Genomic DNA, 56,478 nt, shown 5'->3' on the forward strand with positions numbered 1-56,478 from the left:
GGCCGTTCGCTGCGGTGGGGGTCGTGGCGGCGGGCGCCGAGGCGGCGTTCGCTGTCGCCGTATGCACGTCGAGCAGGCTCACCATCGCCGCTTGCTGGTTCTGCATCATCTGTTCGATGCGGTGTTGCTGGGCCGTCGTCTCACGCGTGAGGCGCATCAGCAGCAGCGTCTGCGCGATGCCGATCGTCACCGTCACCAGCAGCGCACCGACCACGATCGATAGCATCCATTTCACGCGCCGCGAATGATCGGTCGCGGCGCGGCGTTGATCGGCGATCACGCCGTAGAGCGCATCGACCGTATCGGCGAACGCGGTGGCGCGCGCGCGGTCGAGTTCCGGCTCCGAGCGTAGCGCGGCGGCGGCCGCGTCGGTGCGGCGCGCGTCACGCGAGGAAGTGGCGAATCCGGCGTGGTTGTCTGCGGACGAGGACCGGGGTGTCGTCAACTGCGCGGTGGCGGAGAGCTTGTCGTCCTGTTTCGTGGTCAAGGCCTCTGGCGAGGCGGATTGCGTACGCGTCGCGGGCTCGTCGGCGGACTGGCTCATGCTACTGCCGTCGGTCGCAGCGGACGTTGCAAGCGAAGCCGGGGCGGTAGCAACTGCGGCATCGCGCGATGCCGTCGCGGCTTTCGCGAACGTCGCGGCGAAACGCTGCTGTGGCTTGCCCGCGCCCGCCGTCGCAGCCGACTCCGCTTCGGCCGCCTGGCGCAACGCGGTCACGCTGCGCGCGACGGTCGCGGCGGCCATCGCCGAGCTGGGCGGCGCGGATGGCTCACGCGACGTTGCCGCGGGCTTGTCGTCGGTGTTTGCTGCGGCGTTCGGCGCTGAGCCGTCGGGGGCGCCGTTCGCGGGCTCGTTTGCGGGCTCGTTTGCGGGCTCGTTTGCGGGCTCGTTTGCGGGCTCGTTTGCGGGCTCGTTTGCGGGCTTGTTTGCAGACGCATCCGCAACCGCCATCACCGGCTCGACGTCAAACCCGCTCAACTGCCCGTTCACCGGCATCGGCGCATCCAGCTTCGCCGCACGCGGTGCGCGGCGCGCAGTTTTGTCGAGCGACCCGTGTTCATCGAATACGCCGACCGCCTGCAGCACCACGTCCGGCAGTTCGAAGCCGTGCAGCGTGCCTTGGCGGACGTCGATGTTCATCGCCTCGAGCGTCGCGCGGGTCGGATCGTCGGGGAACAGGTCGAGCGTGCTGTCGTCGCGCGCGACGCTGCTCAGTTGCGCGAGGCGTTGCGCCGAGCGCGCCGCGCGCGCCAGCTTGTTTTCGGTTTCGGTGGAGACGGCGCCCTGGCGCTGCTTCTTCGAAGCGACGCGCGGGGGCATGGACTGCGGGGATGCTACGGAATCTGCCATAGAGGAAAAAGCGGTCGTCGCCAGGAACGGGGCGCCGGATGCCGCTTGTCATTGCCATTGGAATATTTAGAGCCAGCATTGTCGCATGGCGCTCCGCCCGTGCCGAAGCCATTCCCCGACGATTTGCGCCCTTTCGCGCGCCTCGCGCCTTTCACGACCTCGCGTCGTCGCCCTGGAATTCCCGCACGCCCTGCCAGTGCCGAAGGCGAGCGCAGCGTCGAGCATTTCGGATGCTTGACCCAAGCTGTCAGCGCGAGGCGTTTGCTTTATGCTAGGCCGCACACCGCAGCAGTCTCGGCGAGCGGAATCCTGAAACGCCGCGCTGAACACTGCCTCGACACACTGCGCGCGTTGCGCGCCCGAACCAACCGACGATGCCAAGCACGCCCCCTCCCCCTGCTTCGACGACCACCGCCGCGACCGCGCTGCGCGAGCACTTCGCGAACGTGGTGCTGCCGATGTGGCGCGGGCCCGGCTTCAATCACGCGTTGCAGCTGCCCTACGAAGCGCTCGACGCCACCGGAGGCGAGCCGCTGCCCGCGCAACGCTATCGGGCGATGGCATGCGCGCGGCAGCTGTTCACATTTGCACAAGCGGGCGACATGGAACACGCGCGCGTGCTGTTCGATTCGCTGACCCGCACCTTTCGGGACGCCGACCACGGCGGATGGTTCTACAGCGTCGACGCGCTCGGCCTGCCGCTCGACACCACCAAGGACCTCTATACGCACGCGTTCGTCGTGTTCGCGTGCGCGGAATACGCGCGGCGCTCCGACAACCTCGACGCGCTGAAGCTCGTGCACAGCACGACCGCGCTGATCCAGTCGAACTTCGCCGCCGACGGCGATCTGTTCAACGCCGCGCTCAACCTCGACTTTTCGAAGGTCACCGCCACGCCGTTGCAGAATCCGCTGATGCACCTGACCGAAGCGTGGCTCGCCGCCTGCGAGGCGACGCGCGACAACGTCTTCGGCGCCGCGTTGCGACGCCTCGCTGGCGCGGTCGCGCGACACTTCGTGCATGCGCCGAGCGGCTGTATCGCCGAATTGCCTATCGGCGCGAGCGGCAACCGTCTGGAGCCGGGACATCAGTTCGAGTGGTACTGGCTGGTCAGGCAGGCGGGCGCGCTGTTCGACGGCACGGGGCTAACCGACGCGCTGGCGCGCGCCTTCACCTTCGCGCAGCAGCATGGCGTGAACCCGGACAACGGCGGCGTGTGCGCATCGCTCGACGAGGCTGGCAAGGTCAGCGACGCGACCCAGCGGATCTGGGCGCAGACGGAATATCTGCGCGCGCTCGCCAGTCACGACGATCCGGCCGTGCGCGCGGCGCTGCCGCAACAGATCGCACGTTTTCAGCGATGCTTTTTGCATGAACACGGCTGGTTCGAATGCAAGACATCGAGCGGCGAAATTGCACGTACGGACATGCCGTCAACGACGCCTTATCATCTGGCCACCGCCTACGCGGCGCTGCCTGTGGACGCCGAATTTCGAGCGGGAACTTAGCCGAATTTGGCCAGTGATAGATGAAGTTCCACGCTTGATCGCCTCAATAAAGTGCGGCACGCACGGACGAATGTCCGCCGCCGGGTCGCGAGAGAAATTTGATGTTGGTGGTAAACCCTGGCGCAAAAAAAGTTCTCGTCAGACGTTCTCAAAGCGCGAAAAAACATCAAAACCGGGGAATACCCGGACGCAGGTTGATTGGCGTCTGTCATAAAGACGTGATACAACTCTCCCCTCGCGCTCGCTCTCGCATTGGAGCGATTGCGGTCGCGATGCAATACACAACATTTATTTGGATCAAAAATGGCAACAGGTACTGTTAAGTGGTTTAACGATGCAAAGGGCTTTGGCTTCATCACCCCGGACGACGGCGGCGAAGACCTGTTTGCACACTTCTCGGAAATCCAGTCTTCGGGCTTCAAGTCCTTGCAGGAAAACCAGAAAGTGTCGTTCGAAGTCAAGCAAGGCCCGAAGGGCAAGCAGGCTGCAAACATCCAGCCGGTCTAAGTTCCTTCGGGTACTTTGAGACAGACTTGGACGTCACGATAGGCGCTTGCGTCTAATGCAAAATGGCTCGCTTTACGCGGGCCATTTTCTATTTCTGCGTCCGTTTTCAAGCGTCGCCGCTTTAAAGCGCATGCATTCCGGTTAATGCGAATTCTGCGTTTGCGACGGACATTGCTCCGCGCTGTTGCGTGCGCAACACACTTTCAGAAATTTCGAACACGGAAACGGCCTGTTTCAATTGCTCGGTTTGCTGATGTAGCGAAGCCGCCGCCGCCGCGGCCTGCTCGACGAGCGCCGCGTTCTGCTGCGTCATCTCGTCCATCTGCACGACCGCCTGATTCACCTGCTCGATGCCGGTGCTCTGCTCGAGCGACGACGCGCTGATTTCGGCCATCATCTGCGTGACGCGCGAGATCGACGCCGACACATGACTCATCGCTTCACCGGCGCGCTCGACGAGCGTCGAGCCGCCCCGAATCTCCGCGACCGATTCGCTGATCAGCGTCTTGATTTCCTTCGCCGACTGCGCGCTGCGTTGCGCGAGGCCGCGCACTTCGCCGGCCACGACCGCGAAGCCGCGGCCCTGCTCGCCCGCGCGCGCCGCCTCGACGGCGGCATTCAGCGCAAGGATGTTGGTTTGGAATGCGATACCGTCGATCACCGAGATGATCTCGGCGATCTTGTCGGAGCTCTGCGCGATGCCGCGCATCTTGTCGACCACCTGATTGACGACTTCACTGCCGCGCGACGTCGCGCCAAGCGCGGTCTCGGCGAGCGCATTGGCTTCGCGCGCATGATCGGCGTTCTGGCGCACGGTCGCTGTGAGTTCCTCCATGCTCGATGCCGTTTCCTCGAGCGATGCCGCCTGGTTTTCGGTGCGCGCCGACAGATCGGCGTTGCCGGTCGCGATCTCGTTGGCGCCAAGATGGATCGAGTCGGCCGATTCGCGCACGCTCTGGACGGTGCGTGCGACGCTTGCCTGCATCGTCGCGAGGCCCGAGAACAGACGGCCGATCTCGTTGCTGCCACGTGCGGCGATCGGTTGATCGAGACGGCCTTGGGCGATGCGCTCGAAGTGGCGGCCCGCTTCCTCGAGCGATGCCACGACGCCGCGGCGCAGCGCCGTATAGACGGCGAGCGTGCCGGCGACGAGCACGAGCAAAATCACCACGCTGACGATGCGAAACGCCGCCACGCGCGCATCGATCGAATCGAGCGACGCGCGGCTCGCGGCGTCGCCGAATTGCCCAAAGTTGTGCACTTCCGCCAGATAAGCGTCCTGAAACGACTGCGTCGGCTGATCGAGGAAGGCCTGGATGTTGTTCGAGTCGAGATACTGCGCTAGCTCCGCGAGCGCGCCATGCAGCGTCTTGTAGCGTTCGGCGAGCGCGGCGGCGCGCGCGCTGTTTTCGTCGCTGGTCTTCTGCGCGCTCATGAAGGCCGCGAAAGACTGATCGGCGGCGGCGAGCTGGTCGCGAGCGTGCTGCACGATGTCCGTGGGCTCGGTGCCCCTGCGCACCATGCGCGTGCCGGCACGCGACAGGTTGATGCGCGCGTCCATCAGGCGCTGCGTCGTCTGGTTGACCGCGTCGACCTGCTTCAGCGCGATGTTCGACAGATCGCCGACGTCGTCGTGCGTGCGCGTCAGTGACCAGAAGCCCAACCCTACCGTGACGAGCTGGAAGACGCAGAACGCGGCCAGAACACATAGCAGGCCGGATGCGACCTTGATCTTGCTGAACATCGTGGACACCTGGGAACAAAGGATAACGGAGGTACATCAGGGTTAACGGCAGGCCGATTGGCGGCTTGAGGCCAATTCCAGCAAAAAGCGCTCTACGTGCAGGTTTCATCGTCGATCGTCGCGATTGCGGTTGCTTTGCGCAACAATGCGCCGCTGGTCGCGACGAATCACCTTGCGCAGCGCAGCGGCACTTCCTAGAGTGGGTAGGGACCGCGTGGCGCACGCCGCGCGGATGTTTTGTTGCACCGATGCACTACCCAGACCCTGCACGAAGGAACCACGATGACCGACCTACTCGACCGGGCGCGCGGCGCACTGCACGCCCAGCCGTTCAGCATGCTGCTAGGCGCGGAGCTGATGCACGCCGGCAGCGACGAGCTCACCCTATGTCTACCGATTCGGGATGAACTGCGGCAGCACAATGGCTTCGTACATGGCGGCGTCATCAGCTATCTCGCCGACAATGCGTTGACGTTCGCTGGCGCGCTGTCGCTGGGTCCGAGAGTCGTGACAGGTGAGTACAAGATCAATTATCTGCGCCCGGCAGTGAAGGGCACGCTGATCGCGCGCGCCAGCGTGGTCTATGCGGGCAGGCATCAGGCGACCTGCCAGTGCAGCGTGTTCGTGATGGAGGGGAACCGCGAGAAGCTGGTGGCGGTCGCGCAGGGGACCGTGAATCGGATTGGAGAGAACGGGGAGCAGGAGGCGGGGAGTTAAAGCCGGAACGCCATGAAAAAAGCCGCTCCTGCGCGAAACAGGAACGGCCTTTCATTTACGGCGATATGACGGAAAGAGAAAGCGCGTTACTCCGCCGCGTAAGTCTTTTGCGTCTGCTCGCCCAGCCCTTCGATACCCAGACGCACCGTCTGCCCCGGCTTCAGAAACACCGGGTTCGGCTTCACACCCATGCCCACGCCCGGCGGCGTGCCGGTCGAGATAACGTCGCCCGGCTGCAGGCTCATGCACTGCGACACATACGACACCAGCTTCGCGACACTGAAGATCATCGTCTTCGTGCTGCCGTTCTGGTAGCGATGGCCGTCCACTTCGAGCCACAGGCTCAGGTTCTGGGGATCGGCGACTTCGTCGCGCGTGACGACCCACGGGCCGATCGGGCCGAACGTGTCGAAGCCCTTGCCCTTGTCCCACGTGCCGCCGCGCTCGATCTGCCATTCGCGCTCCGACACGTCGTTGACGACGCAGTAGCCGGCCACATGCTCGAGCGCGTTTGCTTCGTCGACATACTTCGCCGCCTTGCCGATCACGACGCCGAGTTCCACTTCCCAGTCGGTCTTCTTCGAACCGCGCGGGATTTCGATGTCGTCGTTCGGGCCGCTGATCGCGCTCGTCCACTTGTTGAAGATGACCGGTTCCGCCGGTACCGGCAGATTCGATTCCGCCGCGTGATCCGCATAGTTCAGGCCGATGCAGATGAACTTGCCGATCTTGCCGACGCACGGTCCAACGCGCGGATTACCTTCGACGACCGGGAGCGTTGCCGGATCGAGCGCGCGCAGTTTCGCGAGACTTTCATCGCCGAGCCCAGCGCCGTCGATATCGCCCACCACCTTCGACAAATCGCGAATCTTGCCTTGCGCGTCGAGCAGGCCCGGCTTTTCCTGGCCTTTCGGCCCATAACGAAGCAATTTCATCGTTGCACTTCCCTTTACGTTCAGTAGTGTCCGGTTCGTCAGTCAATCAGAATCAGTTCGACCATCCGCCGTCGATTACATGGAGTTGGCCCGTCGTGAACGACGACTCGTCGGACGCGAGATACAGCGCGAGCGCGGCGATCTCCTCCGGCTTGCCGATGCGGCCCATCGGCTGACGCGCGACGAAGGCGGCCTGCACCGCATCGAGCGACGCGCCCTGCGCCTGAGCCTGCGCGGCGATTCGCTGTTCGAGCGACGGCGAGGACACCGTGCCCGGGCAAATCGCGTTACAGCGTACACCACGCGTGACGAAATCCGCAGCGACGGACTTCGTCAGCCCGACCACCGCGGCCTTCGACGCGCCGTACGCGAAGCGATTCGGCACGCCCTTCACGCTCGACGCCGCCGACGACATGTTGATGATCGAGCCGCCGCCCTTCTCCAGCATGGCCGGCAAGAACGCGCGAATCATACGGTACATGGCCTTCGCGTTGAGGTCGAACGCGAAATCCCAGTCCTCCTCGCTGCATTCGAGGATATTGCCCGAGTGTACGAAGCCCGCGCAGTTGAACAGCACGTCGATCGTGCCGACTTCCGCGGCGAGCGCCTTGATCGCCGCGCCATCGAGCACGTCGAGCTTGCGCGCCTCGACCGGCTTGCCGGCGAGTCCGTCGATGCGGATATCGGTGGCGATCACGCGCGCGCCTTCGCGCGCGAACAGTTCGGCGGTGGCGAGACCGATACCTTGTCCCGCCGCGGTGATCAGGGCCGTTTTGCCGGCCAGTCTTTGTGTCATCTACGACTCCAGTTGAATGGGCTGCTAACGAAATCCAAGCCGATAAAACGCGGCGGCGTTCTCGCCGAACACGGCGTCGCGCTCGGCGTCGCTCAACGACGCGACGAGCGTGGTCGCCACCGAATGCCACAGCAGATAGTCGCCGTTCAGTTCGAGCACCGGCCAGTCGCTGCCCCACATCAGCCGCGCGGGACCGAAAGTGTTCAGCAGATGCTCGACGTAGGGCCGCAGCGTGTCCTCGGTCCAGCCGGGCGAGGCCTCGGTCGCGAGACCCGACAGCTTGCAGTGCACCTGCGGCAGCGCGGCGAGCCGCGTGATCGCGTCGCGCCATACCGGGTAGCCCGCCTGGCCGTAGCGGATCGGCGGCTTCGCGCCATGATCGACCACCATGCGCAGCGCCGGAAAACGCTGCGCGAAGACCTCGACGTATTGCACGTGACGCGCGTAGATCAGCGCATCGAACGCGAGATCGTGCGCGATCAGCGCCTCGATCGCCGGCGCGAGATCGGGGTTGGCGATCCAGCCGTCGTCGGGCAGATCCTGAAGCATCGGCCGCACGCCCTTGAACTTCGGCTCGCGCGCGAGCACCTCGATCAGATCGGGCGCGTTCGGCAACAACAGCGGCACCCAGCCGACCACGCCCGCGATCGACGGCTCGTGCCGCGCGATGTCAAGCAGGTAGCGGGTTTCGTCGAGCGTCGGCGCGGCCTGCACGACCACGGTCCGCTCGATGCCGGCCTGTTCGCGCAACGGCTTCAGATCATCAGGCCCGAACGGCCGGTAGAGGATTTTCAGTTCCGGCGTCAGCCACTCGTAGTCACCCCGCGCGGGGTCCCAGTAGTGCTGGTGAGCGTCGATCGGCATGGTCGGATCAGTCCTCGGGCGCGGGCGCACGGGGGTCGAGCAGGCCCGCGTCGCGCAATGCGGACCACAAGGCCGCGGGGATCGGCAGTTCGAACGACGCGACGTTCTCGCGCAATTCGTCGGCGCTACGCGCGCCGGTCAGCACGGTGGCGACCGCCGGGTGCGCATACGGAAACTGCAACGCGGCGGCGGCGAGCGGCACGTCATGGGCGCGGCATACCGCCTCCAGACGCGCGACGCGCTCGATCACCTCGGGCGGCGCGGCGCCGTAATTGAACTTCAGATCGCCTTCGACGCCCCGCGCCAGAATGCCCGAATTGAACGCGCCGCCGAGCAGGATGCTGACGCCGCGCGCCTCGCAGGCGGGCAGCAGGTCGTCGAGGGTGGTCTGCTCGAGCAGCGTATAACGGCCCGCGAGCAACGCGCAATCGATCTCGCACTCGGCCATCGCGTCGAGGATCACCGCGCCCTCGTTGACGCCGAGGCCGAGCGCCTTGATCGCGCCCGTCGAGCGCAGGCGCTCGAGCGCACGGAAGCCGCCCCCTTCGGTCAGTTGCCGCCAGTAGTGCGGATGCTGGTCGCCGTGCGTGACGCGACCGATGTCATGCACGAGCAGGACGTCGATATCGATGATGCCGAGGCGCTGCTGGCTGTCCTCGAACGAACGCAGAATGCCGTCGTGCGTGTAGTCGTAGATCGCTTCGAACGGCAGCGGATTCTGCCAGCCTTCGCGGTCGTCGAATGGCGACGTGCGCGGCACGAAGCGGCGGCCGACCTTGGTCGACAGCACATACTCGCCGCGCGGATAGTGGCGCAGCGCGGCGCCGAGCCGATGCTCGGCCTTGGTGTTGCCGTAGTGCGGCGCGGTGTCGAAGTAGCGCACACCCGCGTCCCAGGCGGCGGCGATCGTCGCTTGGGCCTCCTCGTCGGACAGGTCGCGGTACAGGCCGCCGAGCGGCGCCGTGCCGAGCCCCAGTCCGCTCACCAGCAACGAGCCGCGGCCGATACGGCGCCGCTGCCCGATTTTCGATACGATCGATGCCGACATGAGCGTGTCTCCAGATTTGTGGTCTTTTTACCATGCGGCGGCGAGGGTGCGGCGGTCACACTCCGCGCACCGCTTGGGAAGTGCATTCATTCACCAATGAACGTATTATTCATATTCGAATTTTTCCAAGTCAAGAAAACTACGCGGCGCGGATGCCTGGGTTTTCCCTGGACATAGGCCATCCAGTTCGCGAAATGCTACGCACTCGCCCGCGCACACCAGATAATCAGAACTCCACACGGAATTCTCGGACCCTCAAGATGGACGCCGAAGACAAGGACGACGACCGCTATCGCGCCCCCGCGCTGGATAAAGGCCTCGACATTCTCGAGCTACTGTCCGAGCAGAAGGAAGGACTCACGCGCGCCGAAATCACGCGACAGCTGGGCCGCAACGCAAGCGAGATGTACCGGATGCTCGAACGCCTCGTCGCGCGCCAATACGTGGTGCGCTCGGCGGCTGGCGACCGCTACTCGCTGAGCCTGAAGCTGTTCGCGCTCGCGCACCGTCATCCGCCAATGAACCGGCTGATCGCAGAAGCGCTGCCGCTGATGCAGCGTTTCGCCGACGCGGCCGAGCAGTCTTGCCACCTCGTCGTCTACGACCGCGGCAACCTGCTGGTGATTGCGCAAGTCGACGGACCGGGCACATGGGGCATGTCAGTGCGGCTCGGTTCGCGGGTCGGCCTGATCGACACCGGTTCGGGGCGCGTGATGCTCGCGTTCCAGAGCGTCGAGCAGCGCCAGCAGATGCTGGCGGAGCACACGAAGGTGAAGGGCGAAGTGACGCTCGATCTCGCCGCGCTGGAGGAGGCCTGCGAGCGCATCCGCGCGGCGGGCTTCTGGCAGAAGGACAGCCAGCAGACCTTCGGCGTCACCGACGTGACGTTCCCGATACTCGCGCCGTCGGGACAGGCGAGCGCGGTGCTGACCTGCCCGTATCTGCGGCGGATCGACGAATACGTCGCGCCGACGCTCGAAGCGGCCACCACGCTGCTGCGCGACACGGTGCAGGCGCTGTCGATGTTCCGCGAGCAGGCGGCGTGATCGGTAAGTTGCGCGGTAAGTTGCGCAGCGGCGCGCACGCACACATGGTTTAGAATGGCGGCCCTTCCAAAATAACGCCGCATGACGGGCTCATGCGCGCGCATCGATTGAGCAATGGCCAAACTTCTGACCGATTCCGAATTCCAGCGTTTTTCCGAACTCCAGCAGAAGCAGTCGAGCTTCACGATCTCCGCCGAAGAAGCCGACGAACTGCGCGACATCGTCGCCCACGCGCAGAAGCGCCGCGACGACCGCGCCGCCGCGATGCAAAGCATCGAGACCTTCATCCAGCAGTTCCACATCACGCCCGACGAGCTGTTTTCGCCCGAGCAGATCGGCGAAGCGGCGCGCACCTACGGCCTGATTCCGGCCGTGCGCAAGGAGCGCGTGCTGCCGCCGTCGCTGACGTTCAACGGCAAGCCGTACCAATGGACCACCCGTGCGCTGCCCGACGAAATTCGCGTGCCGCTGTTCGACGCGTTCAAGGGCGGTGAGTCGGTGAAAGCGTTCATTTCGACGCTGAAGGACGCGAACCGCTGCGCCGCGACGATCGCGCGGCTCGAACGCGAAACCGGCGCCGTGTATGCGCAGGCATGGCTCGACGAGCTGTCGGTCACGCGCGCGCAGGTCGATGAGGCGGCTCAGAAGCTGGCGGCGTGAGGCGGTGAAGCCATGCGTTGAGCGGCTCGCGACGTCAGCCGCTCAACGCGCCGGCTGGTTCTGCGCGGCGGACTTCGGGTCCGCCCCCGCCGTTTCGTCGAGCGCCATCCGCAAGCCGACCACACCGGGGTCATCGGTCCGCGTGATCGTGAAGCCGCTGGCCTTCGCGAGCGCGATCATCGCGGTGTTCTCGCGCAACGCTTCACCGATCAGCCAGTGCGTGTCGCGCGCCCGCGCGTACGCGATGATCCGCTGCATCAGCAACTGGCCGAGGCGCCGCCCTTTCTGATCCGAGCGCACGGTCACCGCGAATTCGGCCGTCTCGTTGTCGGGATCGGCCACCGCACGCACCACGCCGAGCGTCTGCGCGACGCCGTCTTCGTTGTCGACCGTCGCGATCAGCGCCATTTCCCGGTCGTAGTCGATCTGCGTCATGCGCGCGAGTTGCGAGTGGTCGAACGCGCCGACTGAAGCGAAAAAACGCAGCCGCAAATCTTCCGGCGTCATCGCCTGCACGAACTCGCGATGCGCGTTTTCGTCTTCGGGGCGAATCGGCCGCACCGTTACACGCATCCCCTGCCAGTCGATCGTTTCCTCGAAGCGGCGCGGATACGGCACGATCGCGAGACGGCTGCGCTGCGCGCCGAGCCGCAACACGGGATCGACCACCGTCACGCGGTCCCGGTAGACCCTGAGCTTCAACGACAGGCCGACGATCTCGCGCACGTCGCAAACCGCTTGCGACACCGCCGTCAACGCCGCGAGCGTCGGCTCCGGCGCGACCAGCCTCGCGTAGTGCGAACGCGTGACGATGTCGCGCGCGAGCATCGGATTGAGCGGCGGCAGGCCGTACACGTGCAACCCGCTGGAAACGCCGTCGATCGGCGGTGCGGCGAAGCGGAACACGGGGCCGAAGTTGTCGTCGTCGTGCAGTTCGACGGCGACGTCGACGATGGGTTTTGCGGCGCCGTCGGCATCGGCGCCCGACGCGTGGGCGCCCCCTCCTTGCGCACCCTCCACCCGCAACCCGAACCGCGACAGAAACCGCGCCGCCGCCGCCCCGGCAAGCTCGCTCGCGCCCGCCGCCAACGCTTCGCGAGCCTGCGCCAGAGCGGCGTCGATCGACTCGGGAATCTGCGCAGGCAGGCCTTCCGGCGTTTGCATCAGCAGTTCGCGGCCCAGCCGGTAATCGACCAGACGGGCGAAGGCGCGCGCGAGCCGCTGCGGCGTCGTGTGCACCGGGATACCCTGCGCATGCAGCGCGTCGCGCCTCGTCGCATCGACACCGCCGAAAAAGCACGCGAGCAGCCCGCGATACGCAAAGCGCTGATGCTCGATCAGCGCCTGCGCGACGTCGTCGACGGGCGCGCCATGCGTCGATGCGTGCACCACGACGGCGGTGCCGGTCTCGCGATACTCGCCGAGCAGCTTCAGCGCGGTGCCGAAGTGCTCAGGACGCGCGCCGTCGCCGAGCAGCAGCGGATTGCCGCCGACCGCGAGCGGCAGCGCCTCGCGCAGCGCGTCCGACGCCGCGGCCGGCCACGGCGCGAGCAGGCCGCCGGCGGCGGTGAACGCGTCGCGCGCGAGCGTCGCGAGACCGCGGTCGCTAGTGATCAGCGTGGCGGTGGCGCCCGCCGCCACGCGGCCGACGCCGAGCGTTTCGATTTCGTCGAGCAGATCGTCGAGCGCGTCGACGCGCACGAGGCCCGCGCGCCGGAACGCCGCTGTGTAGAGACCGTCGGCGGGATCGTCGCGGCCGGAGCGCAGCGCGAGCACCGGCTTGTTGCGCGCCGCCGCGCGCGCGGCCGACATGAACTTGCGCGCCGCCCGCACGCTGTCGAGTTCGAGCAGGATCGCGCGGGTGCCGGGGTCGCTCGCGAGGTAATCGAGCACGTCGCCGGCATCGACGTCGGCCTCCGCTCCGAGCGCCACCGCGTGCGAAAAACCGAGCCCGCGCGCTCGTGCCCAGCCGAGCACTGCGTTGGTCAGCGCATTCGACTGCGACACCCACGCGACGCCGCCCGCCTTGACCGTGCACGACGGCGCGCCCAGATGCGCGCCGAGCGCCGGCGACACCACGCCGAGACTGCCGGGTCCGACGATGCGCAACAGATGCGGCCGCGCCGCCGCCAGCGCGTGCCGCAGTTCGAGCCGGTCTTCATCGCTGCGCACCTCGCCGACGATGATTACGGCGCGCGTGCCCATGCCACCGAGCTTATGGATCAGCGAGGGCCACGTCGCGGGCGGCGTGCAGATCACCGCGACGGTGGGCGCCTGCGGCAGATCGCCGACGTCGGCAATCACCGGGTGGACGCCGAGCGTCGCGTGCTTCGGATTGACCGGCCACAGCGGGCCGTCGAAGCCGCCTTCCAGGACACGCGCCCAGACCATCGCGCCGGTGCTGCCCGGCCGCTCGGACGCGCCGATCACGGCGACGGATTTCGGGCGAAACAAGGCGTCGAGGTTGCGAACGGTCACGGGCGCTCCATGCGGTTGGACAGGAATTGGAGCCGGCTTCGCGGCGAGGCGGGTGGTTCCGTCAGCATAGGCGAAGTCGCGCGCTGGCGCGGGACGTTGTTGCGGCGGAAAAGTAAAAAGCCGCGTCGAACGACGCGGCTTTTTTGCTTCGAAACCAGCGGACTCGCGGCTTTACATCGCCTTTCTGAACGGCGCCCCCGAGTGCTCGCGCAACTCGTTGAACACGATCTTCGGCCACGCCTTCTGTGCGACTTCGATCTCCGATACGTGCGAGGCCAGATAGGTCGGCGCATCGGACGCATCGAGCGCGATCCGCGCCGAGTACGAGTCGGTGAAGCGGCGCAGTTCGGCCGCATCGTCGCAGGTCACCCAGCGCGACAGCCGGTAACGCGCCGGCGCCATGCGCACGACGACCTTGTATTCCGTCGACAGACGGTGCGACACCACTTCGAACTGCAGTTGCCCGACCGCGCCGAGAATCATCAGACCGCCGGCTTCGGGACGGAACACCTGGATCGCGCCTTCCTCGCCGAGCTGCTTCAGCGCTTCGCCGAGCTGCTTCGCGCGCATCGGATCGACCACTTCGACGGTCTGGAAAATTTCCGGCGCGAAGAACGGCAGGCCGACGAACTGCAGCTGCTCGCCTTCGGTCAGCGTATCGCCGAGACTCAGCGTGCCATGGTTCGGAATACCGATGATGTCGCCCGGATACGCCTCGCTCACCGTCTCGCGACGCTGCGACAGGAACGTGACCACGTTGTTTGCGCGGAACGTCTTGTTCGAGCGCGTGACCTTCACCGCCATGCCTCGCTCGAAACGTCCCGAACACACGCGGATGAACGCGACGCGGTCGCGGTGCGCGAGGTCCATGTTCGCCTGCACCTTGAACACGACGCCGGTGAACTTCGACTCTTCCGGCTGCACCGGACGCTGTACGGTCATTCGCATCGACGGCGGCGGCGCGAGGTCGACCAGCGCATCGAGAATCTCCTTCACGCCGAAGTTGTTGATCGCCGAACCGAACAGCACCGGCGACTGCTGGCCGGCGAGGAACTGCTCACGGTCGAACTCGGGCGTCGCGCCGCTGATCAGATCGATTTCTTCCTTTGCACGCACCCACGCGTGGCCGAAACGGCGCTCGCCTTCCTCGTTGCTCAGTGCCTGCAGCGTTTCGACCGCGCCGCCGGCCGTGTCCTGACCGGCGCGGAACACGCGCACCTGATCGCGCTGGACGTCGTAGACGCCCTGGAAATCCTTGCCCATGCCGATCGGCCATGTGAAAGGCACCGCCGCCACGCCGAGGTGCTGCTCGATCTCATCGAGCAGTTCGAGCGGCTCGCGCACTTCGCGGTCGAGCTTGTTGATGAACGTGACGATCGGCGTCTTGCGGCTGCGGCAGACTTCCAGCAGCTTCAGCGTCTGCGCTTCGACGCCGTTCGCGCCGTCGATCACCATCACGGCGGCGTCGACCGCGGTCAGCACACGGTAGGTGTCCTCCGAGAAATCCTCGTGGCCCGGCGTGTCGAGCAGGTTGATCACGCAATCGCCGTACTCGAACTGCATCACCGAGCTCGCGACCGAAATGCCGCGTTGCTTTTCGATTTCCATCCAGTCGGACGTCGCGTAGCGGTTGCTCTTGCGGCCCTTCACGGTACCGGCGATCTGGATCGCGCCCGAGAACAGCAGCAGTTTTTCGGTGAGCGTGGTTTTACCCGCGTCCGGGTGGGAAATGACCGCGAACGTGCGGCGGCGTTTGAGTTCGGAGACTGACATCGGGTCTGGCGGTCACGGAAAGGGGTTCAGGCGGTTCCCGGCGGCCGTGGGCGGCCGGTATGCCGCGCGTGGCGCGGCGGCGTCGAGCTGCGAGAATCGGGCGCGGGCCCGGATCGGCCGGCGCTCGCGCCGCGTCCGAAAACGGGTGGCGAACGGGTCACGACCCAGCGTTCGACAATGCGGGAATCGCTGGCGCAAAAACGGCGCGAGGTGCGAATGATACACGTCTGGCGCGACGGCCGGGGGAAAGGGCTCCGGCGCCGGACGGGGCGACGGCGCGAGCGTCGGCGCGCCGCGCATGCTTGTGGCAAAGGTGAGCGTTTTCGGGACTTACGGCGGCGAATATCGATTTGCGGTCAAAGGTGAGGATCGCGAAGCGCATGCACGCACCTGCCAGGTCGCGGGCGCCACCAACGCGATGCGCGGGAAAACGGCGATAAAGCTTCGCACCGCTATGAACAGGTTCCTGCTCGACGCCTGGAAACGCCCGCCAGCAAAGGCTGTCGCGGGTTTACGGCGAGCGGCGCGGGGCGGTGCGGCACGATGGCGATTCGCACCCGCGGAGGTGCGTCGCGCGACAAAGCCTGGCTAACCGAAGCATCCCGCGAGGCTCGAACGCATCGGTAAATATCGCCGTGTAAGTTCAGGCGTCACGCAAAGGTGAGCGTTTTCGGGACCTCTGCAACGGTGCGGAACGGATCAAACCACGCATCACTTCAGAGAACACGGACGCATCGGCACCCACGACGAAGCTCAACCTTCGATCAGAAACCGCTCGCGATTTTTGCCGACGAGCCAGGCCGGCGAGCGCCCACGGCCGCTCCACGTTTCGCCGGTCTTCGGATTGCGGTACTTGGCGACGGACGTCGTCGTCGACGACTTGCGGCGCGGCTTCGGCGAGGCGCTCGTCAAGCCGAGTTCTTCGGCGGTCAGGTCGTATTCGGCAATCTTCTGCTTGATATCGGCGATAGCTTGCGAGACTTCTTTTTCGCGCGCGGCTGCGACTTCCTTGTGGAGTTTTTCGAGTTGCGCAGTCAGCTGTTTGTAAGAGGCCATGCCGGTGTTCCCCCCTCGGTTGGACGCACTGCGATGAATCGCGATGAATGGTTGGCGGACACTATCAGACGAATAAATCACAGGATAGTGAATCGCGCGGCCGAGCGCATGCGCGGCTACCCGCTCAATCGTCGATCGCATCGTAGACGCGGCGTTCGAAGTCGATGGCCATCGGGAAGGGGTCGATCGAGCGGCGCTGGATCAGCATCAGGCCGATCATGTTCTCGACCGGATCGGCGAACCAGCTCGTGCCGTACGCGCCGGGCCAACCGAACGAGCCGAGCGAGCGGTAGCCGAGCGGCAATTGCTGCGCAGGATCATCGACGATCGACAGGCCGAGGCCGAAGCCTTGCCCCGCCCAGATCACCTGACCGAAGGCAGGCAGGCGGCGCTGCTCGCGGCTCAGGAAATTGCTGCGCATCAGGTCGACCGAGCGATGCGACAGCAGCCGCGTGTCGCCGACGCGGCCGCGCCCGAGCAGCAGTTGCGCGAATCGCAGATAATCCTCGGCGGTCGAGACCAACCCGCCGCCGCCGCTCTGAAAGCGTTGCGGATTGGCCCAGCGGCTCGCCGCCGCATGATCCTCGACCACACGACGGCGCGTGCCGGGATCGACGTTGTATGCGGTGGCGAGGCGCGCAAGCTGTGCGTCGGGCACCCAGAACGCGGTGTCGCGCATGCCGAGAGGCGCGAAAATGCGCGTGCGGAAAAACTCCCCAAGAGTCATGCCGCTCACGCGTTCTATCAGCACGCCGAGCACGTCGGTCGCCACGCCGTAGTGCCAGCGCGAGCCGGGCTGGAACATCAGCGGCAACGCGGCGATGCGCGCGAGCCACGCGCTGTTGCCGCCGCTCGCCTCGAAGCCGTTGAACGCGGCGGCGTAGGCTTCGCCAAGCGGCCCCGTCGCCGTGAAGTGATACGCGAAACCCGCGCGATGCGTGAGCAGGTCGAGCACCGTAATCGGCGCGCGTAATGGATCGGTCTGGTCGAGCGGGCCGGTCGGGTCACGCAGCACGCGCGGCGCGGCAAGCTCGGGCAGCCACCGCGAGATGGGCGCATCGAGCGCGAGGCGGTCTTCCTCGATCAGCATCATGATCGCGGCGCTCGTCACCGGCTTCGTCATCGACGCGATGCGAAACAGCGTGTCGCGCTCCATCGGCAATTGCGCGGCTTCGTCGCGTAGGCCTGTCGGTTCGAAGTAGCCGATTTCGCCGCGCCGCCATATGAGCGACACCACCCCCGCCACTTCGCCCCGCTCCACGTAGCCCTGCATCGCGTTGGTCAGCGTCGCGAGCCGGGTCGCGGCAAGTCCTGCTATCCGCATGTTCATCCTGTGTCGGTAAAAGCAAACGTGCGCGCGCCCAGGTCGCTTTGGGCGATCACACCGAAAGATAAAGCCTCTCCGGCGAAAGCGCACACGACGGCTTTCCTAATTGCCGATCCCGATTGGCGGACACAATGACGACATTCAGGCTTTCTGCCGTTTTTCCAATGCGCAAAGCGCGGCATCGAGGCGTTTGACGCGGGTTGCCTGCGCCGGTACGAGAACCGCGCCGGAAACGTGCTGAAGGCGGTTACGCCAGTAAGACAAAGGAATACGGTCTTCTGCGGAAATATGGGAAATTATGTGCTCGAGATGCTCGATGTCTTTTTCGAGTTGCTGATGATTCATTGCTTTCCCCGGATTTTATTGAATTAGTGTTGAAGCAAAAATCGAAAGCATGAAGCCGCGTTGGCCCGCGCGGCCCAAAGTAATGCCCGCCAGTAGCGGAAAAACCTTCCTGAACTTCTTCTGCGTCGGAAAAACCGGCAATTTCTGCTCGCCGGGTTAAATCCCAACGGTTCAAAAAAGAATACTGCTGTCAAATTTCACGTTCCGTTGCCTGCCGCACTGACTGCGTTCGACGCCCCGAAGGTAAAGATAAATCATGGTCGGGGCGCAAAGGATAATCGGTGCGCGGTGACTCAACGTTGTAAAAATGCCGCATGCGGCCTACTTATCCAATTCGCATGCAAACCGCTTATCGGACACGCATTAGGCGCATGAATTTATGACGGCCATGTGGTAACCGGAATGGCACGAGCGTGGTCAGCGAGCGTATCGGGAATTGGCAGGGAATAACTGCGAACAGGTGAAAAAAACCGAAGGCCGCCAACGGATCGGCCAGCCGCGCGCGCCGGCATTGCACCGGCACGGCATCAGTAGCTTACTTCGCGGTCGCGCGGCAGGCGTAGATCAGGCTCAACGTACCGCCCTCGCTCGACTGGCGCACGACGTCGAACGCGCCATTGCAACTGGCGGCCGCCTGTTGCGAGCACAAGTCGGAACCGACCGGGCATTGCACGAGCGTGGTCGCACGGCCGTCCGGCAGGAACAGCGGCGCGCTGCTGCTGCAACCGCCAAGCGCGACTATCGCGGCGACGGCCAGTATGCCGCGCGAGCGGCGCGCGAAGAAGAAATGGCATTTCATGGAGACCCCGGTCACGTCTTGTTTTTCGATCTCGCGATTGTGCCACGCTGCTCTCGTGCTGCGTCAATTGGCGTGGTGCGGCTGGCCGGGCGCGGCGAGTCAAACGTCGATGCCGTGCGCGGCGATCTTCTTGTACAGCGTCGCGCGGCCCATGCCGATCTGTTTCGCCGTGTCAATGACGCGGCCGCCGTTCGCGCGCAACGCGTCGCAGAGAAAGCGCTTTTCGAACGCGGCCATCGCGTCGCTCCACGAGGTGGGTTCGGCGCTGGCGGCCACGTCCACGCCGGCGGCCGCGACAGTCGGGGTCCGCGCCGGTGCCACCGCACCGCCCTGCCCCGAGCCGATGAACGGCGCGAGCATACGCGCATCGATGCGCTCGCTGTCGGACAGCATCACGGCGCGCTCCAATGTGTTGCGCAGTTCGCGCACGTTGCCGGGCCAGTCGTACGCGCACAGCAGGCGCAACGCGTCGTCGTGCAATTCGAAGTGGCTGCCGCCGCCTGCCTGCGCGGCCAGATCCTCGAGCATCGCGTAGGCAAGCGCCTCGATGTCGGACGGACGCTCGCGCAGCGCCGGCGCATGGATCGTCAGCACGTTGAGCCGGTAGAACAGGTCCGCGCGAAAACGCCCGGCCGCGACGAGCGCCGGCAGATCGGCCGATGTCGCCGCGATGATCCGCACATCCGCGCGCACGATCCGATTCGAGCCGAGCGGCTCGAATTCCTTGTCCTGCAGCACGCGCAGCAGCTTGCCCTGCAACGGCAGCGGCATGTCGCCGATCTCGTCGAGAAACAGCGTGCCGCCGTTGGCGAGCTCGAACTTGCCGACCCGCCCCCTGCGATCCGCGCCGGTGTACGCGCCGGGTGCGGCGCCGAAGAACTCGACTTCGAGCAGCGTGTCGGGAATCGCCGCGACGTTGACGCTGACGAGCGGCTTGTGCGCGCGCGCCGAGCCGCCGTGAATCGCATGCGCGAGCAGCTCCTTGCCGGTGCCGGTTTCACCCAGCAGCAGCACCGGCGCTTCGAGTTGCGCCGCGCGCCGCGCCTGGCGCTTCACTTCGAGCGACGCCGCGCTCGTGCCGACGAAGCTGCCGAACGTATAGCGCGCGCGGCGCGCCTGCGCAAGCGACTGACGCGTCGCGATCAGCTCCTGCTGCAACCGCGAGTACTGCGAAAAGAGGGGCGACAGCGCTTTCAGCTCGTCGAACAGCGCGAAGCCGACCGCGCCGATCGTCACGCCGGCATCGTCCTTGAGCGGCAGGCGCGTGACGACGAGCGGCTCGCGATCGGTCTCCATGATGTCGAGCAGGATCGGCTTGCCGGTGTTGACGACCTCGCGCATCAGACTGTTTGGAATCACCGCTTCGCAATCCCGGCCGATCGCCTGCTGCGGGTCAGCAAAGCCGAAGCGCGCCGCATACCGCTTGTTGATCCAGACGACGCGCGCCTGCCCATCGACGATGAAGGTGCCTTCGCTGAAGTTTTCGAACGTGCGAAACAGCGAATCCATCGCCCGACGAAGCACGTCGTCATAGGTGGCGGGCAGGCCCGTCCAGTCGGTCAACATGCTGTCGCTGTCTCCGCTTATCGTTTTGATTGCATCAATCTCAATCGGTGGATGAATTTATCTCCAAATTGAGACACACGATAGGCCTTATGCATCATGACTTACCCTGGTTTCAGGTGTTCTTCACCGGATGGAAGTCCCGTTTCGGAGACGCTTGGGTACAATCCGCCAACGATGCCTCGGCCCGCCGCTGCGCGGCCGCGCCATGCGCAACGGCGGCCCAGCAGCACAACGGCAGCCATGGCATGGAACCTGCGTTCCGAGCGCGCCGCACCGTCGCTCGATCGGGACGGCAAACATGTAGAACAACCGGGCTATGGAGACTCAATGACCTTTCTCATCGTTATCGCCGCGCTGGCGTTTCTGATGTTCGCTGCGTATCGCGGCTACAGCGTGATCCTGTTCGCGCCGATCGCGGCGCTCGCCGCCGTCCTGCTCACCGAGCCCGCCGCCGTCGCGCCGGTCTTCACGAGCATCTTCATGGACAAGATGGTCGGCTTCGTGAAGCTGTACTTCCCGGTGTTTCTGCTCGGCGCCGTATTCGGCAAGGTGATCGAGCTGTCGGGCTTCTCGGAGTCCATCGTCGCGGCCGCGATCCGCTATATCGGCCGCTCGCGCGCCAACGCGGTGATCGTCGCGGTGTGCGCGCTGCTCACCTACGGCGGCGTGTCGCTGTTCGTCGTCGTGTTCGCGGTCTATCCGTTCGCGGCCGAGCTGTATCGCCAGAGCAACATTCCGAAGCGGCTGATGCCCGGCGCGATCGCGCTCGGCGCGTTCTCGTTCACGATGGACTCGCTGCCCGGCACGCCGCAGATCCAGAACATCATCCCGACGACGTTCTTCAAGACCACCTCGTGGGCCGCGCCGACGCTCGGCGTGCTCGGCGCGCTGTTCATCATCGTGGTCGGTCTGTCGTATCTGGAATGGCGCCGCCGCGCCGCGATGGCGACCGGCGAGGGTTACGGCACCGACCTCGTCAACGAGCCGGAGCGCGTCGAGTCGAAGCAGTTGCCGCATCCGCTGCTGGCGGTCGCGCCGCTCGTCATGGTCGGCGTCGCGAACTTCCTGCTGACGCGCTGGATTCCGACCTGGTACGGTCCGTCCTTCACGGTCACCCCGGACATCCTGCCGGGGCTGCATGCACCGGTCGAAACGAGCGTCAAGGCTCTCGTGGGGATTTGGGCCGTGCTGGGCGCGCTGCTGCTCGGCATCGTGATGGTCGTCGTGACGGCGTTCAGTCGCGTCAGCCAGCGCTTCGCGGTGGGCACCAAGGCGGCAGTGGCGGGCGCGCTGCTGGCGTCGCTCAACACCGCGTCGGAATATGGCTTCGGCGGTGTGATCGCGGCGCTGCCGGGCTTTCTCGTCGTCAGCAACGCGCTGAAAAGCATTCCGAATCCGCTCGTCAACGCCGCGGTGTCGGTCAGCACGCTGGCGGGCATCACGGGTTCGGCATCGGGCGGTATGAGCATTGCGCTCGCCGCGATGTCGGATACGTTCATCAAGGGTGCGGAAGCCGCGCATATTCCGCTCGAAGTACTGCATCGCGTGGTCGCGATGGCGAGCGGCGGCATGGATACGCTACCGCACAACGGCGCGGTGATTACGCTGCTCGCCGTGACTGGTCTCACGCACCGGCAGTCGTATCGCGACATCTTCGCGGTCACCGTGATCAAGACGCTCGCGGTGTTCTTCGTGATCGCGGTGTATTACGCGACCGGCCTCGTGTGAACGCCGAACCGGAAAACAGTACTTTGATCTGATAGATCCGCATTACCCCCACCTCGACAGCCGGCCAACGAAGCACGAGGATGGAGTCGTCAGCGCCCAATGTTGCAAGGGCAGGCTGACCCGAGTAACAACGGCGTTTAACGGCCCGTCCCTGTCCGGACGGGCTATTTTTTTGCGCGCGCCCAACGCTTCCTAGCCCGCCCCCGCGTCACCCGCATGACAAAACCCGAACGCACGTCGCGCCACCGTGGGGCATGAAAAATGCGTCCGTCGCGACGAGGAGTCGCGTTAAACTGGTTGCTCGCTCCGCAACCGCGAATCCGCTAGCGGCAGCGTCACACTCGACTAAAACCCCGGCGAGACAGAGGCAGACGCGACACGGCACGACGACGCGGCAGACGGCACGCCGTCCGCCCCGTACAATGGTTCCATCACCAACGCAACAAGGACAACTTCGATGCGCATCACCGGGTCCTCCGGGTCAATGGCCCTGCTCACCGAATACGACGACGCAACGGCGCGCGAACTTCGCTCGCTGCGCCTCGAATCGACCGAAGACGGCAAAGGCATCCTGCTGATCGAGGTCGATGAGCGCAAGCCGGGCATACATCGCGAAGTGCGCTACGAAATCACGCCCGCGGAGCTGATCGCCGCGATCCGCGCGCATGGCGCCGAGTTGCCGGGCGAGCAGCACAATCATCGTCAGTGAAGCAGGCGCGCGGCGGGTGTGACCGTCGCGTGACTCGGCAGCCTCTCGCGCCGGTTGCGTCGCGCTTCGACGCGTCAGCGCGGGATTATTCGCATTGGGCGCGCCTGCGCGCGTCGCCGTGCTTCCGTTCGTTCCGTTCACGCCGCCAATCCCCGCTTTCCTACGGGTTTTTGCAAGCGCCTTCGCGTCTCGTCGAGCGCGCTTACCCAGCCTTCAGCAACTTGTCACAAGCGGTTGCCACGCTTGTGTATCAAGGCATGCGGCCATATAGGGCGACCTGATCGCAGCCAGAAGACGGGCCAATTTCCGGGCCGGTTGCACGTCTCGAAAATACGTCCATAATCTTTGCATTCCCCTTTGCATTCCTTACCGCGCTGCGCCCGCAAGGGCCGCGGATGTTAAACCGATGCTACATGACCTCGTCGCGCAATATGGACCGGCGCTCGTCTTCCTCAATGTGCTGGCCGCCGCGCTCGGGCTGCCGGTGCCGGCCATGCCGTCGCTCGTGCTGTTCGGCGCGATGGCCGCGATGCACCCCGGCTCGGTCGGCACGCAACTGCTGCCGGTCCTCGTGCTGTCGATCTTCGCGACGCTGATCGGCGACAGCGCGTGGTACGTCGCGGGCCGCATCTACGGCGGCAATACGCTGAAGACGATCTGCCGGCTGTCGCTGTCGCGTGACACCTGCGTGAAAAAGACCGAGCGCTTCTTCGGCCGCTGGGGCGTGCGCGTGCTCGCGGTCGCGAAGTTCGTGCCGGGGCTGTCGATCGTGTCGATCCCGATGGCCGGCGCGATGGGCACGCGCTACCGCATCTTCCTCACCTATGACGGCGTCGGCGCCGCGCTGTGGTCCGGGACCGGGCTGATCATCGGCGCGCTGTTCGCGCGGCAGATCGACATGCTGTTCGCGATTGCCGGGCGGCTCGGGCGCACGGCGGCGCTCGTCGTCGTCGCGTTGCTGGTGCTGTACGCGGTGTACCGGTGGATCCGGCGCCGTCAGTTGATCGCGAAGCTCGCGTCCGCGCGCATCGAGGTCGACGAACTCGCGAAGCTGTTCGCGGCTGACCGGGCGCCGGTCGTGTTCGACATCCGTTCGGAGGAGAAGCGCAAGCTCGATCCGTTCGTGATCCCCGGCGCGCAATTCGCCGATGAACGGCAACTCGACGACATCGTCGCCACCTACGCGCACGATCAGAAGCTCGTGATCTACTGCTCCTGCCCGAACGAGATTTCCGCGGCATGGATGGCCAAGCAGCTCAACGAAGCCGGCTTCTCCGACGTGCTGCCGCTGCGCGGCGGCATGGAAGCCTGGCGCGATTCGGGCAAGCCGGTCGACTCGCTGCCCGCGATGCCGCCGCCGGAAGTCGCGGTCGACGACATCGCGCCCAAAGCCGTTTAGCCGTAATCAGCGGCGGCATCGTCCGCCTGACGCGCGCGGCACGGCTCGTCCCGGCGTACGAGCGCGCATCGCGTTGCCTCGCGTTCAATCGTGCAATGAATATCGAAGGAGCGGTTCAATGCTTTCGACTCAGGACGTTTCGACTCAAGAGGTGGAAGGACAGCAGGGGGTCGTCGCCGACGCGCCGTTTTCGTCGCTGTCGACGCGTATGCACCAGATGTTTCCGGAGCTCAGTTGCGCCGAGATCGATCGGCTCCGCCGCTTCGGCGAGGTCGGTCACTGGAAGTCCGGCGAACTGCTGTTCGAGACCGGGCGCACCGGGCCCGGCATGTTCGTTCTGCTCGAAGGACGCGTGAAGGTCTATCAGCGTGACGGCATCGGCCGCGAAGTCTTGATCGGCGAGCACGGCGCCGGGCATTTCCTGGCCGAGGTCGGGCAGCTGTCGGGCAAGCCCGCGCTCGTGAACGGCCTCGCGATCAGCGCCGTCGAAGCGCTGCTGATTCCGCCCGAGCGCCTGCGCGCGCTGATCGTCGCCGAAGCGGAACTCGGCGAGCGCATCATGCGCGCGCTGATTCTGCGGCGCGTGTCGCTGATCGAAAAGGGCGCGGGCGGGCCGATCCTCGTCGGCGATAGCAGCGACGCGCGGCTCGTGATGCTGCAAGGCTTCCTGTCGCGCAACGGCCATCCTCATTCGGTACTCGACGAACGCGACGAAGACGCGTTGCGTCTGATCGAGCAGTTCGCCGCGCAGCGCGACGACCTGCCGCTCGTGATCTGCCCGGACGGCTCGGTGCTGCGTCATCCGAGCATGCCGGAGCTTGCCACTCGCTTAGGTATGCTGCCCGATCTCGACGACACGTACGTGTACGACGTCGCGATCGTCGGCGCGGGGCCGGCGGGACTCGCCGCCGCGGTGTACGCGGCCTCCGAAGGACTTTCGGTGATCGTGCTCGACAGCCGCGCGCCGGGCGGCCAGGCGGGCGCGAGCTCGCGCATCGAAAACTACCTCGGCTTTCCGACCGGCATCTCGGGCCAGGCGCTCGCCGGCCGCGCGTTCGTGCAGGCGCAGAAGTTCGGCGCGCACGTGGCGATCCCAGTCAACGTGAAAGCGCTGCATTGCGGGCAGTCGCCGTATCGGCTCGAGCTGAAATGCGGCGGCCACATCAGCGCGCAGGCGATCGTGATAGCGAGCGGCGCCGTGTACCGGCGCCCGGCGCTCGACGGGCTCGAGCGCTTCGACGGACGCGGCGTCTACTACTGGGCGTCGCCGGTCGAGGCGAAGCTGTGCAAGCGCCAGGAGGTCGTGCTGGTTGGCGGCGGCAATTCGGCCGGCCAGGCGATCGTCTATCTGGCGACGCACGCGGCCAAGGTTCACGTACTGATCCGCCGCAGCGGTTTCGAGGCGACCATGTCGCGCTATCTGATCGACCGCATCCGCTCGCTGCCGAACGTGTTCGTGCATCCGAATTCGGAAGTCGGCCGGCTCGAAGGCGATGAGGACGGGCTCGTGTCGGTCGCGCTGAAGCGGCCGCTGCCCGGCGGCGTCGATCACTTCGACACCCGGCATCTGTTTCTGTTCACCGGCGCGGACCCGAACACTGAATGGCTGCGTACCTGCGGCGTGCAGCTCGACGCGAAAGGCTTCGTGCTGACCGGCATCAGCGCGCATGGCTCGGCCACCGCGTGCGACCTCGGGACCACGGTCGAAGGAGTCTATGCGATCGGCGATGCGCGTGCCGGGTCGACGAAACGCGTGGCCGCGGCGGTCGGCGAAGGCGCGGCCGTGGTCGCGCAGATTCACCAGTTGCTGGCGCAGACGAGCGGTGAAGAGGTGGCGCTCGGCGCGTGAGCCTCAGTGAGCATGAAAAAAAGCGCACGGTGAGTTACACAGTGCGCTTTTGTATAGCAGACGGCACGATGGCTGCGCCGGAGCGGACCCGCGCGTTCAGCGCTCCAACTTCGCGCGCAACTCTCGCGCGGCCTCCAGCAGTCCCTCGTAACCCGAACGTGCGTGCTCCGGCAGATCGGGATCGCCGACCAGCGCGCCGAGCGTTTCGATCAGACTGTACACAATGCCTTTCGCGGCGCCCGACGCAATGCCGCCTGACGACACCTGCTGATCGACGTGACTGAGCGCCGCGTCGAGCTGCTCGATCTCGGGACGATCGTCGGAGGGCGGCTTGGGAGAAACGTCTTGCGTCATGATCGAACATCGCTCCATTGAGTGCATCGGTAAAGTTGTTATATACCGATCGTGCGCCGCCGTCTATTCGTGTTCGGCGCGACAGCGATCCACGTCAAGGCGTCCAGCGATACATCAGCAGCTTCGCGCGCGCGTCGTCTTCGACCAGCACCACGTACTCGCCGTTATCGCGCTGCACCGCGCTGATGCCGAGATACACGTCGACCCAGCCGCTCGTGCCGCCGACGCTCGCGCCCGGCGTCATGTAACCGACCGCCGTGCCGTTGCGCGCGTCGTAGACGTCGATGCGATCGGTGTACAGCTCGGCAACGAAGATATAGTTGCCCGCCACCGCGACGCCGACCGTGGTGGTCTGCGGATCGCTTTGCGTGTTCCACGGCAGCGAGACCGTGTATGTCAGCGTCGGGTTGCCGCTGCTCCAGTTGTCGTAGCGGGCCAGCACCGGACCCGCTTCCTTCCAGTGCGTCGGGTCCCACGGAATCGCACTCGTGAAACCGGACAGATACATCGTGTCGGTCGCTGCGACGTAGACGAGCCGCGCGAGCCGCGTGAATGGCGCGGGCATCGCAAACATCTTCGCACTCGCGTACGTGTAGATCGGATTGCCGGCGGAGTCGAGACCTTGCAGCGGCATCTCGCGCACGCCGCTCAATGGCGTGGCAAGCCACACGTTGCCGGGTTCGTCGACCCACCAGAAGCCGTCGCCGACCGTGCTGCCGGTCGACGGATTGCCGCTGATCTCGCTCGCGTCGACGGCGCCATTGCCATTGCTGTCGCGCCACAGCCATTCGCCGTACGTCGGTTGCGCGGCAGGCCATGCGCCGGGCAGCGGATTCTGCGCGAGCATCCCCGACGGTATCGCGATCTCGCCATGCGCGGCATCGAAGCGATAGACGTTCAGATAGTGCGCGCCCGGATCGAGCGTATAGAGAAAGCGCTGGCCATCGAATCTGCGCACCATCGGTTCGCCACGCACGCCGCGCGGCTCGTGAAAGGCGGGATCGTCGGGGTAATCGAAGCGATCGAGCGTGAACGCCGCATATGACCATTCGTGGCCGACCGGCTGCCTGTAATCGAGCGTGAAGCGCTTCGAGCCCGTATAGATGGAAGCGGGCGTGGCCGGGTCGAACGCGCCGCTATCGACGAAGCTCAGACCGTAGAGCCGCCAGTTGAGCACGCGCGTGCCGTACACGTAGCTCTCCAGCACTGCGCCCTGCCCTACGGATGCCGAGCCGAGCGCGCGCGGTCCCTCGCCATTTTGCGCGACGTACAGATTGCCGGCCGCGTCGACGCCGATGCCGGTGATGCCGTTGAAACGCGTATCGCAGGGCACGCCGCGCACGGGATGGAAAATGCCGTTGCGCGTGCCGATCGACGCGCCCGCCTGCATCTGGCCGCCAGCGCCCTTGTTGAACACGAGGATCTGCTGCGAAACGCCGTTGTCGGCGACCAGCAGTTGGCCGGATGGCGTCACTGTGAGGTCGCTCGGCACGGTGCCGGCGGGCAGTGTCAATGGACCGGCGAGCGCGGTGCCGTCGGCGCGGTAGTGCAGGATGCTCAGATTGCCTGTGCCGAAGCCGCTGATGATCCACAGCGTCGAGTCGGTGTCGATCGCGATGCGGGCCGGCGACGCGACGCTCCACGAACGCAGCGGCTGCATGGACTGCGCGTCGTACACCGCGATCCGGTTGCCGTACGTGTCGGCCACGTAGAGCTCGCTGTCGGTTGCGGCGAGGCCGCGAATGCTCGCGTCGGTGCCAGTCTTCACCGTATCGACCGCGACGAAACTGTTCTTCGTCGCGGTCGCGCTATTGCCGATGCCGCCGGAAAACGGCGCGCCGGTGGCGAGATTCGCAAGCGTGCGTCGCGTGACGCCGTACCAGGTCTGATTGGCCGGCGGATAGTCGGCGCCGACCAGCGCATTGTTCTCGTTGCCGATCGACATCGCCGCGTACAGGTACGTGTGATTCACCGTCACCGCGTCGCCGCCGGCCGCACCCCAGCCGTGCGTCGATCCGGCCACCGCGAGCTTGTCGCCCGCGCGATAGGCGGCGATTTCACTGCCGCTTTCGTCCCACGGCGCATTCGTATAAACGGTGCCATTGGCGCCGACGCTAATGGCCTGAATATCCTGCTGCATCCATTTGCCGTCGCCGAATCCGAAACTATTACCGATCCATGAGGTCGTGTAATTCAATTGGGATTGCGCGGAAACATTCGGCGAGATCAGGCTGTGGATTAACACCACGGCCAAGCCAAGGCGGGAAAAAGGCTTCACGGCAGTCGGTCCTTGCTAGGCGCGAGACGCGCACATCAGATTTGGCGTTTTATCCTCTCATATAAAAATAGTAAATTTATTGATGAAAAAATGATCATTGAATGCCGATACATCCAATTCATTCGATTTGCATCGAACCATGTTTCCGACACAATCTTTCCTTCACGAAACCGGTAAAAACCGGTTCCCGTAAAGACTCACCGATTAGAGATCCAGTTGCTTTTTCTGCTCCTGTAAATCCTCACCTTGAGCGAGACGCTCATCATGTCCGCGCCGCCCGGCGACGCTCGAAAAGCCGCCGCGTCACATCGAACGCCACCAGATTGCCGGCCACCACGAGCATTAGACCGACCACCGCGAGCGCTGACCACCGATAGCCCTCGAACAGCGTCGATGCCGCGAGCGCGACGATCGGAAACAGCACCGTGCAATAGGCGGCCCGCTCCGGGCCCATACGGCCGACGAGCATCAAGTACGCCGTAAAGCCGATCACCGAGCCGAACACCACGAGATACGCGAGCGCACCGAGATAGCGCGCCGACGGTTCCACCGCGAACGAATAGCCGGCGAACAGACTACCGAGCGTCAGGACGGCAGCACCGATCAGCATCGCCCAGCTGTTGGTCGCGAACGGATGCAGGCCCATCGACTGCATGCGGCTCGACAGCAGGTTGCCGGCCGAGAAGCACAGCGTGCCGAGAAACGCGACGCCGAGCCCGAGCCATGCGGTGTGATCGCCGAGATGCCCGGCCATCTGCTGCACGAACAGACAGACGATGCCGACGAGCCCGAGCAACGCACCCGCAATCGCGCTCGGCTGCAGAGGCCGGCCCATGAACAGCCGCCCGTTGATCGAGTTCAGCAGTGGCGCGGTCGAGAACACCACCGCGACGAGCCCGCTCGGCACGAGCTGTTCGGCGTAGTAGAAGCACAGGAAATTCAGGCAGAACAGCGCGAGACCCTGCGCGGCGAGGTAGCGCCAGGCGTCGCGCGGCGGCCAGATCGGGCGGCGCATGATGCGCGCCAGTGCGAACATCAGCAGCGCGGCGATCCAGAAACGCCATGCAATCGATACCGGTGGCGGCACCGCGCCGAGTTGCCATTTGATTGCGATCCACGTGGTGCCCCAGATCAGCACGGTGATGGCATAAAGGAGGAGATTCATGGTCGGGCCTCAGACTGCAATGACGGACTGCGATGACGCGCAGCATGGAAGAAAGCCCGACTATGGAACCGCGCCGCCGCCCGCAATTGTCCAAAATTGCGCACTTTTTCGCGCCGATGCGCAGGCTGACGGGACGCGCCGTATACTGGCCGCTCAACCACCACCGTACACCGGAAAACCTCCGCGCGCCGCCGTGAACCCCACCCCGTCCGTCCCCGTGATATCCACCGCCGGCATGCCTTTTGGCCTCCAGTCGGTCTGTCACACGCTGGCCAGTGCGAACGCGCATCTGGACCGCTTCGCGTGGCTCGGCGACGGACTCGCGATCGCGCTATGGACTCGCGACACGAAGGAGGACGAGACCGTCTACGAACGGCCCGGCCATCACACGCTGTCGTGCTATCTGGACGGCGGCTATCGCACCGAGCGCCAGAAAATGCCGGGCCACTACGGCGCGCCGTCGCGGCTGTGCGCACTGCCCGGCGATCACGAATCGCGCTGGTGGGTGCGCGGCCACATGCACTTCATGCATCTGTACTTCCTGCCCGAGCACTTCACGCGACGCGCGGTGCAGGAGCTCGACCGCGAACCGCGCGAACTGACGCTCGCCGATCGCACCTATTTCGAGGACCCGCGCATTGCGAGTCTGTGTCAGTCGCTCGTCAACGAGGAGTGGAAAAGTCCCGACGGTCTGCTGCGCACCAACGAGACCGCGCACGAAGTGCTGAGCCTGCTATTGCGCGGCCAGGGCGTACGGCGCGCGAACGTGGCGCTGAAAGGCGGGCTGTCGGCCGCGACGCGGCGCCGCCTGCGCGACTATATCGACATTCATCTTGCGCAGCCGTTGACGCTTGGGGAGCTGTCGGGTGTCGCGGCGCTGTCGGAGTTTCATCTTGCGCGGATGTTTCGCGAGTCGTTCGGGTTGCCGCCCGCCGCCTGGATCGCGCGGCAGCGGCTCGATCGCGCGCGCACGCTGCTGCGCACGACGACGTTGCCGCTCGCGCAGATCGCCGGGCAGTGTGGCTATGCAAACGCGAGTCACTTTAGTCACCGGTTTCGCGAGGCTGTCGGGGTAACGCCGAGTGGGTTCCGGCAGGCTATCGGTGTTTGAGATTCGCGTTTGAGTTTCGCTTTGCGGTTAGCTCCGTGTCATCGCAGCGCCATCGCCAGCACGCGCGCGACGTGGATCGCGTCGACGCCCGCGCCGTCGTGAATCTGATGCCGGCAGCTAGTCCCGTCGGCGACCATCAGCGTGGCCGCGTCCAGCTTGCGCACCGCGGGTAGCAGCGACAGCTCGGCCATCGCCTGCGAGCTCGCGTAGTGCTCCGCTTCATAGCCGAAGCTGCCGGCCATGCCGCAGCACGACGATTCGACCGTCGATACCTTCAATTCGGGAATCCACTTCAGCACGGTCTGCACCGGCGTGAATGCGTCGAACGCCTTCTGATGGCAATGGCCGTGCACGAGCGCCTGCTGCATCGGCAGCGGCTTCAATTCGAGCTGCAATCGTCCGGCCTTTTCTTCGCGCACGAGGAATTCCTCGAATAGAAATGCGTGCTGCGCGAGGCGCTGCGCCTCTTCGCCGAAGCCGTACTGCAGGAATTCATCGCGCAACGACAGCAGACACGATGGCTCCAACCCCACCACCGGCACGCCACGCTCGACGAACGGCCTGAACAGCTCGAGCATGCGCCGCGCTTCCTCTTTCGCTTCGTCGACGAGACCCGCCGCGAGAAACGTGCGGCCGCAACACACGGGACGCTCTCCCGGGCGTGCATTGAAGTGGACCGTGTAGCCCGCCGCTTCGAGCACCTGTTGCGCGGCGCGCGCGTTGTCGGGCTCGAGGTGGTTGTTGAAGGTATCGACGAACAGCAGGACTTCTTTCAGCGCGCACGCCTGCGCAGCGTTGCGTGCAGGCTTCGCGGACACCGCATCGGCCAGAAACGCCTTCTTGAACCGCGGCAAACTCCGCTCGGTCGCGAAGCCGACCGAGCGCTTGAACCACGTCGACAGCACCGGCACGTTGTCCGCGAGCGCCAGCAGCCTCGGCATGCGGCTCGCCGCGCCCGCATAGCGCGGCATGAACGCGACGAGCCTGTCGCGCAGCCGCACCCCATGCGTCTTGACACGCGCCGCCCGCGCCTCGATCTTGAACTTCGCCATATCGACGCCGGTCGGGCAATCGCGCTTGCAGCCCTTGCACGATACGCACAGGTCGAGGGTTTCCTTCACGTCATCGCTCGCGAGCCCGCTTTCGCCGAGCTGCCCCGAAATCGCGAGCCGCAACGTGTTGGCCCGCCCGCGCGTCAAATGTTGCTCGTCCTTCGTCACGCGATAGCTCGGGCACATCGTGCCCGCGTCGAACTTGCGACAGTGGCCGTTGTTGTTGCACATCTCGACCGCTTTCGCGAGGCCGCCGCTCAGATCGTCGCCGCGGCCGGGCGCGCTTTCTTCTCCCGTCAGCGGGTCGCGCTTCACGTTCCACGTCGACCAGTCGAGCGCCGTTTCGATGCGCTGTTCGCGATAGCCCGGCGCAAAGCGGAAATTGCGCGCGTCGTCCATCTTCGGCGGACGCACGATCCTGTCGGGATTGAAGCGGTTGTCCGGATCGAACAACGCCTTGATCTCGCTGAACGCCTGGTTGAGCCGCGGCCCGTATTGCCACGCGACCCATTCGCCACGGCATAGTCCGTCGCCATGCTCGCCGGAATACGCGCCCTTGTACTCACGCACGAGCGCGGCCGCTTCCTCGGCGATCGCGCGCATCTTCGTCGCGCCGTCGCGGCGCATGTCGAGAATCGGCCGCACGTGCAGCGTGCCGACGCTCGCATGCGCGTACCACGTGCCTTCGGTGCCGTGGCGATGAAACACGTCGGTCAGCCGGCTCGTGTAGTCGGCCAGATGTTCGAGCGGCACCGCGCAATCTTCGATAAAGGACACCGGCTTGCCGTCGCCCTTCATGCTCATCATGATGTTGAGACCAGCCTTGCGCACTTCCCACAGCGCTTTTTGCGCATTTGCGTCCGGCATCTCGACGACCGCATCGGGCAGGCCCAACTCGCCCATCAACTCCGCGAGCTGCTTCAGCGACGCGAGCTGCGCGTCGCGATCCTCGCCCGCGAATTCGACGAGCAGAATCGCCTGCGGCTCGCCGACCAGCGCCTTCCCGATCACCGGACGAAACGCGGGATTGCTCAACGCGAGATCGATCATCGTGCGATCGACGAGTTCGACAGCGACCGGCTTCAGCTTGACGATGTGCTGCGTGAGCGCCATCGACTGCCGGAAGGTCGGAAAGTTGACCACGCCAAGCGCCTTGTGCGCGGGCAGCGGCGCGAGCTTCAACGTGATCTGCCGGCTGAATGCGAGCGTGCCTTCCGAGCCGACCAGCAGATGCGCGAGGTTCGCGCTGCCGTCATCGGTGTAGGCGCGCGGATTCTGGCAATCGAACAGATCGATGTTGTAGCCCGCGACGCGGCGCAGCACCTTCGGCACGCGCGCGATGATTTCGTCACGCTCGCGCTGCGCGATCCGCGTGACGCCCGCGACGATCTGCTGCAAGCGCTCGCCTTGCGGCGGCTCGCGCAGCGACGCGAAGCGCGCTTCGCTGCCGTCGGCGAGAATCGCGTCGATCGCCTCGACGTTGTGCACCATGTTGCCGTACTCGATCGAGCGCGAGCCGCACGAGTTGTTGCCGGCCATGCCGCCGATCGTGCACTGGGCAGCCGTCGATACATCGACCGGGAACCACAGTCCATGCGGCTTCAGCCACGCGTTCAGATGATCGAGCACGACGCCGGGCTCGACCGTCACGGTGCGCGCGTCGGCATCGAACGCGACGATGTTGTTGAGCCACTTGCTCGTATCGACCACCAGCGCTTCGCCGACCGTCTGCCCACACTGGCTCGTGCCCGCGCCGCGCGCGAGCAGCGGTACTTTCTCGCTGCGCGCGATCTCGAGCGCGATGCGCAGATCGTCCTGATCGCGCGGCACCACGACGCCGACCGGCGTGATCTGATAGATCGACGCATCGGTCGCGTAGCGGCCGCGGCTGGCGAGATCGAACAGCACGTCGCCGCGCAGCGCTTTGCGCAGATGCTGCGCGAGCGGACTCGTTGCGCGCGCGGCGGAGGGGACCAGATGGATCGGCTTGACGAGCAAGCCCGCAGTGGGATTCGTCATTTCGTCGGCCTGTGAGGAGCGCGCCTGAACCGCGCAGCTCGAATTACCTAGTACAGCGTCAGATGCACCGGCGCGAGTCCTTCGATATGCCCGCTCACGTCGCCCGCCTCGCGCGGAAAGAACATGCCGGTGTACGAACCGGCGGTGATCACCATCTCCGGCGTCACCGCAATGCCGCGCGAACTCGCGTGATTGACGAGCCACGTCAACAGCCGCCGCGGATCGCCGGCCGGATTCGCGGGCGTCGTTTCGACGACATTGCCTCCGTTGAACGCGAAACGCAGCGACGGCGCGACGAACGGAAAGTCCTCGCGATACCGTGTGAATTCACCGGCGATCAGCGCACCGTGATTTTGCAGGTCCGCGAGCTGCGCGAGTTTGTCGATGGCGGGCCACGCGGCATGGCGGCTCGCGACGATCTCGATGGTCGCGCCGATCGAGCCGATGCCCGCGAGCACTTCGTCCTCGCGGTACGGTTTCGTGGACGGCTCGAAACGCCGGCCGAGACGGAACGCGACTTCGAGTTCGAGCCCGAGCGGCGCGAAGCCTTCGCGCGACAGACGCGCGCCGTCGGCGTGCAGATCGGTGTCGGGCAATGGCGCGCCTTGAATCGGTCCACTCGCCGATTTCGCGCCGATCTTCCAGCCGCCGATTCGCGCGCCGCACGCGCTCAAGATTTCGTGCTGGATTGCGTAGGCCGCGTCGGCATCGGAAGGAAGCAGCTCCGGCGGCAATGTATCGAGCACCGTGCGATTGCGACGCGCATCGGCAAGCAGCTGACTCAATGATGAAGTCATGTTTTACACGCCCATCCGGGTGGAAACGTGCGTCTTCTCCGACGCGCCAACTTCGAAGCGGCTCTCGGGCTGCATGCGGAACGCGAGCACGACGCCGATGCCCATCAGCAACATGCTGCCCACGAACGGCAGATCCCAGTTGCCAAAGCGGTCGATCAGAAAGCCGCCCATCACCGGCGAGATGATCGCGGCGAGCGCCGAGCCCGTGTTCATCATGCCGCTCGCGGTGCCGGAGAAGTCCGGCGCGATATCCATCGGGATCGCCCACATCGGGCCGATCGTCATCTCGGCGAAGAAGAAGCCCGACGCGAGACAGGCAATCGACAGCGTCAGGTCATGCGTGAACATCAGAGGAATCAGCGACAGCAGGCAGAACAGCATGCACACCGACACCATCCAGCTGCGCGCGCGTTTGAGGCTGCCGGTGCGCTTGAAGATCGCATCGGTGACGATGCCGCCGAGCGTGTCGCCGATCACGCCCGCGAAGAACACGACCGACGCGAAGATCGCCGACTTCTTCAATTGCAGATGGTGGTTATGCAGGAAGTACAGCGGAATCCAGCTCAGGAACAGCCACAGCGTCCAGCCGTAGCAGAAGTAGACGATCGTGACCGGCGTCATGCGGCGAAACAGCTTGCCCCACGGCAGGCCGGAGACTTTCGGCTTCGGCGTGGGCAGCACCGCGAGTTCCTCGGGCGTGATGCGCGGATGATCTTTCGGATGCTCGGTGAACGTGACCGCCCACGTGACCACCCACACCAGACTCAGCGCGCCGCAGATAAAGAACGATTCGCGCCAGCCCCAGTTGGTCATCACGATCACGATGAGCGCCGGCGCGACCGCGTTGCCGATTCGCGACGCCGCGTGCGTGATGCCCTGCGCGAAGCCGCGTTTTTCTTTCGCGACCCAGCGCGACATCGCCGACGTTGCGGCCGGGAACGTCGCGCCTTCACCGAAACCGAGCACGAGCCGCGCGGCGAGCAACGAAGCGAGTCCGCCCGCGAAGCCCGTGAACACCGTCGCGAGACCCCAGATGGCGCCACAGAACAGCAGCGTGCGTCGCGCGCCGAAGCGATCGCTGACCCAGCCGCCGATCACCTGAAACAGCAGATACGGATACGCGAAGGCCGAGAACACGAGCCCGACCTGCGTATGCGTGAGATTGAATTCCTTGCCGAAACCCGCCGCCGCGGTGCTGACGTTTACGCGATCGAGGTACGTGATGAAGTACATGATGCAGAGCATCACTAGAACGATACTGGTCGCACTGGTCAAACGAAACCGCTTCATCGTCTCTCTCCATGGCATGTGTCGACGGCGCGCCTGAAGTGGCGCGCTGCGTCCGTCGCCCGTCGGCCGCGAGAGCCGCTATGGACGCATTGCATGTTGTTCTGGCCGCGTTCTGCGCGCGGCTCGATGAGGGAAGCGCTCCCTGCGCCCGACAATCAAGCCGCGGCCTTCAATCCCGACGTCTTCGGTGCCTGGCTCAGCCACTCCATCGCGGCCGGCATGCCGCTTTCCTTGAGCGGCACGCCAGCAAGCCGCAGACCCATTTCGCAGCCAGCCAGTGTCGCGAGCAGCATCAGATCGTTGCAATCGCCAAGATGGCCGATGCGGAACATGCGGCCTTTCATCTTGCCGAGGCCCGTGCCGAGCGACATGTCGAAGCGTTCGTAGATCAGCTTGCGCACCGCGTCGGCATCGACACCATCGGGCATCATCACGCCCGTCAGCACCGGGCTATAGACGGCGGGATCGGCACACTGGATTTCGAGCCCCCACGCGCGCACCGCGCGGCGCGTCGCTTCGGCAAGCCGCTCGTGGCGTGCGAACACGTTGTCCAGCCCTTCGCCGAGAATCATTTCGATCGCTTCATGCAGCCCGTACAGCAGGTTCGTGTTCGGCGTGTACGGCCAGTAGCCGGATTTGTTCATCTCGACGATTTCCGCCCAGTCCCAGAAGCTGCGCGGCAGCTTCGCGTGCTGGCTGGCGGCCATCGCCTTCGGCGAGATCGCGTTGAAGCTGATGCCCGGCGGCAGCATCAAGCCCTTTTGCGAGCCCGACACGGTCACGTCGACACCCCATTCGTCATGACGATAATCAGCGCACGCGAGACCGGAGATCGTGTCGACGAGCAGCAGCGCCGGATGGCTCGCGGCGTCGATCGCGCGACGCACGGCGGCGATGTCGGACGTGACGCCGGTCGAGGTTTCGTTGTGCACCACGCAGACCGCCTTGATCGCATGCTGCGTGTCGGCGCGCAGACGCTCTTCGATCATCTGCGGCTGCACGCCGCGCCGCCAGCCTTCGATGCCTGGCAGCCCCAGGAATTCGGGCTTCAGGCCGAGCTGCTCGGCCATTTTTTTCCACAACGTCGCGAAGTGGCCGGTCTCGAACATCAGCACGTGATCGCCGGGGCTCAGCGTATTCGACAATGCGGCTTCCCATGCGCCCGTGCCGGACGCCGGATAGATGACGACCGGCTGCTGCGTCTTGAAAATCTTCTTGATGCCGTCGAGCACCTTGAGACCCAGCTCGCCGAATTCGGGTCCGCGATGGTCGATGGTCGGATAGCTCATCGCGCGGAGGATGCGATCCGGCACCGGACTCGGCCCCGGAATCTGCAGGAAGTGACGGCCAGCGGGATGAAAATCTAGCTTCAGCATCAGAGTCCTCCAATTGAATTTTGCATGCAAAAAACTATATCAGATGAACCGTGACGCTCCCAAGACGAAAATTGGCCTTTAAGGCCCGTGTTTACCCGCGTGTGCGCATGGATTAACTAATTGATATGGTTCCGATAAAATCCAGTTCATGTGAAGCTGAGGATTTTTGTATGCAAAATTCGGATTTCGACGCGGGTCTGACCGCTGCCCCGCTGATGCCAAAGGTCGAGCGTCAGCGCCTGCACGACACGGTGGTGGAGCACATCCGCCGCTTTATCGTCGAGGGAGCGCTGGAGCCCGGCAAGAAACTGAACGAGCGGGAGTTGTGCGAAACGCTCGGCATTTCGCGCACGCCGCTGCGCGAGGCGCTGAAGGTGCTGGCTGCCGAAGGTCTGATCGAGATTTCGCCGAACCGGGGCGCGTCGGTATCGAAGATGTCGGAAGCGGAGGTGCGCGAAACCTTCGAATTGATGAGCGGCCTCGAAGCGTTTTCCGGCGAACTCGCGGCCGAGCGCATCACCGCGGCCGAACTCGCAGAGATCAAGGCGCTGCATTACGCGATGCTGGCGTGCCGTGCGCAGAACGATCTGCCGGGCTACTACAGTCGCAACCAGGCGATCCACGACAAGATCAACGAAGCGGCAAGAAATTCGGCGCTGCGGCAGACGTATGTGTCGGTCAACCGGCGGCTGCAGGCGCTGCGCTTTCGCTCGAACTATCAGACGCCGAAGTGGGACCGCGCGATTCACGATCACGATGAAATGCTGAAGGCGCTCGAGGCTCGCGACGGCAAGAAGCTCAGCGCGATTTTGCGGCAGCATCTGCTCGATAAGCGGGATGCGGTTTTGCAGGTGCAGGTGCAGGAGGAGGTGGTCGCTTCGGCCTCCGGGTTGAAGGCGTGATGCGGACAACTGATGCCGAATCCCGCTCCTCGCCACTCCGTCGGCAACAAAACTTGTCCACCTAAATTGTTGGCAAGCCTGTGGACAACCTTCGCACAGCGAGCTTAAGTGCTTGAAGCATGAGAACTATCCGCGCGCGGTGCACGCGTAGGCAGTGAGCGTCGCTATGGAGTCCGTGATACTGGCGAGTGGGCTTCGCAAGGATGCCGTTGCACTCGCGCCGACCTCGAAGTCCAGTTGTCCACATAATTTGGGAACAAGCTTGTGGACAACCTGCGCACAGGCCAGCCAAGTGTTTGATACGGCAGGCCTATCGTGCGCGGATGCGGGAGCGGGCAGCAGCGGCGCGGCACCTCACGCGATGCAAGCCAACGGCCGCGCCCTCCACCCTCGATTTCACTGCGTCGTTTCACGACTGCGCAACGACTCCGGCAACCCATACAGCACGATCAGCGCGCACACCACGCTCATCGCGCCGATCACATACAGCGCCGGCGTCGTGCTGCCGGTCAGATCCTTCACACGTCCGACCATCACCGGGCTCACGATCCCGGCGCGAACGGGCAGCCGCCAAGCCCGCCGAGCGCCGCGTCGAAACGGCGCACGCCGGTTTCATACGCGGCGAGCACGTTGGCGAGACCGAGGCCGCGCGTGTTATGAAAGTGCAGCGTGAGCGCGGCGGCCGGCAGCCGCTCGAGCGTGCGCCTGACAAGTCGCGCCACCTGGCGCGGATTCGCCATACCGGTGGTATCGGCGACGGTAATGCCCTCGATGCCCATCTCGCGATACGCGTCGACGATGCCGATCACGCGGTCTTCGTCGATGCGCCCTTCGAACGGACAGCCGAACGCGGTCGCCACGGTCGCGTTGAGCCGCACGCCCGCGGCCATCGCGCAACGCACGATGTCGTCGAACGCCGCGAGCGACGACTCGCAGCTCATGCGCATGTTCGCGCGGTTATGCGTCTAACTCGCGGACATCACGAGGTTCAGTTCGTCGGCGCGCGTGATGCGACAGCGTTTCTCCGGCCGGCGTCAGCGTCATGCCGCGCGCGTTGCGCTGGAATAGCGACGCGCCGACCGCCTGTTCGAGTTCGACCAGCCGCTTGCTGGCGGCCGACACGGCGATCGCCTCGCGCTCGGCGGCACGCGTGAGCGTACCTTCTTCGAAGACGGCGAGAAAGAGCTGCAGCGTGGTGAGGTCGAGCTTACGGAGAAGGTTTTTGATGACCATGGCGCGGCGACGAAAGTTCGGTCAGTGATAATCATCCTCTAGCTGATGGCGCACCGCCAGCACGGTCACGGTTTGGTTGTCGTCGATCTCGAACAGCGCGACGTAGCCCGCGCGACCGAATGGGATCAGCAGCTCGCGCAAAAACGGCGTATCGCGCTGAACCTTTCGGCAAGTGAACGGCGATGTGCGCAGCGTGGCGATACCATCGCGGATGGCTTGCAACGCGCGTTTGGCGAGCGGGAAATCCCCGTCGTCCCGCTCGAGGATGAAATCGTACAGTCTCTGCAGGTCCGCCGCCGCTGCGCGTGTGAAACGAACCTGATACGTCATCGGTGCTTCTTCGCGCGGGCCTTCGTTTTTGCTTCGCGGAGCCGCGTTTCGAGACCGGCGAGCACGTCGTCGGCCGATACGTAGTCGCCGCTTTGCTTCGCTTCAGCACGCGACTCGAGCCCTCGCACGACGAATTCACGCACATTCAGGCGCCGCGCGATGTTGTCGCGGATCGCCTGCTCGACGAAACTGGACAGGCTTTCGCCGTCCTGCAGCACGTCCTCGGCCGCGGCCCGCAGCTCGGGCTTGACCCGAACCGACGGGAAAGTAGCGCTTTTCATCGTTCTCTCCATGCATCGCATTAGCGATGCATTATCGCGCTACCTCATTTCTGCCGCAAGCAGCCCTTCACGACTTCCACGCCGAACCCAGAATCATCGTGCAAAAATTCTCGCGATGATAATGCGGGTCTTTCAGCGCGAGCACGTCGGCCTTCACGTTGCCGAACGTCGTGTGCGGCTTGTGTATCGTGCCGTGCGCGAACGCATCGATGATACCTTCCTTGAAGTGCGCGCCGCGCGGATGCGCATGCGTGACTTCCTCCCGTTGCTGTTCGCTGAATTCGTCGTAGGCGAGGCCGAGCACGTCCATTTCGACACCCGCCGTGACGAGCGCGATCACCGGCTTCATATGCTGCGGAATGCCTGGTGTCGTGTGCAGCGCGATCGCGGTCCACACCTGCTCGATGTCGTCCTCGCCGATCCGATGCCGCCGCAGAAATTCACGCGCGGCATTCGCGCCGTCGACTTCGAAGCGCTCCTGCTCGCTGCTGTATGGCGCGACGAGACCCATGTCGTGAAACATCGCGCCGATGTACAGCAGTTCGGGGTCGTACTTCAGCTGCTTGCGTTGCCCGGCCAGCGCGCCGAACAGAAACACGCGCCGCGAATGGTGATACAGCAACTCCGTTTCGGTGTCGCGCACGAGCTCGGTGGCTTCACGCGCCATCATGCTGTCGGGAATCTGGATACCTGCGATCGTCGTAGTCATGCGGCGTACTCCTTCGTATGCGAACGTGAATGTGAAAGTAATCAACGGGACGCGCGCCGCCGCTTCAGAGCGCGTTTTGGTATGCTGGTCCGCGCCGTGATGTCGATGCCTGTCGCCTGCCTGTGAGACCGCGCGTCCGACCGATCCAGTATTGGCCAGCGCGGCGCCACGAACAATTGCCGCGAGCCGTTGAACACTGCCAAACGCACAGCGTTGACTGCCGCGGCGTGCCCTTCACGTTCCCCATCAGAGGAAGTCATCCGATGCCCACCGTCGCGATCGCGATCTTCCCAGGAGTGCAGGCACTCGACGTCGCCGGTCCCGTCGACGTGTTCTCCGAAGCAAACCGCTTCGTCGCGCCCACGCGGCACTACGAGGTCAAGCTGCTGGCCGCGGACCCGGCGCCGCTGCGCGCATCGAACGGGATGACGCTGGTGGCGGACGCGACCTTCGAGCAGTCGCGCGAACCGTTCGATCTCGCGCTCGTCGCCGGCGGCCCCGCGCTACCGCACAACGAAGTGCCGGACGCGCGCCTGCTCGACTGGCTCGCCAACGTCGCGACACGTTGCGCCCGCTACGGCTCGATCTGCACCGGCGCTTTCGCGCTCGGTCACGCTGGCCTGCTCGATGGGCGCCACGTGACGACGCACTGGCAGCACGCCGCGCAACTCGCCGCGCAGTTTCCGCGCGCGCGGGTCGACTTCGATCGCATCTATCTGCGCGACGGGCCGCTGGTCACCTCTGCGGGCGTGACGGCCGGCATCGATCTGTCGCTCGCGCTGGTGGCCGAGGATCACGGTCCGCATACCGCGCTTGCGGTCGCCAAGCGGCTCGTCGTGTTCGCGCAGCGGCAAGGCGGTCAGTCGCAATTCAGCCCCTATCTGACCGCGCCCGCCGACGACACCTCGCCCGCCGCGAAAGTGCAGGCGCACGTGATGGCGCGTATCCATGACAGCTTCACCGTCAAGCAGCTCGCCGACGTCGCGGGCATGAGCGCGCGTAACTTCGCGCGCGTGTTCGTGCAGGAAACCGGCGTGACGCCGCATGAATTCGTCGAACGCGCGCGCGTGGATGCCGCACGCAAGCTGCTCGAAAGCAGCGCCGCGGCGCTGAAGACGATCGCCTACGATTGCGGCTTCGGCACCGCCGACCGCATGCGCATCGTGTTTGCGAAGCGGCTTGGCGTGACGCCGATGCGGTATCGCGAACGCTTTCGCCCGGTGTGAATACGGCGTGAGAAAATCGTCGACTCTGCACGTCAACGATCACCAGGAACGACATGACCTCCTCTTCTCCGATTCGCGCGATCGTCACCGGCCATACGCGCGGCCTGGGCGCGGCGCTCGCCGAACAACTGCTCGCGCGCAACGTCACGGTGCTGGGTCTGTCGCGCTCGCGGCATGCCGCGCTGAAGGCGCGCTTTGCCGCGCGGCTCGAAGAGATCGAGCTGCCGCTGGCCGAGCCCGCACGCGTCGCGCAATGGATCGCCACCGACGCACTGAGCAACTTCGTGCGCGGCGCGCAAACGGTGCTGCTGATCAACAACGCGGGCATGATGCAGCCGATCGGGCCCATCGAAGGACAGGACGCCGCGAGCGTCGCGGACGCGGTGAGCCTGAACGTCGCGACGCCGCTGATGCTCGCGAGCGCGCTCGCCGCCGCGGCCGTCGACGCAACCGACCGCCGCATCGTGCACATTTCGAGCGGCGCGGCGCGCAACGCGTATCCGGGCTGGAGCATCTACTGCGCGACCAAGGCCGCGCTCGATCATCACGCGCGCGCCGTCGCGCTCGACGCGAATCGCGCGCTGCGCATCTGCAGCCTCGCGCCGGGTGTGATCGATACGGACATGCAGGCGCATATTCGCGGTAGCGGCGAAGAGCAGTTCCCGATGCGCCAGCGCTTCGACGAGCTGAAGCGCAACGGCCAACTGTCGACGCCCGAGCAATGCGCGGCGCAGCTGATCGACCATGCGCTCAGCGATGCGTTCGGGCAGACGCCGGTCGCGGACATTCGCGAGATCGCGAAATCGGCCTGAACGGGCTATTGCTACCGGGTATTTGCGCTCCCGAAAAGCCTCACCTCAAGCACGGAGCAGTGGCGGATCGGCGCCTGCTACCGTCGTCGTTTCTCCCGAAAAGCCTCACCTTTGAGGTGAAAAGAGGACTCGAGGAGGCATTTCAGCGAGCGCATTGCGGCGCTCACACACCGCTCCCGAAATCCCTCACCTTTGATCGAACGCAGCCGGATCGCTTCGCCGATGCCGGCCGCTTACGCGGCAGATCGCCTAGACATTCAACGACTTACGTTACACAGCCGGCGCACGGTCACCGCGACGGATGCCATGATTAGCGACTGCATGAAGCGCGTTTTGTACGTCGGCACGACGGGCCGTCGCCCGATACAGCATCGACGGCTCCCGAATATCCTCACCTATGGCTGACAGGCATAAATGCGCGCATTCCCGCGAGCCTCTTGCCGCGCGGTTTGTGCCGTTCCCGGCCCGGCCGGTTAGTTGCAAAAGAACCGCCCGCGCGCGACTCCCGAAAGTCCTCACCTTTGACGCGATGCACGCGCCACGTTCATTCGATCGGCACGTTCTTCAGCTCACGCACCGCGACGACGTTCTTCAGCGCGTCGACGATCGCCGTTCTAAGCTGCGCGGGCAGATGGCCGCAAAATTCGTCGTCGTTCTGATCGTCCAATTGCGCGAGTTCGGGGACGAGCGCCTGTGCGGCATCGCTTAACGCGATCAGATGATTGCGACGGTCTTCGTCGACCGTCTCGGGTTCGAGCAGCGCCTTTGTCTCTTGTGCGCGCCGCCTTCGCCGGCTTCCGGCCAGACGGCCTGACCGCATGACGCCTCTGACGGAAACGTTGCATCGACGTGGGCGAACCTGACGAAAAGGAAGCAAGGTTGGGAATGCGATACTAGTTTCTCAGGAAAGCATTCGCAATTTGTAGCGCCGTCCGGGCGACTCCCGAATTCCCTCACCTTCAATTTTGAAGTGCGCGTACAGGTGCGCATATTCTCACCTCGGCGGCTCCCGAATCTTCTCACCTATCAGTATCGGCGCGTGCGCCGCAGAATATAATCGGGGCCGACGGTCGATGACTCGTCGCGAGGCGGTAGTGCGTTGCGCCGCCTCTTCCCCGCTGGCAGCACGCGGCTCGAACGGCAGTTCCTGACAAACCGGCAAAGGAGGAAGAATGAAAACAAACGGCGCGAGCAGAATCCTCGGTGCACTGTTCGCGGTGGCCATCGCGACTTGCGCGACCTATGCAAACGCACAGACGCGCGAGATGCCGAACGATGCGTCGATGCAAAGCCAGTCGGTCCCAGCGGCTTCGAACCGGAACAACAACCGGTCCGACAGCGCAATCGTCCGCGACGTCCGCCGCGCTTTCACGCGCACCACGAACCTCAATTCGGCGAACATCCGTGTCGAAGCGCGTCACGGCATCGTTACGCTGACCGGCACCGTGCCGCGGCAATCGCAAATCGCACGAGCCGGCAACGCCGCGCGATCGGTTCGCGGGGTCAGAAGCGTGCATAACCGGCTGACCGAGCGACGGCGCGCCAATCAGTGAGCACGGCGTGGTGGCATCGGCCGGACGGATCGGTGCCGCCTGTTCGACCTCCCCCCTATATCGGCCTCGACCCGCATGTCATTCAAAGTGCCCACCGTCGCGCGCCGCACATTTTTTCTGCTCTGCTTAAGAAACAGGTTGACCTCGGCGGAAGGCGAACCCTAGAATTCAAAAATCATCACCGATGGGGCCCGTGCCTTGGACACCTGCAGTAGCCGACTTTCGAACAGATTCGCTGCCTGACCGGCAGGACGTCCGCGCTCTCTTCATCAGCCGCCGTCTTGCCAGTTGGCAGACGGTGCGCGCCGCAGTCTCTTCCCGTGCACCTAAAGTAACGTCGTATCCGCGTGACAGGAACGCCGCGTTCACGCGCGTTCACGCGCCGATACGGCGTCGCATCGCGAGCCTTGCGCTTGCGGTCGCGTTTGCGCGCGCGTTGTCAGTCAACGCAAACAGTTCAACGCAATGCGCGCGAACGCGTGGATAAACACGTGCGTAGCGAACATGCGTAGCGAACATGCGTAGCGAACGCTTCAGACGCTCGAACGCAGTCCCCGCTACACACCGACAAGGAGCCGCCATGCCCGACAGTGACAGTTATCCCTTATGCCGCTTCCCCGTTCTATCAACTGAGGAAAGCGAGTAGACCTCCACCGCCGCGCCCGGACATACGCGGCCTCCGTGTCTGCTGGCTTTCCACCAGCGCGTCGAAACCGGCGCACGGAGATCCCTCATGCAATTCGGCCTCCTTCTTTCGCAGTTCCCGCGTGTGCAGGAATCGCGTGCCCATTACGACGGCATGCTCGTGCTACACGCACCGCTTCCGTTCATCGCCTTCTGCCGTCGCGTGATGTCGCGCGTGGCATAGCGTTTCGCGATCCGACCTTCGACAAATACAACCAGGAGAGAACAACATGTCTACTCCGACGAACATTTCCTCCGCGCGCAGCGCCGTGCTCGATTCGGCACACGTCGGCGATATCAAGGGCGCGCTCGGCACGATCGCTCACCATGACATCGCGCCACGCACGAGCTGGTGGGCGCGCCTGCGCACGCTGCTCGCGATCCTCGGCCCCGGTCTGATCGTGATGGTCGGCGACAACGACGCGGGCGCATTCGGCATCTACACGCAGGCCGGCCAGAACTACGGCACCACGTTGCTGTGGACCATGCTGTTGCTGGTGCCGGTGCTGTTCGTCAATCAGGAGATGGTGTTGCGGCTCGGTGCGGTCACGGGCGTGGGCCACGCGCGGCTTATTTTCGAGCGCTTCGGCAAGTTCTGGGGCGCGTTCAGCGTCGTCGATCTGTTCCTGCTGAACGCGCTAACCATCGTGACGGAATTCATCGGCATCACGTTCGTGCTCGACTTCTTCGGCGTCTCGAAGATCGCGGGCGTGTGCATCGCCGCGGCGCTGACGATGGCCGCCGTCAGCACCGGCGACTTCCGCCGCTTCGAGCGTTTCGCGGTCGCGCTGTGCGTGTTGAGCCTGCTGCTCGTGCCGGTGCTCGTGTCGATTCACCCGCCGGTCGGCCAGATCGCGCGCGACTTCTTCATTCCGAACTGGCCCGCGCACTCGAAGCTGTCCGACGTGATGCTGCTCGTAATCGGCATCGTCGGCACGACGGTTGCTCCGTGGCAGCTGTTCTTCCAGCAGAGCTATGTGGTCGACAAGCGCATCACGCCGCGCTTCATGAACTACGAAAAAGCCGACCTGTGGATCGGCATCGTGTTCGTACTGATCGGCGCGGTCGCGATGATCTCGTTCAGCGCGGCGTTGTTCGACGGACGGTCCGGGTTCGGCAACTTCACGGACGCGGGCGGCGTGATCGCCGGTCTCGAGAGATACGCGGGACGTACCTCGGCCGTGCTGTTCGCGATCGCACTGTTCGACGCGTGCGTGATCGGCGCGGCGGCTGTGTCGCTATCCACCGCCTATGCGATCGGCGACGTGTTCAAGATCCGCCATTCGCTGCACCGTAGCGTGTCGGATGCGAAGGGCTTCTACGTCGTGTACTTCGCGATCGTCGCGGCCGCCGCGGCATTGGTGCTGATTCCAGGCAGCCCGCTCGGTCTGTTGACCGAAGCGGTGCAGACGCTCGCCGGGGTACTGCTGCCGAGCGCGACCGTGTTCCTGCTGCTGCTGTGCAACGATCGCGCGGTGCTCGGTCCGTGGGCCAATTCGAAGAAGCTCAATCTGTTTACCGGCGCGGTGATCTGGGTGCTCGTGATGCTGTCGATCATCCTGACCGCGTCGGTGATCTATCCGGACATCGCGGCGGAAACGATCATCGAAGTCCTGGCGGGCGGCACGTTGCTCGCGGTCGTCGGGTATGTGGCGAGCTTCGGGATGCGCAAGCTGCGCGGCGAGTCCGCGGCCGAGCCGGCTCCGGTCTATGCGAAGGACGCGCGCAACACGTGGCGCATGCCGCCGCTCGACGAACTGCCGCCGCCGCGTCTGACGCTCGCCAAACGCGTATGGATGGGCGTGCTGCGCGGCTATCTGCTGCTTGCGATCGCGCTCGTGATCGTCAAGGTCGTGCAGATGGCGTTGCTGAAGTAGTGCGAATGGTGAGGAGTTCCAGGAGGTCCGGGCAATGGTGAGGTTTTACGGGAGCCATGTCCGGAGCGACAACTTAAGCGCTGCCGGAGCCCGAGCTGGCCGGCAGCGCTTCAAATGACTCATTGCCCCTTCCACGCGCGCGGCACCCGGTGAAAATTCCAGTCGATCAGGCTGTCGCCGTCGGCGCGCACGCGAATCTGCGTGGTCTCCACGAACATGACCGAGTGCGAGCCGACTTCGTCGAGAAGCCGTACAACTCGCAGCAGATGCTCGAGCGCATTCAACGCGCGATGAAACTCGCGTCCCAGCGTCACGCGAAACACATGCGCCAACTCGAACTGCGTGAGCGGATCAACTCGCTCACGTCGTGCGAGAAGGAAGTGCTGCACGGTTTGATCGAGGGGAAGCCGAGCAAGGTCATTGCGGCGGACCTGTCGATCAGTGTGAAAACCGTGGACGTGCATCGCGCGAGCATCAAGGAAAAGCTCGGCGCTTCGTCGATTCCGACCCTCGTGCGCCGCGTGCCCGAAGTATGGAGCCCGTCGGACGAGCGGCCGGAATGACCCGGCCGCCTCGGCCCTTGCAGACGCATCAGCGCATGTACAGGCCTCCGTTGACGTCCCAGCACGCGCCATTGGCGAAATAAGCGTCACCGGAAGCGAGCATCATCGCGACATCGGCAACATACGACGCGGCCCCGAGCTTGCCGACCGGTATCGCTTCGATCACTTTTGCCAGCTTGTCCGCCGCCACGCTCTCGTGAACGATCGGCAAATCGAGCGGCCCCGGCGAGATCGCGTTGACTGTCACACCGCACGCGGCGAGATCGCGCGCGAAGACCTTGGTCAACGTCAGCACGCCGCCCTTCGCGGCCGCATAGTGCGCGCCCGTTGCCGAGCCGCCATTCTGCCCCGCCAGCGACGCGATATTGACGATGCGGCCCACGCCGCGCTGCGCGAAGTACTGCCCGAATACCTGGCAGCCGAACAGCACGCTGCGCAGATTCACGTTGATGACCTGATCGAACTGCTCGGCGGTAATGTCCATCACGGGCACGACCTTCGAAGCGCCCGCATTGTTGACGAGCGCGTCCACGCCGCCCCAACGTTCGAGCAACGCGTCGCGCGCCGCTTCGAAGTCCGCCTTGCGCGTGACGTCGAGCCGGATTGCGCAGGCGCTCGAGCCGTCGCTGCTCAGGTCATGCGCGAGCGCTTGCGCGGGTTCGATCTCGATATCGGCCAGCGCGACCCTGTAGCCTGCCTCGTGAAAACGACGCGCGACAACGGCCCCAAGTCCGCGCGCGGCGCCCGTCACGAGCGCGATTCTGTTCGACATCTTGCTGACTCCTTGATTGCGTTCAGGCGGATTGCGCGAGGCGCGCTTCGAGGTGCGCGGCGACCGCGCACACCGTTTCGTCGTCGTTCTTGCGACCGATGATTTGCAGGCCCGCCTTCAGCGTCGAGCGTTCGATCGGAACGGGCAGGCTCAGCGCCGGATGCCCGCTCAGGTTGAACGGCCGGATCAACGACGACATGCCGATCACCGACGTGCCGGCGCGTGCCGCTTCGAGCGTGATCGGCAATGAGGGCAGCGTCGGCAGCACGAGTACGTCGACCCGGTCGAGCGCGCGGTCCACTTCGTCGGTGAAGGTGCGGCGCACGCGTTCCGCCGCGTCGAGATCGGCGGCGCTCGTGGCCGCGGCCGCGCGCAGGCGCGCTTCGATATCGGCGCCGAGCTTGCCGCTTGCCACCAGATGGCCGAATGCGCGCGATGTCTCCGCGTTGATCACCGCGAGGCCGGCCGTGAATGCGTCCTTCAGGGACGCGAGTTCGATCGCTTGCATGGCGAGTTCGGACTTTCCGACCGCGTCGGCGATTGCTTTGGCGATGTCGTCATCCGCGTCGACTGCGACCATGCCGATGCGCAACTGCGAAACGTCTCGACGCGCATCGTCAGCGCGAAACGAAGGATCGATCGCCGTCATCACGCGAATCAGCGTGTCCGTCTCGCGCGTGAATGGTCCAACGCAGTCGAGTGTCGTGACGCGCGGCGCCACGCCGAGCCGCGACACGCGGCCGAACGTCGGCTTCAGGCCGATAACGCCGCAGCATGCGGCCGGGCCGCGGACCGAGCCACCGGTGTCGGTACCGAGCGCGGCGTCCACGAACTTCTGCCCGACCGCCGACGCGGACCCGCTCGACGATCCGCCCGGAATGCGTGCCGCGTCCTGCGGATTGACCGGCGTGCCGGAAAAGTCGTTGATGCCGGTCATGCCGAACGCGAGTTCGTGCATGTTGGTTTTGCCAGTGACGCGCCAGCCGGCGTCGAGCAAACGCCGCACGACTTCGGCGTGCTCCGATGCAAGCGGTGCGTCGGCAAGCGCGCGGCTTGCCGCTGTCGTCGCGTAGCCGGCGACGTCGATGCTGTCCTTGATCGCGATCGTCGGCGCGTCGGCGCTGTCCGTCGCGCTCAGATCGAATGTCTGCAGAAATGCGCTCATGCCGAAACTCCCTGGGCCGGGTTGACTTGCCACGGTGCATCGAAAAGACGCTCGGTACGGAAATGGCGGATCAGCCATGTCGCGCTCGCATCGTGAGTGGCGGGCACGAAGTCGACTTCGAGGCGCGCCGCGATCAGTTCCGCTTTCGCATCGACATAACCCGAAGCCTGCAACATGATCCAGCGACCCTTCGCCGTGTCGCCGTTCACCTCGATATGCTCCGCAGTCAGAAAGTGCACATTGCTCGCGAAGTGCGGCGTGGGCGGCAGATAACGCTGCAGCATCGCGACGATCTGCGCCGGCCCTTCGAGACGCCCGAACTTGTTCGCGTACTGCGGGCCGATGCCTTCCCAGATCGCGTCTTCGGCGAACAGCGCGGCGAGCGCCTCGCCTTCGAGCGCGCGCATGGGCACATCGCACAGCGCCATGTAGCGTGCGATCGTCTTACGCACCGCGTTCTGTGCTTCTAGCGCTTTGACGCGCGCGAGCAGCGCGTCGATAGCCGGATCGGTCATCGCGTCACGCATGGTTGGCGACCGCTGGCGGCACCGTCAGCGCACGGCCCACGCGCGCCTCGATCTTGCCGTAGCGCCACAGGTTGTAGTCGCCGACCGGCGTCGTCCGATACAGATTGCACACGGCCACCGCGGTATCGAAGTCGGCGACGTCGGCCATGATGTAGAACGTCCACGGCGCGCCATCGGCGTTGCCGACCACGAGCCGATCGTCGTCCATCACGCCCAGCACGCGCACGTTTTCCATCGCTTCGATCGCGTTCAGCATCTTGCCGTACGCTTGCCACACTTCGCCGATCTGTTCGCGCGGCAAGTCGAAGAAGTTCTGCGAGACGCCGCAGCAGAACAGCACACGCAAAGGCAGGTCTCGGTTGTCGCTCATGGGAACGTTCCTTGGTTCGGTTGATAGCCTTCGAGTGTCGGCATGACGACCGTCAGAGCAGGAAGCCGATCGCGCTCAGCGCATCGGTGGAATCGATCAGGCGGATCACTTTCTCGACGAGACGCGGCTCGCCGCTCGCCATGCTGATCTTGTGCGTCAGATCGGCCGCGAAGATCGTCGACGTGCCGCGCTTGTACGCGATGATGATCTGCGACGACTTCACTTCGACCACGTCCGCGCTATCGCTCGCGAGCGTGAAGCGCGACACCGTGCGCACCGTGCGCGCGGCATCCGACGCGGATGCCGAATAGCCCGACGTCATGCGCTGCACGCGCAGCTCGCGCATGTGCTGATCGTCGTACGCGTAGTTCAGCGTTGCCGCGTAATCGGTCGTGTTCGGATCGATCGGCACCACGTAGTGGCCCGCCGGGTCCCACAACTCGAGCCACTCGCGATAGTCGCGTCGATCGAGCAATTCGGCTTCGCGCCAGATGAACTCGATCGCGCGCGCAAAGGTCTGGTGGGAAAAGAGTGCGTTTCTGTCGTCCATCATGCCTGCTCCATCATTGCGCGCCATTGCTTGTAGGCTTCGCGCATGCCGGTTTCATCGGTTGCGTGGGCGGTTTTCTCGCCGTTCGCGGCGATCGTTTCGCGATTCAGACCGCGATTGACGAGGATCGGTACGTCCGGTCCCGCATGCGAGCCGCGCTGCACGCGCTCCCACGCTTCGGCGTCGTCGGGACTGCCGAAGCCGAAGGGGCCCTGGAAGTGCTCGTGAATGCGCAGGCGCACGCGGTTCGCTTCGTCAGGACCGCCGTCCATCGCGAGCGCGACGTGGCGAATCTCCGTTTCCTCGGCGGAAATCGGCCGCAGCACACGGAAGAACGCCATCGACAGCGCGAGATTCGGGAACAGGTTCAGGTTGAAGCCGACGCCCATCAGCGAGCGCACGATGCGGCGCACTTCTTCCGGCGGGTGCTTTTGCGCGAGTTGCGCGGCGAGTTCGCTGAAGCGCTCGGGCAGCGGCGCGCCATCGTCGCGGTCCAGATCGACGATCTCGGGCATCAGCACCGCGAGGCTGTGACCGTTGCCGAGCGAGCGGCAGAACGCCTGGTCGCTCGTCATGAAGCTGGTGATCGCGGCGGCGGTTTCGTCGTCGATGGACTTCATCCACGACTTGTGCACGACCGGAAAGTGGTACAGATCCGTCGTGTTTTCGAGCTGGATCTTCCAGTTGCCCTTGAACTTGAACTTGTGCTCGCCGTTGGCCTTGATCGGATAGCCCGCGCCCTGCTTCATGAACAGGTCGATCCACGGCTTCGCGCCGCCGAGGAAGTCTTCGAGCGGTTCGATCGTTTCGTTGAAGCTCGCGAAAATGAGGCCCTGATAGACGCCCACGCGCAGCTTTTTCAGCGGCAGATCGCCCTTTTCGCATACGCCTTCGTAACCGTCGCCGTACGGCAGAGCGCGCAGCGTGCCGTCGAGCGCATAAGACCAGCTGTGATACGGGCACGTGAAGCCCTTCGCATTGCCCTTGTGCTCTTCGCACACGGTCGCGCCGCGATGCCGGCAGCGGTTTTGCAGCACGTTGACCGCGCCGCTCTTGTCGCGCACGACGATCACCGGCTGCCGGCCGATCGTCGTCGTGATGAAATCGCCGGGCTTCGGCAGCTCGCTGTCATGCGCGACCCAGATCCACGTCTTGTAGAAAATGCGCTCCAGTTCGACTTCGAACAGCTCGGGATCGTAGTAGAGGGAAGGCGCGATGCGATCGGCCTCGGCGCGCCTGGCTAAAGCGCTGGTGTCGATGGTTTGATAGGTCGGCGTACTCATCGTATGCGGGGGGCAGTTGCGTGGTTGGAATGAAGACGCACATCGACGCGACGAGTCGCGTGCAACACATCAGCGCATCCTCTCGTTGACATCAGTCTCGCTTTGCGACGATCATGCGTCAAATCGATTAAAAACAGGTTGTCGAATAAGTTCGGCTGATATCACAAGAGACCCCATGACCTCCATCGACCACGTCGATCTCAATCTGCTGAGGGTGTTTCAGGCGATCGTCGAGGAGCGCAGCCTGACGAAAGCGGGCGAACGCCTCGCGCTGTCGCAGCCCGCGGTCAGCTACTCGCTCGGCCGTCTGCGCACGATGTTCGACGATCCGCTCTTTATCCGCACGCGCGCGGGTATGCAGCCGACCCCCGTCGCGCTCGAGCTGGCGGAAATCGTCGGCCACGCGCTCGATACCGTGCGTCAGGCGCTGCGTTACGCGGAACGTTTCGATCCGGCGACGAGCACGCGCACGTTTCGTCTGTCGCTATCGGATGCGGGCGAAATGGCCTATCTGCCCGCGCTGTGCGCGGCGCTGCAGAAGTCCGCGCCGCGCGTGAAGCTGGTCGTCGAGCCGTTGCCGGTGGAGGAGATCGAGGAGGCGCTGCGCTCGAGCCGGTTGGACTTCGCGATCGGCAATCTGCCGTCGCTGCTGCCGCGCACGCGGCATAGCCTGCTGTTCGAGGAATCGTATGTGTGCATGACGCGCAAGCGCCGCGACCTGCCGAGCGGTGACACGCTGAAGCTCGACCGGTTTCTGGCCGCGTCGCACATCCAGGTGCGCTCGCTCGAACATAGCCACCATGCGCTCGACGACGCGCTGCGCGCGCAACGCGTCGGCCGCAATATCGCGTTCGCGTTGCCGCACTTCGTCGCGGTGCCTGGCGTGCTGGCCGCGACGGATCTGTTCGCGACGCTGCCCGAACGGCTCGCGCATATCCTCAATCGCGGCGACGCGTTCCGGATCTATGCACTGCCCGTGCCGCTGCCGAAGGCCGCCGTGACGATGCACTGGCACGAGCACTTCCACGAAGACGAAGGCATCGCGTGGATGCGCAGCCTCATCACCGAGATCCTCGCGGGATTCGAGAAAATGTGATTGCGCGCAGGCGAATCAGAGGTCGAGCACGAGCACGGGAGTGCGCGAGCGCGACACACAGCAGCAGATCACGCTCTTGCTCGCGCGCTCGGCCTTGCTCAGGCAGTGATCGCGATGCTCGGGCTCGCCGCTGACCACATCGACCATGCAGGTACCGCACACGCCTTCGCCGCACGACGTGTCCACTTCGATACCGATCGACGCGAGCGCGTCGACGATCGACGTGTTCGCATCGACTCGCACGGTCTGACCGCTACTCGCGAGCTGCACGTCGAAGCTGTCGAGCGACGCTTCGGCCGCAGGCGCCGGCTCCGCCTTGAAGCGTTCGAGATGAATCGCTTCCGCGGGCAAGCGTTGCTGAGCGCTCGCTACGACAAAATCCATGAACGGCGAGGGACCGCACGTGTAGACATGCGCGTTCGCGCCTGCATCGAGCAGGCACGCATCGAGCGCGGGTTTCAGCTCCTCGGGCTGCACGCCGAAATGCAGCTTCACGTGCCGTGCGAACGGCTCGCGCGTGAGCAGCGTCATGAAGGCCGCGTGCGCCTCGCTGCGCGCGAAATAGTGCAGCGTGAAGCGCGCGTGCCGCGCGGCGAGCCGATAAGCCATCGACAGCAACGGCGTAATGCCGATGCCCGCGCCGATCAGGATGTGCTCGTCCGCGCTTTCTTCGAGACGAAAAAGGTTGCGCGGCGCGCCGACCGACAGTTCGGTGCCGACGCTCACCTCTTCATGAAGCGAGCGCGAGCCGCCGCGTGATTGCTCCTCCTTCTTCACCGCGAAAATCTGCGACTCGATACACTCCGGGTCGCCGCACAACGAGTATTGCCGCGTGACGCCCGAAGGACTCGTGACGTCGATATGTGCGCCGGGTTCGTAGCGCTCGAACGGCAGCCCGTCGAGCCGCGAAATGCTGAACGAGCGGACCCCGTGCGCTTCTTCGCACAAGGCGTCGACGCGGACTTTCAGGGTTGAAGCTTGCATGATTGCCTTCCGATGTATTCCTGGGGGGACGATATGCCGAGATTAGCGCCCCGCATCGGATAAGCAAAATAGATTAAAAAACCGTGCTTGCATCAATGCGATTTATTTTATGCTGAAGTGTCAAGCGCCCGACAGCGCGTCCTCCTTGCGTTGCGATTCGCTGCGCGGCTGCGTCGCGTCATTCGAAAACGGTATGTTCGGCTTCATGAAGAAGCTCAGCACGATGCCGAAGAGCATTACGCCGATCGACAGTGAAAAAATGATGCCGAGCTGCGTATTGCTGAGGCCGAACTCGCTCTTGAACTGCCCCGCTGCCGTACTGATGTTGACGCGATCCACATAGGTGATGAAATACATCAGGCACAACATCACCAGCACGGTGGTGGTGGCCTTCAGCGACAGGCGTTTCATGTGTCGTCCTCCAGATGTCATTTATTTTTTGCGGTGAAGCCCTGCCATTGCGCGTGCAGCGCAGGACGCTCAGCCTTTCGGCGTTCCCGAGCCGAAGGCCGCGACGGCGTCGCGGAACCGCTGGCTGCCGTACACCTGCTCGACGAGATCCTCGTCTGCGAGGCTTTGATCGATCACGATGCGCCGCAAGCTCTCCTTGACCGCGTGCTGCGTCACGGGCGATAGCGCAACGAGCCGCTCGGCGAGCGCGCACGCCGCGTTGCCGACCTGTTCCTTCGCCGTGACGTCATACACATAGCCGCACGCGTGCGCTTCGGCGGCGCTGAGGAAGTCGGAGAGCAGCAGCATCTTCTTCACGCGCGGCACGCCGAATGCCGCCACGAGCCTCGCGAGATTGCGTGACGACAGCGTGTTCGATAACGTCTTTGCGATCGGCGCGCCGAAGCGCGAGCCCTCCGCACAGATGCGGAAGTCACACGCGGTAGCGATGGCGAGTCCGCCACCCACGGCCCAACCGTCGATCGCGGCGACGGTGGGCACCGCAATGCGTTCGACCGCGTCGATCACCTGTTCGACGAGCGCTTCGTATTCGACGCCCTGCGAGCCTGCCGTAAAGTCGCGGAAGTAGTCGATGTCGGTGCCCGAGATAAAGGACTTGCCGCCCGCGCCGCGTAGAACGATGCAACCTACGGTTTCGTCCGCGCGGCATTGGTCGATCAATGCCAGCAAGGTCTCGTACATCGGAATCGACATCGCGTTGTGCCGCTCGGGGCGGTCGATCACGATCTGCGCGACCGACTCCGTCAGACGTTCGAGCCTGACTTTCTCACTCGTCGCTTCGCTCATTTCGCGGCCCCGTTGATCTCTGCGTAAAGCTCGTCGTTGTGCTCGCCCAGCCGCGGCGGATGGCGTCGCACGCGCTGCGGCGTGCCGAGCATCTTGACCGGAAAGCCGATGTTCTTGACCTTGCCTTCAACCGGATGGTCGATCTCCATGCACATGCGGCGATACTGCGCATGTTCGCTGCTGAAGGCTTGCGGATACGACAGGATCGGTCCGGCGGGAATGCCCGCGGCCAGCATCGTCTCGATCCATGCCTCGCAGTCGCGCTGGCCGAACGACTTCTCGAGCGATTCGATCAGCGCTTCGCGGTTCTTCAGGCGCAGGGAAACGGTCTCGAACTCGGGATTCGTCAGCAGATCGGTCCGCTCCAGCAGTTCGCAAAGACGCGACCACAGCTTCTGGTTGGTTGCGCCCATCACGAAGTAACCGTCGCGCGCCTTCACGGCCTGATACGGCGCGCTCATCTTGTTGCTGGTGCCAAGCGGCGTCGGCTCGACACCCGTTCCCCAGTAATCCGACATATCCCAGATCGAGAAGGCCATCGCCGAATCGAACAGAGACGCGTCGATGTGTTGCCCTTGCCCGGTCTTCTGCGCGCCGATATAAGCGGAAAGCACGCCGTACACGGCGAACAGCGCACAGCCGATGTCCGCCACCGGC

Annotated in this window: 50 protein-coding genes and 6 pseudogenes (1 of these 56 only partly in view); 18 read left to right on the top strand and 38 right to left on the bottom strand. The window is 64.7% G+C overall.

The annotated features are described in order from the left end of the window. Positions 1-1,351 (bottom strand): hypothetical protein (locus tag F6X37_RS19425; protein ID WP_187612436.1); only part of this gene is annotated, 1,351 nt, incomplete at its 3' end. 374 nt (positions 1,352-1,725) lie between these two features. Here F6X37_RS19425 and F6X37_RS19430 point away from each other — a divergent pair. Together F6X37_RS19430 and F6X37_RS19435 are read left to right on the top strand one after the other, a co-directional pair. Next, positions 1,726-2,859, top strand: a complete 1,134-nt coding sequence (locus F6X37_RS19430; protein ID WP_187612437.1) for an AGE family epimerase/isomerase — start codon at positions 1,726-1,728, stop codon at positions 2,857-2,859. Between the two features lie 303 nt (positions 2,860-3,162). Beyond that, complete coding sequence (locus F6X37_RS19435; RefSeq protein WP_018424088.1) at positions 3,163-3,366, top strand: cold-shock protein; 204 nt, start codon at positions 3,163-3,165, stop codon at positions 3,364-3,366. Between the two features lie 121 nt (positions 3,367-3,487). Here the strand turns inward: F6X37_RS19435 and F6X37_RS19440 are convergent, their stop codons facing one another. After that, on the bottom strand, positions 3,488-5,110 hold the full coding sequence (locus tag F6X37_RS19440; protein ID WP_187612438.1) for a methyl-accepting chemotaxis protein: 1,623 nt from the start codon (positions 5,108-5,110) through the stop codon (positions 3,488-3,490). A gap of 282 nt (positions 5,111-5,392) precedes the next feature. On the opposite strand from F6X37_RS19440, the gene F6X37_RS19445 reads away from it, so the two are divergent. Next, positions 5,393-5,827, top strand: a complete 435-nt coding sequence (locus F6X37_RS19445; protein WP_187612439.1) for a PaaI family thioesterase — start codon at positions 5,393-5,395, stop codon at positions 5,825-5,827. Positions 5,828-5,913: 86 nt separating this feature from the next. Here F6X37_RS19445 and F6X37_RS19450 read toward each other — a convergent pair whose 3' ends face one another. Genes F6X37_RS19450 through F6X37_RS19465 form a run of 4 tightly spaced genes read right to left on the bottom strand, consistent with a single transcriptional unit; the run spans position 5,914 to position 9,470 of the window. Further along, positions 5,914-6,762 (bottom strand): ureidoglycolate lyase, encoded by an 849-nt coding sequence (locus F6X37_RS19450; protein WP_187612440.1) that lies wholly within the window; start codon positions 6,760-6,762, stop codon positions 5,914-5,916. A 52-nt stretch (positions 6,763-6,814) separates the two neighbouring features. Continuing rightward, the gene (locus tag F6X37_RS19455; RefSeq protein WP_018424084.1) at positions 6,815-7,558 is read right to left on the bottom strand and encodes an SDR family oxidoreductase; all 744 of its coding nucleotides are present in this window, start codon (positions 7,556-7,558) and stop codon (positions 6,815-6,817) included. A gap of 24 nt (positions 7,559-7,582) precedes the next feature. After that, positions 7,583-8,422: an amidohydrolase family protein gene (locus F6X37_RS19460; RefSeq protein WP_187612441.1), complete on the bottom strand. Its 840-nt coding sequence runs from the start codon at positions 8,420-8,422 to the stop codon at positions 7,583-7,585. Positions 8,423-8,429: 7 nt separating this feature from the next. Then, the gene (locus tag F6X37_RS19465; protein WP_187612442.1) at positions 8,430-9,470 is read right to left on the bottom strand and encodes an aldo/keto reductase; all 1,041 of its coding nucleotides are present in this window, start codon (positions 9,468-9,470) and stop codon (positions 8,430-8,432) included. Between the two features lie 260 nt (positions 9,471-9,730). Between F6X37_RS19465 and F6X37_RS19470 the strand changes: the two genes are divergently transcribed. Both F6X37_RS19470 and F6X37_RS19475 read left to right on the top strand, forming a co-directional pair. Beyond that, positions 9,731-10,516: an IclR family transcriptional regulator gene (locus F6X37_RS19470; protein WP_187612443.1), complete on the top strand. Its 786-nt coding sequence runs from the start codon at positions 9,731-9,733 to the stop codon at positions 10,514-10,516. A gap of 114 nt (positions 10,517-10,630) precedes the next feature. Continuing rightward, entirely contained in the window at positions 10,631-11,176 is a 546-nt protein-coding gene (locus tag F6X37_RS19475) for a hypothetical protein (RefSeq protein WP_187612444.1), read from the top strand. A gap of 42 nt (positions 11,177-11,218) precedes the next feature. Here F6X37_RS19475 and F6X37_RS19480 read toward each other — a convergent pair whose 3' ends face one another. The 7 genes from F6X37_RS19480 to F6X37_RS19510 form a co-directional block, all read right to left on the bottom strand. Further along, positions 11,219-13,654, bottom strand: a complete 2,436-nt coding sequence (locus F6X37_RS19480) for a GNAT family N-acetyltransferase (protein ID WP_187612445.1) — start codon at positions 13,652-13,654, stop codon at positions 11,219-11,221. A gap of 171 nt (positions 13,655-13,825) precedes the next feature. Then, positions 13,826-15,427 (bottom strand): peptide chain release factor 3, encoded by a 1,602-nt coding sequence (locus F6X37_RS19485; RefSeq protein ID WP_090808225.1) that lies wholly within the window; start codon positions 15,425-15,427, stop codon positions 13,826-13,828. 753 nt (positions 15,428-16,180) lie between these two features. Next, positions 16,181-16,483, bottom strand: a complete 303-nt coding sequence (locus F6X37_RS19490) for an H-NS family nucleoid-associated regulatory protein (protein ID WP_184057608.1) — start codon at positions 16,481-16,483, stop codon at positions 16,181-16,183. A 124-nt stretch (positions 16,484-16,607) separates the two neighbouring features. Further along, positions 16,608-17,807, bottom strand: coding sequence for a serine hydrolase domain-containing protein (locus F6X37_RS19495; protein WP_187612510.1), 1,200 nt, complete (start codon positions 17,805-17,807; stop codon positions 16,608-16,610). Positions 17,808-17,951: 144 nt separating this feature from the next. Beyond that, the gene (locus tag F6X37_RS19500; protein ID WP_084754379.1) at positions 17,952-18,155 is read right to left on the bottom strand and encodes a hypothetical protein; all 204 of its coding nucleotides are present in this window, start codon (positions 18,153-18,155) and stop codon (positions 17,952-17,954) included. A 535-nt stretch (positions 18,156-18,690) separates the two neighbouring features. Next, a complete protein-coding gene (locus F6X37_RS19505; RefSeq protein WP_187612446.1) occupies positions 18,691-18,954 on the bottom strand; it encodes a hypothetical protein in 264 nt (87 codons plus the stop codon). 99 nt (positions 18,955-19,053) lie between these two features. Continuing rightward, positions 19,054-20,520 (bottom strand): sigma-54 interaction domain-containing protein, encoded by a 1,467-nt coding sequence (locus F6X37_RS19510; protein ID WP_187612447.1) that lies wholly within the window; start codon positions 20,518-20,520, stop codon positions 19,054-19,056. 327 nt (positions 20,521-20,847) lie between these two features. Between F6X37_RS19510 and F6X37_RS19515 the strand changes: the two genes are divergently transcribed. The 4 genes from F6X37_RS19515 (at position 20,848) to F6X37_RS19530 (ending at position 26,205) form a co-directional block, all read left to right on the top strand. Continuing rightward, positions 20,848-22,248: a GntP family permease gene (locus F6X37_RS19515; RefSeq protein ID WP_187612448.1), complete on the top strand. Its 1,401-nt coding sequence runs from the start codon at positions 20,848-20,850 to the stop codon at positions 22,246-22,248. A 457-nt stretch (positions 22,249-22,705) separates the two neighbouring features. Beyond that, a complete protein-coding gene (locus tag F6X37_RS19520; protein ID WP_008921056.1) occupies positions 22,706-22,957 on the top strand; it encodes a hypothetical protein in 252 nt (83 codons plus the stop codon). 406 nt (positions 22,958-23,363) lie between these two features. Then, positions 23,364-24,356, top strand: coding sequence for a DedA family protein/thiosulfate sulfurtransferase GlpE (locus F6X37_RS19525; protein ID WP_187612449.1), 993 nt, complete (start codon positions 23,364-23,366; stop codon positions 24,354-24,356). Between the two features lie 118 nt (positions 24,357-24,474). Next, on the top strand, positions 24,475-26,205 hold the full coding sequence (locus F6X37_RS19530; RefSeq protein ID WP_187612450.1) for an FAD-dependent oxidoreductase: 1,731 nt from the start codon (positions 24,475-24,477) through the stop codon (positions 26,203-26,205). 96 nt (positions 26,206-26,301) lie between these two features. On the opposite strand, the gene F6X37_RS19535 is transcribed toward F6X37_RS19530, so the two are convergent. From F6X37_RS19535 to F6X37_RS19545, 3 genes are all read right to left on the bottom strand, one after another. Further along, positions 26,302-26,559: a hypothetical protein gene (locus tag F6X37_RS19535; RefSeq protein ID WP_184057620.1), complete on the bottom strand. Its 258-nt coding sequence runs from the start codon at positions 26,557-26,559 to the stop codon at positions 26,302-26,304. 94 nt (positions 26,560-26,653) lie between these two features. Next, positions 26,654-28,837 carry a hypothetical protein gene (locus F6X37_RS19540; RefSeq protein ID WP_187612451.1) on the bottom strand — a complete coding sequence of 728 codons (2,184 nt, stop codon included), beginning with the start codon at positions 28,835-28,837 and terminating at the stop codon, positions 26,654-26,656. A gap of 262 nt (positions 28,838-29,099) precedes the next feature. Next, on the bottom strand, positions 29,100-30,002 hold the full coding sequence (locus F6X37_RS19545; protein ID WP_187612452.1) for a DMT family transporter: 903 nt from the start codon (positions 30,000-30,002) through the stop codon (positions 29,100-29,102). Positions 30,003-30,237: 235 nt separating this feature from the next. On the opposite strand from F6X37_RS19545, the gene F6X37_RS19550 reads away from it, so the two are divergent. Further along, positions 30,238-31,113, top strand: a complete 876-nt coding sequence (locus F6X37_RS19550) for a helix-turn-helix domain-containing protein (RefSeq protein WP_187612453.1) — start codon at positions 30,238-30,240, stop codon at positions 31,111-31,113. A 38-nt stretch (positions 31,114-31,151) separates the two neighbouring features. Here F6X37_RS19550 and F6X37_RS19555 read toward each other — a convergent pair whose 3' ends face one another. The 4 genes from F6X37_RS19555 to F6X37_RS19570 form a co-directional block, all read right to left on the bottom strand. After that, positions 31,152-34,184: an FAD-binding and (Fe-S)-binding domain-containing protein gene (locus F6X37_RS19555; protein WP_187612454.1), complete on the bottom strand. Its 3,033-nt coding sequence runs from the start codon at positions 34,182-34,184 to the stop codon at positions 31,152-31,154. 47 nt (positions 34,185-34,231) lie between these two features. After that, positions 34,232-34,981 (bottom strand): 2-keto-4-pentenoate hydratase, encoded by a 750-nt coding sequence (locus F6X37_RS19560; RefSeq protein ID WP_187612455.1) that lies wholly within the window; start codon positions 34,979-34,981, stop codon positions 34,232-34,234. A gap of 3 nt (positions 34,982-34,984) precedes the next feature. Beyond that, the gene (locus F6X37_RS19565) at positions 34,985-36,271 is read right to left on the bottom strand and encodes an MFS transporter (RefSeq protein WP_187612456.1); all 1,287 of its coding nucleotides are present in this window, start codon (positions 36,269-36,271) and stop codon (positions 34,985-34,987) included. Between the two features lie 155 nt (positions 36,272-36,426). After that, on the bottom strand, positions 36,427-37,647 hold the full coding sequence (locus F6X37_RS19570) for a pyridoxal-phosphate-dependent aminotransferase family protein (protein WP_187612457.1): 1,221 nt from the start codon (positions 37,645-37,647) through the stop codon (positions 36,427-36,429). 170 nt (positions 37,648-37,817) lie between these two features. On the opposite strand from F6X37_RS19570, the gene F6X37_RS19575 reads away from it, so the two are divergent. Beyond that, a complete protein-coding gene (locus tag F6X37_RS19575; RefSeq protein ID WP_187612458.1) occupies positions 37,818-38,549 on the top strand; it encodes a GntR family transcriptional regulator in 732 nt (243 codons plus the stop codon). Between the two features lie 396 nt (positions 38,550-38,945). On the opposite strand, the pseudogene F6X37_RS19580 reads toward F6X37_RS19575, so the two are convergent. The 6 genes and pseudogenes from F6X37_RS19580 to F6X37_RS19605 all read right to left on the bottom strand — a co-directional run. Then, positions 38,946-39,101, bottom strand: a pseudogene (locus F6X37_RS19580) (MFS transporter); the annotation flags it as partial. Beyond that, a pseudogene (locus F6X37_RS19585) lies at positions 39,095-39,553 on the bottom strand (hydroxymethylglutaryl-CoA lyase); the annotation flags it as partial. The pseudogenes F6X37_RS19580 and F6X37_RS19585, both read right to left, overlap by 7 nt. Beyond that, positions 39,546-39,782: pseudogene (locus tag F6X37_RS19590) on the bottom strand (LysR family transcriptional regulator); the annotation flags it as partial. The pseudogenes F6X37_RS19585 and F6X37_RS19590, both read right to left, overlap by 8 nt. Before the next feature lie 21 nt (positions 39,783-39,803). After that, entirely contained in the window at positions 39,804-40,112 is a 309-nt protein-coding gene (locus tag F6X37_RS19595; RefSeq protein ID WP_187612459.1) for a type II toxin-antitoxin system RelE/ParE family toxin, read from the bottom strand. After that, a complete protein-coding gene (locus F6X37_RS19600; protein ID WP_090808191.1) occupies positions 40,109-40,393 on the bottom strand; it encodes a YlcI/YnfO family protein in 285 nt (94 codons plus the stop codon). The genes F6X37_RS19595 and F6X37_RS19600 overlap by 4 nt, the downstream gene beginning before the upstream one ends. Before the next feature lie 67 nt (positions 40,394-40,460). Then, positions 40,461-41,102 carry an HD domain-containing protein gene (locus F6X37_RS19605; RefSeq protein ID WP_187612460.1) on the bottom strand — a complete coding sequence of 214 codons (642 nt, stop codon included), beginning with the start codon at positions 41,100-41,102 and terminating at the stop codon, positions 40,461-40,463. Between the two features lie 263 nt (positions 41,103-41,365). Here F6X37_RS19605 and F6X37_RS19610 point away from each other — a divergent pair, with 263 nt between their 5' ends. Further along, positions 41,366-42,328, top strand: coding sequence for a GlxA family transcriptional regulator (locus F6X37_RS19610; protein ID WP_187612461.1), 963 nt, complete (start codon positions 41,366-41,368; stop codon positions 42,326-42,328). A 53-nt stretch (positions 42,329-42,381) separates the two neighbouring features. Next, positions 42,382-43,140 (top strand): SDR family oxidoreductase, encoded by a 759-nt coding sequence (locus F6X37_RS19615; protein WP_187612462.1) that lies wholly within the window; start codon positions 42,382-42,384, stop codon positions 43,138-43,140. A gap of 544 nt (positions 43,141-43,684) precedes the next feature. Here the strand turns inward: F6X37_RS19615 and F6X37_RS19620 are convergent. Next, positions 43,685-43,960 (bottom strand): hypothetical protein, encoded by a 276-nt coding sequence (locus tag F6X37_RS19620; RefSeq protein WP_187612463.1) that lies wholly within the window; start codon positions 43,958-43,960, stop codon positions 43,685-43,687. Between the two features lie 352 nt (positions 43,961-44,312). Between F6X37_RS19620 and F6X37_RS19625 the strand changes: the two genes are divergently transcribed. The 3 genes from F6X37_RS19625 to F6X37_RS19630 all read left to right on the top strand — a co-directional run bounded on the left by F6X37_RS19625 (position 44,313) and on the right by F6X37_RS19630 (position 47,254). Then, on the top strand, positions 44,313-44,693 hold the full coding sequence (locus F6X37_RS19625) for a BON domain-containing protein (protein ID WP_090808180.1): 381 nt from the start codon (positions 44,313-44,315) through the stop codon (positions 44,691-44,693). A gap of 733 nt (positions 44,694-45,426) precedes the next feature. Next, a complete protein-coding gene (locus tag F6X37_RS36980; protein WP_262419971.1) occupies positions 45,427-45,561 on the top strand; it encodes a hypothetical protein in 135 nt (44 codons plus the stop codon). Positions 45,562-45,607: 46 nt separating this feature from the next. Next, positions 45,608-47,254 (top strand): NRAMP family divalent metal transporter, encoded by a 1,647-nt coding sequence (locus F6X37_RS19630; protein ID WP_184037883.1) that lies wholly within the window; start codon positions 45,608-45,610, stop codon positions 47,252-47,254. 119 nt (positions 47,255-47,373) lie between these two features. Here F6X37_RS19630 and F6X37_RS19635 read toward each other — a convergent pair. Then, positions 47,374-47,496 (bottom strand): annotated as a pseudogene (locus F6X37_RS19635) (4-hydroxyphenylacetate 3-monooxygenase reductase subunit); the annotation flags it as partial. On the opposite strand from F6X37_RS19635, the pseudogene F6X37_RS19640 reads away from it, so the two are divergent. Then, positions 47,488-47,817, top strand: a pseudogene (locus F6X37_RS19640) (response regulator transcription factor); the annotation flags it as partial. The pseudogenes F6X37_RS19635 and F6X37_RS19640 sit on opposite strands and share 9 nt — an antisense overlap. A gap of 28 nt (positions 47,818-47,845) precedes the next feature. Here F6X37_RS19640 and F6X37_RS19645 read toward each other — a convergent pair. The 6 genes from F6X37_RS19645 to F6X37_RS19670 are packed head-to-tail and all read right to left on the bottom strand — an operon-like array spanning position 47,846 to position 52,484. Further along, positions 47,846-48,589 carry an SDR family NAD(P)-dependent oxidoreductase gene (locus F6X37_RS19645; protein ID WP_187612464.1) on the bottom strand — a complete coding sequence of 248 codons (744 nt, stop codon included), beginning with the start codon at positions 48,587-48,589 and terminating at the stop codon, positions 47,846-47,848. A 22-nt stretch (positions 48,590-48,611) separates the two neighbouring features. Continuing rightward, positions 48,612-49,754 (bottom strand): amidase, encoded by a 1,143-nt coding sequence (locus tag F6X37_RS19650; protein WP_187612465.1) that lies wholly within the window; start codon positions 49,752-49,754, stop codon positions 48,612-48,614. Next, the gene (locus tag F6X37_RS19655; protein ID WP_410451383.1) at positions 49,751-50,281 is read right to left on the bottom strand and encodes a nuclear transport factor 2 family protein; all 531 of its coding nucleotides are present in this window, start codon (positions 50,279-50,281) and stop codon (positions 49,751-49,753) included. The genes F6X37_RS19650 and F6X37_RS19655 overlap by 4 nt, the downstream gene beginning before the upstream one ends. Further along, on the bottom strand, positions 50,274-50,651 hold the full coding sequence (locus F6X37_RS19660) for a hypothetical protein (RefSeq protein ID WP_187612466.1): 378 nt from the start codon (positions 50,649-50,651) through the stop codon (positions 50,274-50,276). Before F6X37_RS19660 ends, F6X37_RS19655 begins: the two co-directional genes overlap by 8 nt. A gap of 52 nt (positions 50,652-50,703) precedes the next feature. Then, positions 50,704-51,204, bottom strand: a complete 501-nt coding sequence (locus F6X37_RS19665) for an aromatic-ring-hydroxylating dioxygenase subunit beta (RefSeq protein WP_026226450.1) — start codon at positions 51,202-51,204, stop codon at positions 50,704-50,706. Beyond that, positions 51,201-52,484, bottom strand: a complete 1,284-nt coding sequence (locus F6X37_RS19670; RefSeq protein ID WP_187612467.1) for an aromatic ring-hydroxylating oxygenase subunit alpha — start codon at positions 52,482-52,484, stop codon at positions 51,201-51,203. The genes F6X37_RS19665 and F6X37_RS19670 overlap by 4 nt, the downstream gene beginning before the upstream one ends. A 175-nt stretch (positions 52,485-52,659) precedes the next feature. Between F6X37_RS19670 and F6X37_RS19675 the strand changes: the two genes are divergently transcribed. Then, on the top strand, positions 52,660-53,580 hold the full coding sequence (locus F6X37_RS19675) for a LysR family transcriptional regulator (RefSeq protein ID WP_187612468.1): 921 nt from the start codon (positions 52,660-52,662) through the stop codon (positions 53,578-53,580). A gap of 15 nt (positions 53,581-53,595) precedes the next feature. Here F6X37_RS19675 and F6X37_RS19680 read toward each other — a convergent pair whose 3' ends face one another. From F6X37_RS19680 to F6X37_RS19695, 4 genes and pseudogenes are all read right to left on the bottom strand, one after another. Continuing rightward, a complete protein-coding gene (locus tag F6X37_RS19680; RefSeq protein WP_187612469.1) occupies positions 53,596-54,564 on the bottom strand; it encodes a PDR/VanB family oxidoreductase in 969 nt (322 codons plus the stop codon). 252 nt (positions 54,565-54,816) lie between these two features. Then, positions 54,817-54,975, bottom strand: a pseudogene (locus F6X37_RS37995) (MFS transporter); the annotation flags it as partial. A gap of 69 nt (positions 54,976-55,044) precedes the next feature. Then, on the bottom strand, positions 55,045-55,821 hold the full coding sequence (locus tag F6X37_RS19690) for an enoyl-CoA hydratase (protein ID WP_184004534.1): 777 nt from the start codon (positions 55,819-55,821) through the stop codon (positions 55,045-55,047). Continuing rightward, positions 55,818-56,478, bottom strand: partial view of a CaiB/BaiF CoA transferase family protein gene (locus F6X37_RS19695; protein WP_184073037.1) — the 3' portion only. It continues 548 nt past the right edge of the window; only the last 661 of its 1,209 coding nucleotides appear in the window; the start codon falls outside the window, past its right edge — the gene reads right to left on this strand; its stop codon occupies positions 55,818-55,820. Before F6X37_RS19695 ends, F6X37_RS19690 begins: the two co-directional genes overlap by 4 nt.

Source organism: Paraburkholderia sp. 31.1 (assembly GCF_014397645.1).
In the GTDB taxonomy this organism is placed as follows: domain Bacteria; phylum Pseudomonadota; class Gammaproteobacteria; order Burkholderiales; family Burkholderiaceae; genus Paraburkholderia; species Paraburkholderia tuberum.

Excerpts from the sequence above, each read along its gene's own strand:
- F6X37_RS19670 (WP_187612467.1), bottom strand. The coding sequence starts at position 52,484 with ATGAGTACGCCGACCTATCAAACCATCGACACCAGCGCTTTAGCCAGG.
- F6X37_RS19465 (WP_187612442.1), bottom strand. The coding sequence starts at position 9,470 with ATGTCGGCATCGATCGTATCGAAAATCGGGCAGCGGCGCCGTATCGGC.
- F6X37_RS19475 (WP_187612444.1), top strand. The coding sequence starts at position 10,631 with ATGGCCAAACTTCTGACCGATTCCGAATTCCAGCGTTTTTCCGAACTC.
- F6X37_RS19690 (WP_184004534.1), bottom strand. The coding sequence starts at position 55,821 with ATGAGCGAAGCGACGAGTGAGAAAGTCAGGCTCGAACGTCTGACGGAG.
- F6X37_RS19610 (WP_187612461.1), top strand. The coding sequence starts at position 41,366 with ATGCCCACCGTCGCGATCGCGATCTTCCCAGGAGTGCAGGCACTCGAC.
- F6X37_RS19495 (WP_187612510.1), bottom strand. The coding sequence starts at position 17,807 with ATGCGGATAGCAGGACTTGCCGCGACCCGGCTCGCGACGCTGACCAAC.
- F6X37_RS19530 (WP_187612450.1), top strand. The coding sequence starts at position 24,475 with ATGCTTTCGACTCAGGACGTTTCGACTCAAGAGGTGGAAGGACAGCAG.
- F6X37_RS36980 (WP_262419971.1), top strand. The coding sequence starts at position 45,427 with ATGCAATTCGGCCTCCTTCTTTCGCAGTTCCCGCGTGTGCAGGAATCG.
- F6X37_RS19545 (WP_187612452.1), bottom strand. The coding sequence starts at position 30,002 with ATGAATCTCCTCCTTTATGCCATCACCGTGCTGATCTGGGGCACCACG.
- F6X37_RS19500 (WP_084754379.1), bottom strand. The coding sequence starts at position 18,155 with ATGAATCATCAGCAACTCGAAAAAGACATCGAGCATCTCGAGCACATA.
- F6X37_RS19490 (WP_184057608.1), bottom strand. The coding sequence starts at position 16,483 with ATGGCCTCTTACAAACAGCTGACTGCGCAACTCGAAAAACTCCACAAG.
- F6X37_RS19660 (WP_187612466.1), bottom strand. The coding sequence starts at position 50,651 with ATGAGCGACAACCGAGACCTGCCTTTGCGTGTGCTGTTCTGCTGCGGC.
- F6X37_RS19430 (WP_187612437.1), top strand. The coding sequence starts at position 1,726 with ATGCCAAGCACGCCCCCTCCCCCTGCTTCGACGACCACCGCCGCGACC.
- F6X37_RS19665 (WP_026226450.1), bottom strand. The coding sequence starts at position 51,204 with ATGATGGACGACAGAAACGCACTCTTTTCCCACCAGACCTTTGCGCGC.
- F6X37_RS19470 (WP_187612443.1), top strand. The coding sequence starts at position 9,731 with ATGGACGCCGAAGACAAGGACGACGACCGCTATCGCGCCCCCGCGCTG.
- F6X37_RS19630 (WP_184037883.1), top strand. The coding sequence starts at position 45,608 with ATGTCTACTCCGACGAACATTTCCTCCGCGCGCAGCGCCGTGCTCGAT.
- F6X37_RS19555 (WP_187612454.1), bottom strand. The coding sequence starts at position 34,184 with ATGACGAATCCCACTGCGGGCTTGCTCGTCAAGCCGATCCATCTGGTC.
- F6X37_RS19485 (WP_090808225.1), bottom strand. The coding sequence starts at position 15,427 with ATGTCAGTCTCCGAACTCAAACGCCGCCGCACGTTCGCGGTCATTTCC.
- F6X37_RS19615 (WP_187612462.1), top strand. The coding sequence starts at position 42,382 with ATGACCTCCTCTTCTCCGATTCGCGCGATCGTCACCGGCCATACGCGC.
- F6X37_RS19625 (WP_090808180.1), top strand. The coding sequence starts at position 44,313 with ATGAAAACAAACGGCGCGAGCAGAATCCTCGGTGCACTGTTCGCGGTG.
- F6X37_RS19450 (WP_187612440.1), bottom strand. The coding sequence starts at position 6,762 with ATGAAATTGCTTCGTTATGGGCCGAAAGGCCAGGAAAAGCCGGGCCTG.
- F6X37_RS19605 (WP_187612460.1), bottom strand. The coding sequence starts at position 41,102 with ATGACTACGACGATCGCAGGTATCCAGATTCCCGACAGCATGATGGCG.
- F6X37_RS19655 (WP_410451383.1), bottom strand. The coding sequence starts at position 50,281 with ATGCGTGACGCGATGACCGATCCGGCTATCGACGCGCTGCTCGCGCGC.
- F6X37_RS19595 (WP_187612459.1), bottom strand. The coding sequence starts at position 40,112 with ATGACGTATCAGGTTCGTTTCACACGCGCAGCGGCGGCGGACCTGCAG.
- F6X37_RS19455 (WP_018424084.1), bottom strand. The coding sequence starts at position 7,558 with ATGACACAAAGACTGGCCGGCAAAACGGCCCTGATCACCGCGGCGGGA.
- F6X37_RS19505 (WP_187612446.1), bottom strand. The coding sequence starts at position 18,954 with ATGAAATGCCATTTCTTCTTCGCGCGCCGCTCGCGCGGCATACTGGCC.
- F6X37_RS19535 (WP_184057620.1), bottom strand. The coding sequence starts at position 26,559 with ATGACGCAAGACGTTTCTCCCAAGCCGCCCTCCGACGATCGTCCCGAG.
- F6X37_RS19675 (WP_187612468.1), top strand. The coding sequence starts at position 52,660 with ATGACCTCCATCGACCACGTCGATCTCAATCTGCTGAGGGTGTTTCAG.
- F6X37_RS19650 (WP_187612465.1), bottom strand. The coding sequence starts at position 49,754 with ATGAGCGCATTTCTGCAGACATTCGATCTGAGCGCGACGGACAGCGCC.
- F6X37_RS19680 (WP_187612469.1), bottom strand. The coding sequence starts at position 54,564 with ATGCAAGCTTCAACCCTGAAAGTCCGCGTCGACGCCTTGTGCGAAGAA.
- F6X37_RS19600 (WP_090808191.1), bottom strand. The coding sequence starts at position 40,393 with ATGAAAAGCGCTACTTTCCCGTCGGTTCGGGTCAAGCCCGAGCTGCGG.
- F6X37_RS19575 (WP_187612458.1), top strand. The coding sequence starts at position 37,818 with ATGCAAAATTCGGATTTCGACGCGGGTCTGACCGCTGCCCCGCTGATG.
- F6X37_RS19520 (WP_008921056.1), top strand. The coding sequence starts at position 22,706 with ATGCGCATCACCGGGTCCTCCGGGTCAATGGCCCTGCTCACCGAATAC.
- F6X37_RS19445 (WP_187612439.1), top strand. The coding sequence starts at position 5,393 with ATGACCGACCTACTCGACCGGGCGCGCGGCGCACTGCACGCCCAGCCG.
- F6X37_RS19435 (WP_018424088.1), top strand. The coding sequence starts at position 3,163 with ATGGCAACAGGTACTGTTAAGTGGTTTAACGATGCAAAGGGCTTTGGC.
- F6X37_RS19525 (WP_187612449.1), top strand. The coding sequence starts at position 23,364 with ATGCTACATGACCTCGTCGCGCAATATGGACCGGCGCTCGTCTTCCTC.
- F6X37_RS19510 (WP_187612447.1), bottom strand. The coding sequence starts at position 20,520 with ATGTTGACCGACTGGACGGGCCTGCCCGCCACCTATGACGACGTGCTT.
- F6X37_RS19645 (WP_187612464.1), bottom strand. The coding sequence starts at position 48,589 with ATGTCGAACAGAATCGCGCTCGTGACGGGCGCCGCGCGCGGACTTGGG.
- F6X37_RS19565 (WP_187612456.1), bottom strand. The coding sequence starts at position 36,271 with ATGAAGCGGTTTCGTTTGACCAGTGCGACCAGTATCGTTCTAGTGATG.
- F6X37_RS19460 (WP_187612441.1), bottom strand. The coding sequence starts at position 8,422 with ATGCCGATCGACGCTCACCAGCACTACTGGGACCCCGCGCGGGGTGAC.
- F6X37_RS19560 (WP_187612455.1), bottom strand. The coding sequence starts at position 34,981 with ATGACTTCATCATTGAGTCAGCTGCTTGCCGATGCGCGTCGCAATCGC.
- F6X37_RS19550 (WP_187612453.1), top strand. The coding sequence starts at position 30,238 with ATGCCTTTTGGCCTCCAGTCGGTCTGTCACACGCTGGCCAGTGCGAAC.
- F6X37_RS19440 (WP_187612438.1), bottom strand. The coding sequence starts at position 5,110 with ATGTTCAGCAAGATCAAGGTCGCATCCGGCCTGCTATGTGTTCTGGCC.
- F6X37_RS19570 (WP_187612457.1), bottom strand. The coding sequence starts at position 37,647 with ATGCTGAAGCTAGATTTTCATCCCGCTGGCCGTCACTTCCTGCAGATT.
- F6X37_RS19515 (WP_187612448.1), top strand. The coding sequence starts at position 20,848 with ATGACCTTTCTCATCGTTATCGCCGCGCTGGCGTTTCTGATGTTCGCT.
- F6X37_RS19620 (WP_187612463.1), bottom strand. The coding sequence starts at position 43,960 with ATGCGGTCAGGCCGTCTGGCCGGAAGCCGGCGAAGGCGGCGCGCACAA.